This is a genomic window from Pinibacter aurantiacus (assembly GCF_019130065.1).
In the GTDB taxonomy this organism is placed as follows: Bacteria; Bacteroidota; Bacteroidia; order Chitinophagales; family Chitinophagaceae; genus Pinibacter; species Pinibacter aurantiacus.
This window is the reverse complement of the sequence record NZ_JAHSPG010000018.1, coordinates 1-57,671: the sequence shown is the minus strand read 5'-3', so window position 1 is coordinate 57,671 and position 57,671 is coordinate 1. Positions and strand designations below refer to the sequence as shown.

The following is a 57,671-nucleotide window of genomic DNA, read 5'->3' as shown; positions in this document are numbered from 1 at the left end:
TGCTGCACATACACACTGGTGGCGCAGATATGCAGCATAGCCGTTGCAGCCGGGCGTATCTGCGCCAGTACTCTCAACCATTGCAGCACCGCGTATCTGTGCCCGCACTCCCAACCTGCCAGCCATGCCAGCCCCTGCACGCATATCATAACCTATACCTATATTCGCAGTTACTAATCCGCATTAGCAACCTGTGGCCAACTTAAAAATCTACCATTAAGTTCAAAGCCACATGAGTAAAAAGTACAAATTCCTGGACAACGAAAAGCCCTACTTCGTAACATTTACTGTCGTTAATTGGATCGATCTGTTTACCAGGAATGTATACAAAGACATCTTCCTCGATGCCGTTCGATACTGCCAGCAAAACAAGGACCTTAACGTATTTGCGTGGGTCATCATGACGAATCATGTGCACATGATCGTGGGCAGCAGAGGCAATCCTTTAAGCAATATCATGCGGGATTTGAAACGGCACACATCAGAGAAATTGCATATCGCCCTTGAAGCCAACAAGAGAGAAAGCAGAAGAGAGTGGATGCTGTGGCTGATGACGCGGGCAGGCAGTAAACTGGGTTTAAAATTTCAGTTGTGGCAACCAGAAAGTCATCCCATGGAATTGTTCTCTCCATTTATCGCAAATCAAAAGTTGCGCTACCTGCACCAAAACCCTGTGAAAGCGGGCTTTGTTTCGAACGAAATAGACTGGAAGTATAGCAGTGCGGGAGACTATCATGGCCGAAAGGGCTTGTTGGAGATAATGCTAATTTGAAAATTTGAAAATTCTTTGGGTGCGGGTTTGGTTATTGATTCTGAATTGATCGACATGCAAGATGAATGTAGTTGCCCGGAGTGTTACACGGAATGAATTTTCAAATTAGCATATCTTCAAATTTTCAAATTCGGCGCTCATGAGCGCCGTTGCAGCGCTAGTTGTTGTAGTTTTTTCTGTCGGTAGAATCAACCCAAACGTTTATGATATATTGTCTTGCTGCGTGCGCTAGATTATATGACGCGTCTTTTAATTTCAGGGAAAACTCCTCATTGTCACTCTCATTTTCACGAAGTATGCGGTCAATCCCCATCATCTTTTGCTCTACATTTTTATCTTCAACAATGGTCATTCTCCCCCAATACAATCTGTAAAACTTCTTCCTTGCATCTGCAAAAACCGCGCTGTTTCGTTGCTCTGTAGCCATCACGGACGTAGCTTCAATGGCTTCGGAATAAAAATCAAATTGTTTTTGATAAAAGAACTTTTGAAACTCCCTGGCAGTCTGCTCAACCCTCACGCGCTCCTGTTCCTTCTGCCTTTGAATGTCTGCCTGTACTTGCTCGCGCTGTTCTGATTTCCATTTACTGTACTCGAAAATACTTGCAGCAATGCCTACCACAATAGCCAGTCCCTGAAGAATTTTAGTTATTTCAGATGTATAGTCAATCCTCGATTTCGTCCGTTGCTGTTTGCTAAGGTCCTCACTGTTGTCCGCTTCCATAAAAGTTCGCTTTTAATGATTGGTTTTTCTTAAGTTGGGATGAGGTGCCGGCACATCGTGGGGCCCTTCTTCGTTGGTTATTTGAACATCAACGGTTCCAGACGGTCCATGTTCGCCATAAACAAAAATGAGCCGGTTACCAGAAATTCCTTCTTTCTCGATCAAATAGTTGATAACAGCATTCACCCGATCCCAGCTTATTTGCTGACGGATCTTACTATCATCGCCATATCCAATAACCTTGGCTGACCACTCGGGGTTATTTCTAAGTTTTGTAGCAATATCAGTCAGCAGACGTTTACACTCCGGGCTAAGTGAGATTTTGTTCTGGGCAAAAAGCAAGGCGGGAAAATCGTTGCTTGAGGGTTTAATATCCACCTGAGCGAATAATTGACTTGAGAAAGTAACAAACACTAACAACGCAAACACGTAAATTATCCGTTTCATTTGCGAATAGATTAAGGTTCTGGGGGGAATAGTTGCCACTGGTAAGTTATTAAATAATACCCAAACGTGCAAGCGTGCGGCCGCTTATTGAATAATAGTCCCATTCGTTGGCACAAATATGCAGCAACCCTTGGAGAGTCTTGCGCAAGTCTGCACCCCAAACCAACAGCATCGCTTATTCAATATCCCAAAAAAAAATCCTAAATTGCGTCATACAAGTATAACGTATATACATAACCGCAATACCACCACTTTGTAACATTGCCAAATACTCATACCTGATTTAAAAACGAAATTTAAGTTCGGGAAACATATGAGTTTAGATAGCGCCTACGAATTACAAGAAAGGCATTCAGAAGATGGACACAAATTCTTTTTCATAAGCGAAGGAGATCAGAACGTACTGAAGGTTGTTCAATACAATTTAGTTGAAGAAGTAGACGGAAAGAAAATTTACAACCTCGGTTTTGGCGATTATAACTTCGCAAACAACACTATCGCAGATTCCGCAAGTACCAATAATGGAGATGCTTACAAGGTATTTAATACAGTATTGAGCACAATCCCTATTTTCTTCAGCAATTACAATGATCATATTTTAATGGTACAAGGAAGTGACAGCCGCACCGACTTTATACGACATTGTAAACGAGTTTGTAGAAAAAAATGTAAAGAGGATTGCAAAAATCACAACAGAAGAATTAAGATATATCAAAACTATCTTGACAAAAACTATGAAAATCTAAGCAAGGATTACCACTTTATTGGAGCTACTAAAAAAGATGATCAACTAATGGCAGTTGAGTATTATCAGCCATATAAAAAATATGATTCGGTATTTTTATTCCAAAACAAAAATGTACTTTCATATCATGAAAACTAGAGAAACAAAATCAAAAGCATTAACAAAAGAGGAAAAAATAGCGCTTATATCTTTAGTTGCAGAGCGCCTGGAAAACAAGGTTTTATTTCCAAGGCAAGTTGAAGAGGCTCGAAAGTTTTTAAAGCATGCCAAGCTTGAACCAAACTTGTTCTCATAAAATTTAAAGGTGTCAAAAATGACACTTTTTTTATTGCTGCATTTAAATAAACTGTTTGTGCGATTTCGGTTTGATTGCTATTTTTGATCAATCCTAAGTTTAAAAATACTCTTTCTTTTTTACCACAACCCCATGGACAAAAACCTTCGTAGCCTCCACCTGACCATTTTGTCTCTACAGAATTTCATCTTCAGCCAATTCCTTCCCTTTATAAACTGCATATTTTAAAACCATTACCACCATCCATATCACAAAAAATGGGGCCAGTAAAAACATAATTATCAGCAAATTGACGGGCGTATTTTGCGCTTGTGTAAGTATGGTGAATACCAACAAGTATAAGGTTACAAACCAGGCTGCGAATTGATAGTTTTTCATTGCCGTAAGTTTGTATAGAAGATAATAAAATTGTGCCCGGATTCAAAATAATTCCTACTGGATAAGGCTGGCCGGGCCCGCGCAACACGACCATTCTGCACGAAAAATCGGCCACAGAATTTCTTTATCATTTGACAAAATTCCTGCCATTTGCAGCGCATTTCGGTTTACCCTGAATGAAATGCCTATATATTAAACCTTAGCGTGAAAATCCTATGATGCAAAGAAAGCTTCTTGTCGCCGTACTTTTAGTGTCCATCCTGATATTTTCCTGCACGAAAAAAGACAATGGTATTGAGTTCGAACTGAAATCAAATGTCACCGAACTTAACCTTGCGGCCAACGGCGGCAGAGATTCTTTAGTGATCAACTCAACAGGTTCCTGGAAGTTATCCATACCCGATAACAAATGGTTCTCTCTATCCAGCGTTGCTGTCAATAGCAACGACGTTTTGTATGTTGCGGATTATAACGCGAATAGCATTTGTAAAGTAGTTTATCGATAAATTATATCCACTGGCTCAAAAATTTAAAAGGTGTCAATGGTGACATCTTTTAAATTTTTGCCCCTGTTCCTACTATATCTCATTACACTTTGTAAATTCCGGTACAAAGATTCCCTTAATTTTAGAGAGGCGCTTCAACTATGGAACAAACAACACTACAACCGGATAATACAGCAGTCAGAACAGCTTTATGGCGGGCATTGCACGTACAAGCGGACGCAAAGCCACACATCATAAACGATGAACTAGGATTGCAACTGGTAGCTCCTCCCGGGGGCTGGCAGGAACGCCCAGATATGAAGTTTACCAAACGCCTTCGCGCCTCTATTGTGGCCCGTGCAAGATTTATCGAAGACCTGATCATGGAGCAAAGCAAACTGGGTGTTGATCAATATGTGATTTTAGGCGCAGGACTGGACACTTTTGCGCAACGAAGACCCGACGTCGCTGCTCACTTGCAGATATACGAAATCGATCAGCCCGATACTTTGGCATGGAAACAAATGCGATTGGCAGAACTTGATTTTGGCATTCCCTCCTCTTTACATTTTGTGCCGGTGAATTTTGAAAAATCTTCCTGGTGGGTGGAGTTATTAAAGGCCGATTTTGACAAAAATAAACCGGCAGTTATTGCCTGCACGGGTGTTACATTGTATCTCACAAAAGATGCGATAACTTCAACTTTACAACAGATCGCAACCCTTGCACATGGTTCCACTCTTGCGATGACATTTTATCTGCCAATAGAATTACTCGACGAAGAAGACAAACCGATGCAGGAGATGGCAGAGAAAGGCGCACGCGCTGCAGGAACTCCGTTTGTGAGCTTTTTCGCGCCGGATGAAGTATTGGAAATGGCTAAAGAAGCAGGCTTTAAAGAAGCAAGGACCATTTCAACAAAAGATATGAAGCAACTTTATTTTGCAGACAGAACAGACGATCTTTTGCCCGCAAGTGGAGAGGTATTTTTGGTGGCGACAACATGAGCCCAAAAAAATTGAGATTCTTCGAATTTGCAAAAATCCGTATTATGCCTGCACAAACCTAACACTAAACAACATGATCAAATCCATCCTTACCATCTCTGCCTTTGCATTGATGATCTGTATAATTCATTTTCCTTTTAGTTTCCCTACGTCAGTAGTTCCCGGCTGGCATTTAACTATTTATCCCATCCACTTGCTTATAACAATTATCATTGCAACACTTTTACTGCTTGGCGCTATCGGCTATTTGGTGCTTTCAAGAATCAATGACCGGATCAACAAAACGCTGTACATGGTTCATTTTGTACTGACAGCCACAACAGTTGTTTACATATGCTTTCCAACGATATGGCTTGACATGCGGAGATCCGACGAAAGTTTACTACCCGCAATCGCGGGGCGCATCACCTTGATACCCTACGCATGGGGCGTCTTTATTGCAGCACAAACTCTTTTTTTGATTTATTTTTTTAGAACTGCAAAGAAGCCAAACGAAAATCCTATTTCTTAATTCTTAATCACCTTCTCCTTCTTCATGTCTCCTATCACCAACTTCAATTTGCCTTCCGTCACCTGGCCTTCCACAAACTTGCGATAGCCGGTTGCGTTGTTCACAAACAAACTGGCGGGTATGGCGCCGCTCCATTTTTTATCGATAAGCGGGCAAAAAACATCCGCATTGGTTTCGTTTAGCCATGCGATAGGCGCAGTAAACTTTTGTTTGGTAGCGAAATTGTCAAGTTTAGTGGGATAATAATCGGGCAAATCGAGGCTCACGAGTAGTAATTCCACGGTATCCTTTGCCGCCTGGGTTTGAAAGTAAGGTATTTCCTTACAGCAAGGGGTACAGAATGTGGCCCAAAAGGTCACAATCAGTGGCCCTTTCGACTGCTGGATATAGTCGGCCAACTGCGTAATACGTATTTTTTTTATCTTTTGAGCAAAAGCGGCATCAAAAATGCAAAGCATCAAGATAACAATGGCTGTTTTTTTCATAGTAAGTCAATTTACAAAATACTGAAACAAAATAATGTCCGTTTAAGTAATAATGTTTGCGGTATTAGCATTTACTTGCAACGTTAGTGCCTTATTTTTGCGACTACTTAAAATTCAATTAATTAAAAACTAGAAAACCCGGATATCCATGCTAAAGAAAACGCTAAAAATCGTTGGGATCGTTTTGCTGGTATTGATAGTGGTTGCCTTTGCGGCTCCTTTTATTTTTAAGGGCAAGATCCTTAAAATAGCAAAGACGGAGATCAACAAAACACTCAATGCAAAAACAGAATTTTCGGATGTAGATATTTCGTTCTTCCGGCATTTTCCACGCGTGGCCGTGGCGCTTGACAACCTGAGCATTACCGGCGTTGAAAATTTCGAAAAAGATACGCTGATCGCCGCGAAAAGAATTGACCTGGCGCTGAACATCATGAGCGTTATCAAAGGTGACGAAATGAACATTTACTCCGTTACCATTGACGAACCGCGCATCCACGCCATTGTAAATAAAGATGGCAAGGCAAACTGGGACATCACCAAACCAGATACTGCCAAAGTTGACACCAGTTCCTCCCCTTCTTCTTTTAAAATGAAGCTGAACAAGTATTCCATCAACAATGGGTATATCAGTTATAAAGATGAGCAGGGAAACATGAGTGCAGAGATCACCAATCTTAACCACGAAGGCAGCGGGGACTTTACATCTGACTTGTTTACACTTGCTACAAAAACAGATGCAGACGAAGTGAACTTCAGCTATGGCGGCGTTCCTTATTTGAACAGGACAAAAACTTCGATTGACCTTGATATACAGGTAGATGCTAAAAACAGCAAATACACTTTCAAAACAGACAAGATAGCGCTGAACGATCTTAAGATCAGCTCAGAAGGTTTCTTCCAACTTGTGAATGACAGCACTTATGGAATGGACATCAAATTCGATGCGCCTTCTACAGACTTCAAGTCGATTCTCTCGCTGATTCCTTCGATTTACCAAACAGATTTTAATAAAATAAAAACCAGCGGTAGCGCACTTTTCAACGGCTTTGTAAAAGGAACTTACAGTCCGAAACAAATTCCTGCATACAATCTTAACCTTGAAGTAAAGGATGGTTTCTTCCAATATCCAGACCTTCCAAAACCGGTTAAGAACATTAACCTTGCAGTAAAAATTGACAACCCTGACGGTGTAACGGATAACACTGTGGTTGATCTTTCCAAAGGTCACATCGAAATGGACAACATGCCGTTTGATTTTCGTTTGCTGCTAAAGAAACCAATGACGGACCGCTATATCGATGCCGCGGCCAAGGGTAGATTGGATCTTTCACAGGTTACACAATTCGTAAAACTGGATGGTTCTACAAAACTTTCCGGTGTGGTGGATGCAGATGTTGCAGGAAAAGGAAATCTGTCTGTGATCATGCAACAAAAGCCGGGTGAGTTCAGCGCAAAAGGTTTTATTGACGCAAGTAAAATATACTATGCATCAAAAGATTTTCCACAACCGATTCAAAATACCAGTGCGAAGATCATCATTGACAACCCTGATGGTGTACCAGATCATACCACGATAAACATTCCTGCGGCACACGTTGAAGTAGGCAAAGATTATGGCGATCTTACTTTATCACTGAAAAATCCTGCCACCGATCCGGACTTTGACGGTACTGCAAAAATTGCGTTCAACCTCGCGAATGTTGCACAGTTCTACAAATTTGAGCCGGGCACTTCGCTCGCAGGAAATTTGAATTCCAACATAAGTTTTAAAGGAAAGAAATCATACATCGATAAATCGCAGTACGACGCTATTCAAATGGCAGGAACTTTGGCAGCAAATAATATCGTGTACAAATCAAAAGATTATCCTGATGGCGTTGAACTGAAAACATCTCAACTTACTTTCAATCCGAAAAATGTAACGATCAATAACCTCGCGGGAAATTTCCAGAAAACGAATTTCAATGCAAATGGCACGTTTGATAACCTGATTGGTTACGCATTGAAGGATGAGCCATTGGCAGGGACATTGAATGTATCTGCAGACAAAATTGACCTGAACAAATGGATGGGTACAACGCCAACCACAGACACTGCTGCTGCTGCGTCTTCTGAACCTTTTGTTGTTCCTGCAAACATTTCATTTGTATTGAACGCAAAAGCAGACCAGGTAAAATATGACAAGGTTGATTACAACAATATCGCCGGAACGGTGATCATCAAAGATCAGACAGTAACGTTAAAGAATGTGACCACACAGGCATTGGATGGTTCTATAGCAATCGACGGAAGCTACTCTACTAAAGTAAGCAAGAAGAATCCCGCGATAAGCCTTACTTACGATGTAAACAATCTTGACATCCAAAAGACATTCTATGCATTCAACACCGTGCAAAAAATTATGCCTGTTGGCAAATTCATTTCCGGTAAAATGCAATCAAAACTTACTATGAATGGAACCCTTGGGCAAGACATGATGCCAAACCTGGGTACACTTACGGGGAATGGCAATCTGCTATTGCTACAAGGTGTGTTGAGCAAATTTGCACCGGTAGATAAATTGGCCTCCAGCTTAAATATAAACGCGCTGCAAAATGTTTCGCTGAAAGACGTGAAAGCTTATTTTGATTTCGCTGCAGGCAAAGTATTGGTTAAACCATTCAAGTTTAACGTAAGCAATATTGATATGGAAGTGGGTGGTACGCACGGCCTTGATCAAACGATCGACTATGCGATCAATATGAAAGTTCCACGCAGCATGATGGGAAGTGCGGCAAATAACCTTGTTAACAGCCTGTCTGCAGAGGCAGCGAAAAAGGGCATTCCTGTGAATGTGGGCGATGTAATTCCACTGACGGTACACATGGGTGGTACAATAACAAACCCTACGTTAAAAACGGATATGTCAGCCGGATCAAACAGCCTTGCGGATGAGATGAAACAACAAGCGACCAACTTTGCCAAAGCGGCTGCCGACAGCGCGAAGGTTGCCATCAAAGATTCTGCAAATGCCATCAAAAACCAGGTGATCAACGATGCTAAAAAAGAAATCACTGATAAATTGTTTGGTAAAAAAGACACAACAACGGCTACGCCTAACACCGTAGAAGACAACAAAAAGAAAATTGAAGACGCCGGCAAAAGCGTAATCAATAATCTTTTCAAAAAGAAAGGCAGTTAATCTGAATCACTCAACATACTATACGACCCGCCGGCACGCTGCTGGCGGGTCTTTTTATTTCACGCAAAGACGTTCTTTTCACGCGACGAACGCAGCGGAGCAACGAGGCGGCGGGTTATTGAATTTTGAAAATCTCCTTCCCCTTCTGGTACTACACAACTTGAATTTCTTCCTGACATTCGCGATTGCGAAATTAATAAACCGCTGCGTCGCTTTTCCGCTGCGTTCGCTGCGTGAAACCTTTGCGTGAAAGCCTTGAAATACTTATATTTAGTATTGAACACCTTTGACATGACCAAGTTGACCCTGTTATTCTTGCTTACTTTTGCTACCTCCGTCCACGCCCAAAGCAATTTCGTCACGCGGGATAGTGCGCATATTTTCTGGCAACCCGGAACCACCCTCTCCCTTTCTGATTTTAAGGGAGACAGCACCAGCAAATACAAAGTAGCTTATTTCCATTCTGATATGAAAGCTATGGCCTATATTGGCATATGGAGCATTTTAGATGTGCCAAAGAAAAAGAAAGACAGGGGTAAAAAACAGGAGAAGGTCTACATCGCACCTGCTTTTGATATCAAAGCTTCTTATGCACTCACAAGCGACAATACGCAAATTGCCAAACAACAAATATATTTTGACATCGCGGAAGTTTGGGCAAGATGGGCAAGACAACAATTCAAATCATACCAGGACACTATTCCCGGCTACGGTATTGTTTTTAGCATGTACTCCACCGTTATAAGAGACATGAAGGCCCAGCAGGCAAAAATGAATGACGAATACACGAAGGAGATATTTGTTGACAAATCGCCTGACGCATTTGCCAAGTGGAGAAAAATGATTGATGACAAACTCGAAGAAACGAAAGCCTGGGCAACTACTCCACAAGACTGCTTCCGTTTTATCAGCGACAAACCAGTTGATGAAGATTATGAGCAATCCCCGACAGTGATGGGTGCTATCCCACAGTGAGCACGCTGATGACACTGATTAGACTGATTTGCACTGATTTTTTTAACCGAAGAGAACACGAAGTGTGCGCAAAGGCAACGAAGGCATTTTACAAATATTAAACATGCGTTGACATACGCAAACTTCAAAAAGAAAGGGAACGAAGATACATTATAAACTTCGCTCCCTTTGCGCCGTTGAGGCCTGCTATTTATTTCGCTGCCAGCTTCTTTGCGTCCTTTGCGGTTAAAAGAGCACCTTCATAATATTATCACCCGACAGACAAAAAATCAGTGCAAATCAGTCCGATCAGCGTCATCTGTGTGCTATTTCTATCCAAAGTGCTTCTTAAACCATTCTACCGACAACTGTATATCCTGTTGTGTTAAGCCATGACTTGTCTGTAAATTGTAATCTGTCACATCAAAGCCGCCATTTTTCAACACCTCAACATAGCGTACCGTTGCCGCAGGATCAATGGTTGGATCGGTGGTACCATTGCTCATGAATATGGGCGTTTTCGTTGTGTTAACTGCTGTAGCAGGAATTTCTTTAAACGGCTGCATGGGCCTGTACAATATTGCACCAGCTAAGAAATCAGGATACTGTAAAAGTGTGGAACCTGCGATATTTGCTCCATTCGAGTAACCCAACGCTATGATTTTACCTGCATCAAAATTTTCTTTTATGGCCAAATCCTTGATAAAATGTACCATTTCATCCGTTCTGTACGCTAGATCTTTCTCATCAAAAATGCCCATTCCCAAACGCCTGAAAAACCTGGGCATTCCGCCTTCCGACACATTTCCGCGCAGACTAAGAATATTAAAATTATCTCCGAAATATTTTGCTACCGGCAATAGGTCATTTTCATCACCGCCAGTTCCATGCAAAAGCAAAAGCGTGTTTTGAGCCGTGTTTTGCGCCGGCTGGTATATGTATTTGAGTTCGCTATAGTTCATGATTTGTTCTTTTTTTAAAATAACTGATTAACTGAATAATTGAATAACTGAATGTTCATATTCGAAAAGGCATTTCGAGTTTCAACCACTCAGTTATTCTGTTACTCAGTTATTCTGTTATTAATTCAACGGCACTAAATGCGCTTCTATTTTCTTTCTCTGAGGTTCGTACTGAACAGGTAGTTTCAGGTTTTTACCCAATTCTTCTACCGGCTCATCTACTGTAAAACCAGGATTATCAGTAGCTATTTCAAATAGCACACCACCTGGTTCTCTGAAGTACAATGAATGGAAATAGTTACGGTCTATTTGCGGTGTGATGTGCAAACCAAGCGCTTCTATTTTCTCACGTAATGCCATTTGTGTAGCATCATCTTTTACACGAAAAGCGATGTGGTGTATTGTACCGTTTGCACCCAATCCATGATTTTCAGCAGGCAATTCCACTATATCTATGATGTTTGCAGTTGTTATCGCATCCGTTGCATAACGGTAACGATTGCCTTCCTGCGCTATCAGTTTGTAGTCAAACACATTTGTCAATATTGCGGCTGTTGGTTTAGCGTCATTCAATGTTAATGTTACATTGTAAAATCCTTTTGTGGCAACATTGGCTTTTACTTCATCGGTTTCGAAAGGCTTGCGGTTATCCGCATCATCGGTTTCCACCAACTCAAGTTTCAAGCCATCCGGATCGAGAAAAGTAAGATAACGTGTACCGAATTTTTCCGCGATATTGTTATAGATAACGTTCTTTTCTTCGAAACGTTGTTTCCACCATTCAAGACTTCCTTTTGGTACTGAATAACCAATTTCTGTGGCCATTCCCGCACCTCTGCGACCTTGTCTTACTGCACTCCCCCAAGGAAAGAAAGTAAGGATGGTACCGGGATTACCTTCGTAATCACCAAAATAGAAGTGATATGTTTGCGGGTCATCAAAGTTTACCGTTTTCTTGATAAAACGTAAACCCAATACTTTGGTATAAAAGTCAAAATTGCGTTTTGCATCTCCAGCTATCGCTGTTATATGGTGTAGTCCTAAGATTCTGTTTGTCATATAATTTCCTTTTTTGATAACACAAAGTTCTTACAGCGATAAAAGATTTCCATTGAACTAGGACAAGAAAACAGGAATTAGGAAGTAGGAAATAGGAATTAGAAAGTTTGGATCAAGTTTCCCCATTAGTTGAAGTCTATGAAAATGCAGTATGTTTAATCGGTTTAGATCTATTGATATTACACTTGAAATTCATTTCAATTTTGCATGTTGCACTAAGAATTCCTAATTTCTAATTTCTAATTCCTATTTCCCGGCTACTCCTTCTGGCTGAGCGCTTGCAAAATTTCCGTTTGCAGCAAGCCGCTTCCTCCGCCATAGTGCTGAATAACAATAACATCCTCACAGCGGGAGGTAAAATATGAACGCAATCTTTTTTCACTCGCATCCTCTATTCCTGATCCGAGGAGAATGATGTCAAAATTATTTTCGCTGAATATTTCCATCGCCTGGTCGTCTGTCTGCACACCAACGCCCTTCCAGTTTTCGGTTTTATTAATAACCCGCACCATGGTATCAACAATGTCCGCGTTCCGGCAGATATATAAAATGCTTACTTCTTTCATGATTGTTATTTTGGTTACACTATAAAGAACACTTTTCAACACTACAAAGTTCCCACCTGAATAAGGTACAAACATTGAACCAGAACAAGAAATGAGGTGGGGTTAAATTTTAAGGAAAACAAAGAAATGGAATTCGTTTCTGTGCGGCATTACGATTTACCACTAAGGCACTCAGAACACTAAGTTTCACTAAGAATACAGAATAGATAAACTCTTGCCCAATAATTTTGCACCCCTTAGTGGAACTTAGTGCTCTTAGTGACTTAGTGGTAAAAATTCGAGTGTATCACTGGCAGCAAATCATTTCTTCGATAGCTTCGTCCTCACCTTACTTAAAAACTCAGGTGAAAAACCGAGGTAGGATGCAATATAATGCTGTGCTACCCGCTGGGGAATAGTTGGATAGCGTTCAATAAAATCAAGGTATTTCTCCACGGCTGTTTTTGCAATGGTCTGAAAAAGCCGCTCCTGCAAACGTGATAAATTGCGCTGCACCATCAGGCGGAACATTCTTTCAAAACACGGGGCGGCTCTAAGTAGTTTTTCTTTATTATCCGGAGTCAATATCAGCAGCTCACAATCTTCCAATGTTTCTATAAACATGCGACTCGGCTTTTGGTCATGAAAACTTGCAATGTCGCTCACCCACCATTCCTCTGTCGCGAACTGAAGCGTAACCTCGGCACCGTTTTCATTAATGTAGTAGGTTCTCGCACATCCCTTTTCAATGTACGCCTCGAAGCGGCATATCTCGCCTTCCTGTAAAAGCAACGTTTTTTTGGGAACAATTTTAGGTTGCAATAAAGAATTGAAGAGCGCCATTTCCTCCTTTGTAGCAGTTACATATTTTGATGTGTAGGAACTGATGTCGTGGGTCATGGCGCAAATATAGCGACGAAGTGGAGATGTGGCATGTAAGAAGTATGAAAATCAACAAAGTCATGCGCCAGAATCTTTACCACTAAGACACTAAGAGCACTAAGTTTCACTAAGGAGTGCGAAATTATTTGTAAAGAGGTTATCTATTTTATATTCTTAGTGAGGCTCAGTGTCCTTAGTGCCTTAGTGGTAAATTTTGCAATCACTGGTCAACAATGGTCCTAAAAGTCAGATTCACTCTCGGGGCGCTGACCTTTTTTGATTTAGGCAAACTATGCAGCCAATTTGTTTGCGTAGCGCCTTTCATCAAAAGCAAACTACCATTTTCAAGCAATACGGAATGCGATTCTCCGGTGCGTTTATGTTTGAATGAGAACTTTCTTTCAGCACCAAAACTAAAGGAGGCGATACTCGTATTTACGCCAAGCGAACTTTCATCATCACTGTGCCAGGCCATGCCCTCGTCGCCGTTGTGATATAAATTGAGCAGACAGGAGTTATATTTGGTACCGGTCAAATTTTCTGCAATAGTTTTTAATGCAAGCAATTCTTTTGTCCACTGCAAAGCTTGCTTTGTTGTGCCGGAGTAAGTGTAAGAATAACTGGAATCGCCATACCACGCGGCTTTTCGTTTGGTAATGATGTGCCTTCCAAAAATCACCGCCTCATCATTTTTCCAATCAATATTCTGTAAAAGAATGTTCCGATAAAGATCTGCTTCGTCTAAAGGAATTACTCTTCCATAATAAACTACCTCACCATCATAAGGCAAAAGGTTTTCGATTCTTTCGTTATCGAATAAGCTCATTGTGCAATTAATAATTAATAAAGAATAACTAATAGGTGTAACATCTAAAGCGAATGTAGGACTGCCGGAAGAGCACGATTAGTCGCTACTTATTAAGCAAATACTCCTTCCTCATACAATGTCCGCACGGTCTGTAGCCACTTAAAATTGCTTCTTCACCTGAATGAAAGAACACTCGATTTTCTCTTTTCATTCGTTTTCCACTCTTGCAACTAAGCTTGCCATAGATCTTCAACTTTGCATTTCCACCGAAATTAATTTCCTTCGCTCTTATCAATTGGCGAAGCCTAGAATCGTTAATATCGCTGTGTTTTATCAAGCTGTTCCAATTAATAATTAATAATTAATAAAGAATAATTAATAGGTGTAACAAACAAAATGAGTATTCGCTTGCGCAAAATGCATGCTACAATAGCCTCTAATCAGCAGCACAGAAATCATATTAATTCTTAATTATTAATTATTAATTCGCCTTCGCCGCGCCGCTTCCCATCCAATCATCGCGCTCTTCCTCGCGCTTCCCCAATGATATTCACCTGTTTCTCCGTTCATTCTGATTACACGATGACAGGGAATCAGAAATGCCACGGGGTTGCTGCCAATTGCAGAGCCCACGGCCCGTGAGGCTTTGGGAGCATCGATCGCGTCCGCAATACTTGAGTAAGTTTTCAGGTCTCCCACAGGCACTTTAATCAGAGCGTCCCATACTTTCAATTGAAATGGCGTGCCCTTCAGGTGTAGTTTTATTTGCGACAATTTGCTCCAGTCTTGCGTAAAAATAAAAAGCGCCTGTTGCTGATTGGCATCTACCAATTGTGTAAACTGTGCGTTGGGAAAACTATTTTTTAATTCATTGAACGCTGCTTCTTGTCCGTCATCTGCAAAAGCCATGTGGCAAATACCTTTAGGTGTTGACGCAACTATCATTTCACCAAAAGGTGTTTCCGCAAAACTGTAATTGATCGCAAGTTCCCTTCCGCCATTTTTAAATTCGCCCGGCGTCATCCCTTCTATTTTTATAAAAAGATCATGCAACCGCCCTGTTCCTGAAAGTCCGGTATCATAGGCTGCGTCAAGCAAAGACGCTTTTGTTTCTTTTAAAATATCCTTGGCGTACTCAACACTTAAATATTGTAAAAACTGCTTTGGCGTAACACCCGCCCATTCTTTAAACATCTTTTGAAAATGAAAAGGACTCAAATGAACATGTGCCGCTGCATCCTCAAGAGAAGGCTGCTGTTTGAAATTTTCTTTATAAAAACTGATTGCATCTGCAATTCTGTTGAAATTAATCTGCTCCTGCAATTCCATAGTTTTTGTTTTTGATCACTCAAAATTACAAGCGGCACAGTCCGTAAAAAACCCGTTTCTTGCGTTGTTTACACATTACAGATCCAACTTCGTGAATATGCCCCTGTCGAGTGTAATGTTCAAACGGCTGAACATTTCCTGCATGTTAAATCCCTGGCGTTTGTATTCAGCCATCACAGTGTTCCTTGCGCTTTCTATAGCCGCGGTACTTTCCCAAAAAGCTGTCGTAACAACATATAAAGTGTTACCATCAGTGCGTTCATACAAGTCATCTTTTATGAATCCTGAAAGCGAATGTATTAAATCGCGATTGATTCTTACACGCTCAAAAAATTCTTCCTTTGCCTCAACCGGCATGCTAAATCTGTCGATAAATATCTGTTGCATAACAATGTTTTTGTTATGCAAACTTATTTCCACTAAAGAGCGAAAAATTGTAAAAAATCATTGATTTACCAATGAAGCGGCGATTTGAAAAAGTCTTTAGGAGATTGCCCGGTAAATGCTTTGAAATCTTTGATGAAATGAGACTGGTCAAAATATCCGCCTTCGTAAGCGGCGCTGGTTAGCGAGCTGTCTGGTGAATAATTATCAATAATGCAACGCAGCCTTACAATACCTGCAAACTGCTTGGGCCCTACTCCTACCATATGCCGGAACTTTTTTTCAAACGCATCTACGCTCACCGGCAGATCCTTGATCACATCTTTTATTTTAACGGCGCCTTTGGCAAATTGTATGCGCTTTACCGCCTCAAGCAAAATAGTTTCCGCAGGAACATTTCTCAGCCTTTCAATAAGAAAGCGTTCAACAATTCTAATCCTTTCTGCATTATTTCCCGCTTCTCCCAATTGCTCCTGGATATCCCGCAGCGATTGTCTTTCAACGAAATTATCAAGTGGCACACTCTCAGTGTAAAGCATGTGTAGCGGTTCTTTTATAAATGCAGCAGCACCAGCATCTTTAAAGATCACCAGCAAAACGGAAGTATTCCGAGCATAGTTGATCAGCCGCGAAGTTTTTCTGATGCCAGTCAACATCGCAGATTGCAATTCCTTAACCTCATTGTTATTCTCGTGAGATACCTTTCCTGTACAAACAAATGCCATCACAATAGAAGTATCCGGCAACACACGGTTTACCATGCTTCCCTCACTTTCAATGATCATGTAGGTTTTTACGAATGGTTGCAAAATTGCTGAGGGTGAATATCGTTCGGCATTCATTGTATAAATATAGCTTTTTTTTGAGGCATGCACATTTGTGAACTGTGCTGCGAATCAGAACTATTTGTTGTAAATTTTGTTCAACAAACACAACAACCCAAACTCAGCTCCATATGCAAGCAAACACGATTGATGAAGTCTTAACAACCCTTGAAGCAATCATCGAAGAATCTATAACCACCAACAACCGTGCAGGTTATTTCGCAGCGCTGTACCACAAAGTAACTTACCAGGTGAAACTCGGCATTAAAAACGGAGAATTTGAAGATGGCGCAAGAATGGAACAACTCGACGTAATGTTTGCAAATCGCTATCTCGCTGCATATGAACAGTGGAAAAACAAAATCAAACCAACGGGCTCATGGGACATTGCCTTTACTACCGTAGGAAAGCGCCGTGCATTGGTCTTGCAACATTTGTTACTGGGCATTAATGCACATATCAATCTTGATCTTGGCATTGCGGCTGTACAAACTACAAATGGTGCATCTTTGCCAACCATACAAAAAGATTTCGCAGCTATCAATTCTATCATTGCCTCTTTGACTTACGAAGTAATGAATGAAATAACGCGGGTATCACCATTACTATCATTGATGGGACTACACGCAACCAACTACAACGCCATCATCATACAATTCAGCATTGCCAACGCACGCGATGGTGCATGGTGCTTTGCGGAAGACCTTTTTTCCAAACAAGGCGCAGTGTTCAATAATTGTATTGCCGACCGCGACAAAACCATCACGAAACTTGCAGAAGGACTCGTAAGCGCAAAAGGCATTTTGCGTTTCACGCTCTGGCTCATTCATCTGTTTGAATGGAAGCGCCCATCAAGAGTAATTAAAGCATTGTATACTTACAAAAAGAAAGACTTTACGAAGTCGGATATTGAAGCGGGTGCGAAAGCTGTTGCCGGTAAAAAAGTTGTACCAAAACCAGCATAGCACGGACGTGGCGGAAATCGTATTTTAATCGGAGTCCAGACCACTCGAACTAAAATCAATCAGCTTTTCTTTACTGTCCGGTATTCCTTTATCAATTCAATTGTGTGATCAATCGATCCTTTATCTTTCCAGCCTTGGTGTCCAGGAATTACAAAGCTAGGATCAGGAAATTTTCGTTTAAGGTTTTGCATCGTTGCAGGCCACACTTTTACATTGGCGTCCTTAAGATTTCCAAGGTCAATAGCATCGGTGCTTTTGATAAGGCACCCGCCATACAATACTTTTTCTTTAGGCACCCAAATCACAATATTGTCGTTTGTATGACCCGCACCTGCGTAGTAAGTTTGAATGGAACAATCGCCTACATTAAACGATGTATCTTTTATGAAATAAAATTGCGGCTGCCGCTCTCCCCTCGTCTTGCACGAATCAAGCGTTGTTTTGGAACAAAATGTTTTCACGCCTTTTGCCTTCAAAAAGTCAACACCAATGGTACGGTCATCATGAAAATGTGTAGATATGCACAGCACGACTTTTTTGTGATGCTTCGTTTGAATGCTGTCAAGCAACGGTTGAAACTGAGTGGAATCCCAGGGCGTATCAATCATCACAACTCCTTTCGGAGTAACCACATACATTGCATTTGCCGGAAACCATGTATCTCCTAACAGACTGTAAGTGGTGTAAACGTACACGTTTCCCGCAACATGTTCTATTTGCAAAGGCTTGGGTTTCGTTTGCGAAAATCCACAAAAACTTATTAAGGTAACCAGGCACACAACTGCAATTTTCTTCATCATGGTTTTATTATGTTTAGGCTAAAGCAATATAACGACATTTTAAAGCAGGAACAATTCTTATACCAGGATGCGATCCATCCCGCAGTTTTCATTTCACGCCTTTTCGCTAATATTACATTGCAATTTCAACAATGCTTACTATGGCCTTACACAAACTCAATCCTTTTTCCAAAACCAATAATGATACAGGTTTTGGAACAAATGCCAGCAACTATGGCGGTCGCTTTATCAACAAAGACGGCACCTTCAACCTGCAAAGAGAAGGCGTTCCTTTTTTCAAGCGCTTTAACGTCTATCACTTGCTCATTAATATGCCCAGCTGGAAATTTGCAATTGTTCTTGTTGCATTTTTCATCACCATCAACCTGGCTTATACATTGTTATATCTGGCGCTCGGCATCAATGGCTTGCAGGGATATATGAGCACAGATAAATGGTCAAGAATAAAGGAGATTTTTTTCTTCAGTACCGAAACGTTTACCACAGTTGGTTATGGCCGCGTAAATCCCATCAGCGACGGAAGCAATATTGTTGCGGCATTTGAAGCAATGACGGGTTTTCTTTCGTTTGCCATTGCTACCGGTTTGTTCTTTGGCCGTTTCGCCAAACCCAGGGCCTTTCTTTCATTTAGTGACAACGCGGTGATCGCTCCTTACCAGGATATTACAGGCTTGATGTTTCGTTTTGCGTGTTACAAAGACGGCCATACCCTTACAAACGTGGAAGTAAGAGTGAGCCTTGCCTTGCTGTCGAATGAGAATGGTGAAAATGTTTACAAATTCTTCGACCTTCCCCTGGAGCGAAAACAGGCAGATTCTTTACCAATGAATTTTACTGTGGTGCATCCCATCAACGACCAAAGCCCCCTTTACGGTTTTACTTTGGATGACCTCAAGACTTCAGATTTTGAGATCTATGTGCTAGTGAAAGCATTCAACGATGTCTATTCTACAAACGTTCTGCAACGCACTTCTTACACTTATGACGAAGTTGAGTTCGACGTAAAATTTGTTCCGATGTATCGTGAAAGCGATGATGGAAAAACGACCATTCTTGAAATGCATAAACTAAACGCTTACGCAGAGGCAAACAAAAAATAAGGGCATTCAATTACATTAAGGCCTTTAAAAGGACTTAAATTGTGCGGATATAATTGCAAAACCAACATGATGAAAAACATTCTCGCATCAGCAATCCTGACAATCAGTTTATTACAACTCAATGCGCAAAGCATTATTCCCGAACCCGCGGAAATCAAGGCTTCTAAAGCAGATTTTACCATCACTCCTTCTACGACCATCGTTATGCAAGGAACGGGCTTAGAGAATGCTGCTTCCTTTTTCAACGCCTATTTACAGAAATACTATGGCTTTCAACTGAAGGTTACAAGCGGCAGCAACACTGCGAAAAACAGCATTGTACTGAACTATGAGAAAATGGAATATCCTATTCCGGGAGCTTATGTAATGAATGTAAACAACAAGAATGTGTACATCGCCGGAGATAATGCACAAGGAACTTTTTATGGCATACAAACCCTAATACAATTGCTACCGCCGGTTGCATCAAAGTCGCTGAAAATTGCGGCTGTTGATATCAATGATCATCCGCGCTTTGCTTACCGTGGAGCAATGCTGGATGTTTGCCGCCACTTCTTTGATGTTGATTTTGTGAAACAGTACATTGATTATCTCGCTATGTACAAGATCAATACTTTTCACTGGCACTTAACAGATGATCAGGGTTGGCGCGTAGAAATAAAAAAATATCCAAAACTTACGTCAGTGGGCGCATGGCGCGATGGGACCATCATTGGCCGTTATCCCGGCACCGGAAATGACAGCATCCACTACGGAGGATTTTATACACAAGAGCAAATCAAAGAGGTGGTGAAATATGCTGCTGACCGCTACATCACCATCATTCCGGAAATAGAAATGCCTGGGCACGCATCTGCAGCACTCACGGCTTATCCAAATCTTGGGTGCACCGGAGGTCCTTACAAAGTGCAGCAGACATGGGGTGTTTTTGATGATGTTTTTTGCGCGGGAAACGACAGCGTTTTTACATTCCTGCAAGATGTTTTGGATGAGGTCATTCCCTTGTTCCCTGCGGCATACGTGCATGTGGGTGGCGATGAATGCCCCAAAACGAGCTGGAAAAAATGTCCGAAATGCCAACAAAGAATCAAAGATCAACACCTCGCTGACGAGCATGCTTTACAAAGTTATTTTGTGCAGCGCATGGAAAAATACATCAACAGCAAAGGCAAAAAAATTATCGGCTGGGACGAAATTCTGGAAGGCGGTATAGCACCAAACGCAACGGTAATGAGCTGGCGCGGCGAAGATGGCGGTATCAATGCGGCGAAGCAAAATCACGATGTGATCATGACGCCGAACACCTATGTTTACTTTGATTACGCACAAACCAAAACAGAAGACTCTGTAACCATTGGCGGTTTTATTCCGTTAGAAAAAGTGTACAGCTACGAACCTATTCCTGCTGTTCTAGATGCATCGCAGCAAAAACATGTGTTGGGTGCGCAGGCCAATTTGTGGACAGAGTACATCGGCTATCCTTCAAAAGTTGAATACCAGGAATTTCCCCGTTATGCTGCACTAAGTGAAGTGCTTTGGAGCCCGGCATCTAAAAGAGATTGGAAAAAATTCGAGCAAAAACTTCCTGATGTTTTTAAGAAATTGTCTTTTCAAAAAACGAACTACAGCACCGCTTACTACGACATACAAACATCCGTTACTCCAGGCCCGGGAGGAAATGGCGTCTCATGGAAAGTATTCACCAATAACAAAACGGGAAAATTATTAGTCTACAACGCAGACAAGACAACGGTTGACAAAGCCACGGCGTACGAATCTCCTATCGTGGTAACGGATAACGCCACCATGGTCGCAGTAGTAAAAAATGCAGATGGCACGCTTGGCAAAGAAGTGCGTCAAACCTTTTCTTTCAACAAAGCAACAGGCAAAAAAGCTACCATCACCAAAATACCCGATCCAAAATACAGCGGCAATGGCGGAGCATCCGGATTGGTAAACGGAGTGAAAGCACAAAGAGACATCAATTCTCCTGAATGGCTCGGCTGGTTTGGGGGAGATTGTGATGCAACTATAGACTTAGGCAAAACAGAAAGCATTTCGAAAGTAAATGTTCACATATTGTATCAACCCGCAAGCTGGATCTATCCTCCCAAATATGTACAGGTACAGGTAAGCAGCGATGGAAAAAATTTCACCGATGCTGGACAATCAGCAAATGTTGTTTACGAAAGTTATAACATGGGCAACATCACCGTTAGTTTTGCAAATACAAATTGCCGTTATATACGTGTACTGGCAAAAAACTATGGCATGATCGAAGAGGGCAAACAAGGCGCGGGCAATAAGTCGTGGACGTTTGTGTCCGAGATACAGGCTGATTAAGCATAACGCTTAATGCCTAACGCTTAACGCTGTTTGTGTGCGCCGTAGTAATTGATATGGGCTACCAAAAAAGAAACGCTTAAGGAATAACTTCGGAAGTTACACCTTAAGCGTTCTGCGTTCTGCGTTAAGCATTACGCATAGCTTTCACTATAATTCTCAATACTCGCAAACAACTCCTCATAAGAGTTGATAACATAATACACTTCCTGGTATTTGTCTTTGATATAAGGAGTATCTAAAATTGTATGCAAATCATAAGGCACACGTTTAGGCTTATCAGAGAACAGCGAATATTTTGTTTCACCAATAGATGATAATATTCCTGCGCCATAGGCTTTAAGTTCACCATTTTGTTTAATCAACCCAAACTCTACAGTATACCAATACAAGCGGCTCATTCTTTCGATGAAATCTTCGTCATCAATATTTTTCAGGGCAATCACCGCAAGATTGCTTAAAAAGCCCGTAAACTCATGATTGGTCAGCAAAGGCACATGACCAAATACATCATGGAACATATCCGGTTCTTCGAGATAATCGAGTTGTTGCATCGTGCGTAACCAGGTAGCACATGGAAATTTTTTCAGGGCCAGGTTTTCGAAGAAAAGTTTATTGTCGATCAAACCCGGTACCGCATATATCTCCCAACCGGTAATGTGCGATAAATTCTCATTTACTTTTCTAAAGTCAGGAATTTCGTCTGCCCGAAAGCCACATTGTTCCATACCATCAATCACTGCTTGCGAAGCAAATTGAACGACTTGTGGATGCTGACGGATGTAAAGCTGTTTCCAAACTTCGCGATCTTCTGAAGTGTACAATTCATATTGTTGTTCCATGGCAAGTTGTATTTTAAATTATACTATCGTTTGTTAGTCAAATTAAAGATAGTTTTTGAGATGGATGTCCTACCTGATTATATGATATATTATAAAAGAAGAAATAGAAGAATAATTTCTAACAATGCCTCTTTTTCAACAATCAATTATAAAACAAAAAGCATTTTATAATGTAAGAATGAAAAATTTCGAATTGATTTTCCGCCGGTGATTGTTGTTTATCGGAAAGCTCTTTCAGGAATTCACGCATAAAACGGATGCCGCACGAAGACGCGTTCAACGCGTCTCTACGGGGTGCACAAATTCCTAGTTCCTAATTTCTAATTCCTAATTGTCTCTCCCCGTTTATCCACCTATCTCGCCCCCAACACCCCATATTTACCGCTCATCACACATACTTTTCCGCTCCTCACTAGGCAAGTCCCGCTGCTCCCTAAATCACTCACAATGAAGCGATAGCGCGATATATCTTTACACCATCAAACAAACAAGGAGCACATCTCCTACGAATATGAAACATAATATTGCGGTTCTTTTCGCAAAAAACGGTTCCCAAGTACTACCTGCAATCACCTTCAGTTCCTGACAAAAATTTAAGGCAAATCAAGTACACACTAGCTAACAACTAGGTACAAGCGCATATATGTAATGTTACCAAACATTGTGTTATGCATCGGACAAGTTATTGCCGAAAAGACAAGAACGCAGATTCGCATGAATTTGATGATTGCCATGATTTATTAAAACAATTCAAAAGATCTTGACAAATCTTGACAATCATGAAAATCATCCTACCCGACGAAAGTCATTCAGGCGGGCGTTCCATTCCCTATCAAACAATTATCAAACAATAAAAAACAAAACATAATTATGAACATCCCAACCCTTTTTGCCAGCTATTGGTGGTTAGCACTGATACTGATCTTTATCCTGTTCTACAAGTTCATTTTACGAATGTTCTTCGGTATGGTCATCGTACCGGAAAACCGAATAGGATTGGTGACAAAAAAATTCGTATTAATGGGTGCCAACCGCGGCCTGCCAGACGGTCGTATCATCGCCACAAAAGGAGAAGCCGGTTTCCAGGCACAAACCTTAGCTCCCGGTCTTTACTGGGGTATGTGGCCATGGCAGTACGGTGTGGAAATGCAACCCTTTATGATAATCCCGGAAGGCAAGATCGGCCTTGTATTGGCAAACGACGGTGCGCAATTGCCAACAGGTAACATCCTTGGCCGCACGGTGAATAGCGACCACTTCCAGGATGCTGAGAAATTCCTTAGCAATGGCGGTCAGAAAGGTAGACAGACTGCATTGCTTACTGCAGGTACGTATCGTATCAACAGCTATGCGTTTACAGTGACTATTGCCGACATGACGATCATCCATGAGAACAAAGTGGGTATTGTTACCACGCTGGACGGTGTGCCAATCAAGGCCGGACAAATCGCCGGTGAACAAATTGAAGGACACAACAACTTCCAGGACGTTGATGCCTTTCTTGTAAACGGTGGTAATCGTGGTCTGCAACCGCAGGTAATGCTGGCCGGTAGCTACTTTATCAACCAGTGGGCGATCCAGATCGAGGAGATCCCGATGACCAATGTACCGATCGGTCAGGTGGGTGTGGTGATCTCATACATCGGTGAAGATGGTAAGGACATGACGGGCGACACTTTTAAACATGGTAACATCGTAAGCAAAGGTTTCCGTGGTGTATGGATGGAGCCGTTGGGCCCCGGTAAATATCCTGTCAATACCTATACAATGAAGGTAGAGCTTGTACCTACTACCAACCTTGTACTGAACTGGGCAAATGCGAGAAGTGAAGCACATGACCTCGATAAAAATTTAAGTACGATCACTGTTCGTTCAAGAGATGGTTTCCCTTTCAATCTTGACGTGGCACAGATCATTCACGTTCCCGCGAATGAAGCGCCTAAAGTGATCGCACGATTCGGCAGCATGACCAACCTGGTGTCGCAGGTGCTTGAGCCAACGATCGGTAACTATTTCCGTAACAGTGCGCAGGACAGCGATGTAATCAGCTTCCTGAGTACACGTAAGGAAAGACAGAAATCTGCAAGGGAACACATCAAGGAAGTGCTGGATGAGTACAACGTAAACGCCGTGGATACCTTGATCGGTGACATCGTTCCTCCGGAAGCATTGATGAAAACCCTGACGGATAGAAAGATTGCGGAAGAGGAACAAAAAACCTACCAGACGCAAAAGATGGCGCAGGAACAAAGACAAGGTATGGAAAAAGAAACGGCTATTGCAGACATGCAGAAAGAGATCGTAAAAGCGCAACAAAGCGTAGAGATCGCTCAACGCACCGCAGATGCAGCCGTGAAGAAAGCTGAGGGTGATGCGACCAGTTTGAAACTGCAGGTAAATGCAGAATCCGAAGCTACTAAAATGCGTGCAAATGCAGAAGCGGAAGCTACAAAAGCAAGAGCAGGTGCACAAGCCGAAGCGACAAAGATAAACGCAAGCGCCGATGCCGAAAAGATCAGCAAAACAGGTTTGGCTGAAGCTGAAAAAATCATGGCGATTGGTAAGTCTACCGCAGAAGCTTATGAGTTGCAGGTTAAAGCCATGGGTGGCGACAACTTTACCAAATACAAGATCACCGAGGAAATTGGTAAAGGCAACATCAAGATCATCCCTGACCTGATCGTAAGCGGTGGCAATGGCAGCGATGGAAGTTTGAGTGGATTGATGGGGTTGCAGTTGCTGCAGATGATCAAGGAAAATAAACAGACCGAGGGCAACAATTAATAATTAATAATTAAAAATTAATAGGGTTGCAGCGAGACTATAATCCCTACCCTAATCTAGAACCTTACGGCAGCTTTTTCCAAGGCAGCCCCCTATGAATGCAAGTGTTTTATCGGGAGATAAACATAAGCCCCCTAAATCCCCCTTATCCGAGCCGGCAGTGATGCCGGCTTTTTTACTTAGCAAAACAATGTCGTTTACTTAGGCCGACATTGTTTTTCTTCAACGAAGTCCTCCCACTACCTAAGCGACGCTGAATTATTATGCTGCTGCTCATCTATATTCAAATGCTTAAGTGTGCGACGCAACGATGTTCATTTGAATTACCGATGTTCACCCAATAAACAACGATAACCACATCTTTAGTTGTTAAATTAAAAAACGAATACAGCCCTATTAATTCTTAATTATTAATTATTAATTGATTCTCACCCTCCCGGCGGAATGAAGTTTGAAGTAAAAACTATAACAAAACTTATCGTGTATGAAAAACGAAAATAAATTCTCTGCAAAGGATGAAAAGCAACCTACGTTACCGAATGAAGATTTTGAAGGTGAAGATAAAGCTCCGGGAGAGGAACAAGGTAAGGCTGAACTGGTAACCGACAGAGATCTGAAAGGAAAGAAAAACGACGGTGATCCTGAGCTAGAGAGCGATCAACCGGTGAAGCAGCAATAACTGAATAACTCAATAACTGAATAACGTAGTGGCCGAATATTGAAGTATATGATCGAATGCAACTACTCAATTATTCAGTTAATCAGTTATTCAACTAAAAAAGGACAGTCCTAAGAGCTGTCCTTTTTATCACCAATAACCAACAAATTGCGATGAGGTTAATTTTCCATTGCTGAAAAATAGAAGCCCTCTTCGCTTAAAACAAAACCAGTAGAAACATAAAAAAATAATGAACGGTGCATAATATCTTTTGCAGCCTGTAAATATGAAACACCCAATTCCGGTGTTCGTTGAGCATATTTCACGCTTTGAATTTTTAGTAATCCGATCTGGCTATTATACCTTACCTGAATTTCCTTCATTTGAAAATCGGCAGCCAGTTCCGCTTGTGAGTTTGTTAGAATAGCGTCCATAGTAGATATTGGTTTTTAATAGAATATTAATATTAGAACGTATGTTTTTTCAAAAAATTGTTTAAATAAAAAACCACGGTAAAACACGTTTTCAGCGTCGTACCATGGTTAATAGATGTGAGATGCAAGCTCCGAGTTGTATACGTATAGGTTTACACTTACATATAAATTGATTTTAATAAATAGTTTGCTATTCTCCGGTTAGGCATTGTCCCTTTCCAGCTATCGGAAAGAGTCGCCGTGTTGAAATCTTTTCGCGGCATAAATAACATGGCGGATGCCCCGGCTGCGGTCTTTTACCGTTAAATGGCCGTTTTCATCTGTTTTATTTCTCCTTTTTATAAAATAATAGGTGGCAGCTCCTGCGGCAATGGCGCCAAAAGCAATGGCGGGAATTATTTTTCTGTTTTTCATAAATTTTCTTTAGTTATTAGTAATCAATTCATATGCCGCGCCAAATATGGTTTACGCTCTGTTTCCCCCCGGTTATTTTTACATTAAAAATCAATGCTTTTTGACAATAGCCGCCGCAGGCAATTTTTTATTTTCAGGGTTATACATTAAAATTGCACGACACTAAAACCGTTTTTGGTATATAATAATATAGTATGGCAAAGAATTTACTGATTGTGGAGAGCCCGGCAAAAGCGAAAACCATTGAAAAAATCCTGGGGAAAGATTTCGAGGTGAAGAGCTCTTTTGGTCATATTCGTGACCTGGAGAAGGACGACATGGGGATTGACATCAACAATAATTTTCAACCTAGATATATAGTTCCCGAAGATAAGGAGAGAGTGGTTCGCGACTTGAAGAGCCTTGCGAAGAAAGCCGATGAGGTTTGGCTCGCATCGGATGAGGACCGCGAAGGTGAAAGCATTAGCTGGCACTTAGCGGAAGTTCTTGGTCTTGACCCCAAAACCACCAAACGTATTGTCTTCAACGAGATTACTGCACCTGCCATTAGAAAAGCAGTGCAAAATCCACGCACAATAGATATGAACCTCGTAGATGCGCAGCAGGCTCGCCGCGTACTCGACAGGATCGTGGGTTTTGAATTGAGCCCCGTACTATGGAGAAAGATTGGCATGCAGCGCAGTCTGAGTGCGGGTCGTGTACAAAGTGTGGCAGTACGATTGATCGTGGAAAGGGAAAGAGAGATCAACCAGTTTAACGCAGTAAGCAGCTATAAAATCGACGCTTACTTTGTAGCAAACGATATAACAGGCAAGAAAGTAACATTCAAAGCAGAAGGCCCGTCAAAAATTGATAGTGCCCAGGATGCGCAAAAGTTTCTCGAAAGCTGCAAGGGCGCAAATTATACAGTAACTGACATTAGCGTAAGGCCAACCAAACGCTCCCCTGCCGCGCCTTTCACCACTTCAACACTACAACAGGAAGCAAGCCGCAAACTGGGTTATGGTGTAAGCCGTACCATGTTGCTCGCACAGCGTTTATACGAAAGCGGTAAGATAACGTATATGCGTACTGACAGTGTGAACCTTAGCGATACAGCAATGGGCGAAATCAGAAACGAGGTGACCAGCAGCTACGGCGCTAAATACCACCAGCCACGTAAATACAAGAATAAAAACGAGAGTGCTCAGGAAGCGCACGAAGCGATTCGTCCCACTTACATGGAAAACCATACAGTGGATGATCCCGATGCAAAGCGCTTGTATGAACTGATCTGGAAACGTACCATCGCTTCACAGATGAGTGACGCTGAGTTTGAAAAGACAACCGCTAAAATTGATATTTCTACCAATAAAGAAACACTTACCGCAACCGGCGAAGTGATGAAGTTTGACGGCTTTCTGAAAGTCTACCTTGAAGGAAAAGATGAGGAAGACGGCGATGATGACAACGACAGCATCTTGCCTCCATTGCAGGTAAAACAAGCACTTGAATTTAAAGAGATGCTGGCTGCAGAAAGATATACCCGCCCTGCTCCACGTTATACGGAAGCTTCGCTTATCAAAAAACTGGAGGAATTGGGTATTGGTCGTCCGAGTACATATGCACCGACCATTTCTACCGTCCAAAAAAGAAATTACGTCGAGAAACGTGATAAAGACGGCGTTTTAAGACAACTGAATATTCTTCATCTCGATAAGAAGAACGAAATCTCTAAAGAAATTAAAACCGAAACCACCGGGGCTGAAAAAGGTAAACTGTTCCCTACCGATTTGGGTATGCTGGTAACAGACTTTTTAAAGCAGCATTTTAAAACGGTAATGGACTACGGTTTTACCGCCGAGATAGAAAACGACTTCGATAAAATTGCCGAAGGCAAAATGAAGTGGAATAAAATGATAGATGAATTTTATTCGCCATTTCATAACAGCATTGAAGTAACGCTTGAAACAGCAGAAAGAGCAAAAGGAGAACGTGAATTGGGTGTTGAATCTGCAAGCGGCAAACAAGTAATTGCCCGCATGGGACGATACGGCCCGATGGTGCAAATTGGCAGCGCTGACGATGAAGAGAAACCACGTTTTGCACGCCTGAAATCCAATCAAAGCATAGAGACTATTTCCTTTGACGAGGCGATGGACCTCTTTAAACTGCCGCTTACCTTGGGTGAGTTTGAAGGCAAAGAAGTATCGGTAAATGTTGGTCGTTTTGGTCCTTATGTAAAATGGGGTGAAGACTTTATTTCCATTCCAAAAGGCGAAGATCCGCTGACTGTTGACATGGAAAGAGCATTGGCAATTATCAACGTTAAGCAGGTTGCTGATGCGCCTATCGCCTCTTACGAAGGCAAACCTGTTACAAAAGGCAAAGGCCGTTTTGGTCCGTTCATTAAGTGGAACGATATTTTCATAAACGTACCAAGAGCCTACAATTTCGATACGCTTACACAGGCACAATGCGAGGAACTGATCCAAAAGAAAATGGAAAAAGAGGCCAACCGTTATATACAACAATGGCCGGAAGAAAAGATATCCATTGAAAATGGCCGATGGGGAGCATTCATACGCTTTCAAAAGAAAATGTTGAAGCTTGGCAGGAAAGCCGATGGTACAAAATATAGTGAGGAAGAAGCTGCGGGCATTTCGCTGGAAGATGTTAAGAAAATGATTGTAGAGCAGGTGCCAAATGCTTTTGCAAAGAAAGCAGCAGCGAAGAAAACTGCCGCGAAAAAGACAGCCACAAAGACTGCAACTAAAAAAGCAGCACCAAAGAAGGCCGCACCGAAGAAGAAATAGATCAATTTGACAATTTGAGAATTTGAAGATTTGAAAATGGTTGGGCGCTAGTTTCTAAACCCGCTGGAATAACTTCAATCGGGCCAGAACTAACAACCAACAACTATCAACTAATTAAACATGGAACGCATTACCCAGGTAAAAGAGATCATTCAATCATCAATTGATACAAAACAACAAATACTGCAGGACCAGGCGATGCTTGAAAGAATGCTGGAAGTTGTTGATACAATCGTAAACGCATTTCAAAACGGCAAACGCATTTATTTCTGCGGAAATGGTGGTAGCGCGGCAGACGCGCAACACCTCGCTGCCGAGTTCAGCGGACGTTTTTACAAAAACAGGCAAGCGCTGCCTGCGGAAGCACTCCATTGCAACACCTCATACTTAACAGCTGTTGCCAATGACTACAGCTATAACGATATTTATTCCCGCCTGGTTGATGGCATCATGGTAAAAGGTGATGTATTGATCGGTCTTTCTACATCAGGCAATTCAGCCAATATTGTAAGTGCATTTGAGGTCGCAAGAGAGAAAGGCGTTATCACAGTTGGCTTCACCGGCATTACCGGCGGCATCATGCATGCACTAAGCGATTATCTGTTCAATGTACCGTCTTCCATAACACCACGCATACAGGAAAGCCATATTACAATAGGGCATATCATTTGCGAGTTGGTGGAGGAGAAATATTTCTCAATTTGAAAATTTGACGATTTGAAAATTTGAAAATTCGTTCCGTGCATTTTTCGCTCTTGATTGTTGGCCTTTACAAAAGGCCTGATGTTATTAAAGAGAAATGATGCACCTGAGGCATTTTCAAATTTTCAAATCCTCAAATTCTCAAATTGGCTTTCTCATTTTCAAATTTTCAAATTCCGATGCTCAATCTCTCCGACATAAATAACGACTGGACGCTATTTCTCGACCGCGACGGTGTTATCAACCATGAAAAAGTGGAGGATTACATTTATCATTACGGTGAGTTTACTTTTTATAAAGGAGCTTTAGAAGCTATCAAAATACTTTCCCAAAAATTTCCACGGATCATTTTAGTGACCAATCAAAAAGGTGTTGGCAAGGGCTTGATGACAGAAGAAAGCTTACAGGATATTCATAAAAATATGCTGGAAGAAATAACTAAAGCTGGCGGCCGCATCGACACCATTTATTATTGTATTGCTTTAGACAGTAATCACTCCCACCGCAAACCTAATCCTGGCATGGCTTTCCAGGCGCAGCAGGATTTCCCTGAAATTGATTTCTCCAAATCATTAATGGTGGGTAACAACATCAGCGATATGGAATTTGGAAGAAACGCGGGAATGCATACAGTGTTTGTAAAAACGACAAGCCCTGATCAACTACTTCCCCACCCTGCTGTTGATTTAGCGTTTGAGGATCTGTTGGATTTTGCGAAGGCGCTATAAATAATTTCCCCATTACCTAATGGCCATCTTAAAAAGCTTGCCTTTTTAGATGAACCTTGATAAGTATGAGACAACGGCATCGAAGTCGTTAATGGTATTTGAGTTCTATAGCATTGGTCCCAAAGGAAAAATAAAGAAGAAAATAGAATTCAACCGCTTTTCAGAGACGTCAAATGTTTACAATATTTGTTTCGGAGATGTTGACGCGAATGGCGAAATCGATGACCTAGCTATTACAGATAACAACGATCGTCAAAAAGTGCTGGCAACGGTGGCTGCAGTGGCAGTCAAATTTCTTGAAAAATATCCCGATAAATATGTGTATGCTTCGGGAAGCACAAAAGCAAGATCAAGACTGTATAAAATTGGAATTTCCAAAAATCTGGACGAAATTCTAAATACTTTCGATTTGTATGGATATGATAATAAATGGGAACCTTTTGTGAAAGGCAAACATTATCTGGAATTTTTAATACAGTTAAAAATAAAGACCTTACCTTTAAAAAACGATGAAGAAAAAAGAAAAACACGTACCAATTAGTGTACTGTCAAAACGATTAGGAACAGTAAAAATTGATGACAGCATTAAACCGATGCCTGAGTCTGATTCTATCAAAAAGAAAATGGAACGCGGTGCAAAAACACTAGCATCCTGCCCTTTACCTAGGTAATCTTTACGTTCAACTTGACCAATACTACGGCCTTTGCAAAAAAACATTTTGCAAAGGCTTTTTCATTTTGGGTCATTCGACTCCGTTCAAGCAATGCTCTTTTGCGAACCTAAAGAGGAGCATCTTTGTTGAATACGAGGACATTTTCATTGAATGATTTAACGCCAGCTCTAAACGTTATGCAAAAACTATTTCTATTTCTCACGCTTATAAGCGCCTGTTTATTCGCAAAGGCACAAAAAGAACCTGTTGAAAGAGTGTGGTACAACCAGGAAAAGACGTCAAAAATTCAGGTTTACAAGGCGACTGACGGTTTGTTTTATGGAAAAATCGTTTGGCTGGCCGAACCCAAGGATGCATTGGGCAATCCAAAAACTGATGTAAAAAATCCTGTCGAAAGCAAGAAAAAAGCCCCTTTGCAAAATCTGCTGATACTTAAATCATTTAAAAAAAGTTCTGATAACGCCAATCAGTATGAAGGCGGAACTGTATATGACCCCATGTCGGGAAAAACATACTGCGGAAAAATCAACCTTGCGGGTAAGGAATTGAAACTAAAGGGCTATATCTGCAGTTTTTCCATGCTTGGCCGCACGAGTACGTGGACGTTGGCCGAATAGGCCTTAAAATAAATGCAATCCGAATTTGGGGCAAGTCTCCGGGGCGAATGCGATTCGCCCCTACTATTTTAACTTTCTCTTTAACAGTAAATAAAATTTACTACGGTTAATTTCGTTTAACATTTATTCGCTTAATATTTGCAGTTTTGCAATCCCAAACAACCGGGCTTAGATAACTATGTATAAATTAATCATTTCGATAACATTCATTTTGATCGCTGGCATTTCTTTTGGTCAGCATATTTCCAAAGCTGACGTTAAAGCACTTCAGCTTAAACAGGACACGCTAAAGAAATATGCAGAAGATATGATCAATGCGCAGGAGCCTTCTGATCGTTTTGTCGCCGACAGCCTTTTTGTAAGGGGCCTCGTTCGTGCGCTGAAAACACACAATTCGTTCTATTACCCTTTCGATTCGCTACAGACCGTTTCCAAACTCTGTCCTCCGGATAGCACGTTCAGAATATTTACCTGGCAAATGAAAAAGGATGAATATTTCTATTTGCAAAAAGGCGCCATTCAATACCGTACGGCTAATGGAGAACTAAAACTTGTACCGCTTTTTGACCAGTCAATGTTCACCTCTAAGCCAGAAGATTCTGTTCGTTCAAACAGGAACTGGATCGGCGCAGTATATTATCGCATTATTGAGAAGACTTACAACAATAAAAAATATTACACTTTAATCGGGTTTGACAGCTACACGGTGAGCAGTAACCGAAAATGGATTGATGTACTTACTTTCGATGAGAAAACAGGCGACCCTATTTTTGGTGGCGGCTATTTTTCTTTCAAAAATGATACTACTAAGAAAGCTCCACAGAACCGTTTTTATATCGAGTATAAAAAAGAAGCCGGAACGACTTTCAATTACAACCCAGAACTGGACATGATCGTTTACGACCACCTCACTTCCGAAACAGAGGAACCCGAAAGAAAAGAAACATATGTTCCTGATGGCGATTTTGAAGGCTTCAAATGGGAAAAAGGCCAGTGGGTGCACGTTGACAAAGTGTTCAACTTTAAACTGAAAGAGGGTGAAGAGCCCGTGGAGCAAACAATTCGCGATGCCAACGGCAACATCAACGAGCAAAGGCTCCTGGAACAATCACAGAAAAACGAAAAGAAAAAAAAGCAATAGTTTTTTGCCACTGAGAAACAGAGGACACTGAATTTATTTTACGAACTTGTTACGGCAGCTCATATCCTCTGTGCCTCAGTGGCCACTTTATCTAGTGCACAAGCGCACTATCTTCAAAATTTCTCCCAGCCCCTTTAACAAAATACAGGTTTCATTGTTATTCATGCTTATGTAAACCATAACAATGAAAAAATGCGTCTTTTTTTCAATCCTGTTCCTTTTTACTGCAATCAATGTACATGCACAACAAGTACGCGTAACGCACGGCAACGTCGGATGGCGGGAACTTGGCACAACGGTCGTAAAATTTACTGTTGACAAAGACGTGATAGTGCTTGCCGGAAACGACTGGTTCCGGCAATTGAAATTCCACGTAATTGATGCTGCCGTAGAAATGCTGAACATGACCGTTGTTTATGAAAACGGCGTACCGCAAAATATTCCGTTGCGTTTTGTAATTCCCAAGGGCGGTGAAAGCCGGTTAATTGATTTAAATGGCGGCGAAAGAAGACTCAGGCGGGTAGAATTCACTTACAAAAGCGGAGTACCGGGATTCCATGGTCATGCAAAAGTTATCTTATTCGGATTAAAATAAAACCTCACAAAACATCTAATCATTTGAACTAAATCGCACTATTATGAAAAAAACAATCATTGTACTGGCGGCTTGTTTTATAACAGCAACAACTTTTGCACAAGATGCTGTGTCAAAAGAAGACATCGATGTAATACAATCAGTTTTTGGAAAAGAAAAGAAGGAACTGGTTCAGCAATACATGACCTTACCTGCGGATCAAAGTGCCAAATTCTGGACCATTTATGACGAGTACGAAGTAAAACGTAAGGAACTAAACAGGCAAAGGATAAACATTATACAGGACTATGCCAACGCTTACGACAAACTTGATAATGCAAAGGCCGATGATCTGGCAAAACGCGCATTGGAAAATGAGATTTCTCTGGACAAACTACATCTACAATACTACAAGAAAGTATCAACAGCTGTGGGCGGCGTAAACGCTGCTAAATTCTTCCAACTGGAAGGGTATCTGCAAACTATCATCAAGGCACACGTCATGGATCAAATTCCGTTCATAGGTGAACTGGATAAAACCAAGAAACCAACAAGCCAAATGTAGAATTTCACGCAGAAACCATGTTTGTTTCACGCAGCGAACGCAGCGGAGCAGCGATGCAACGGGTTCGCGAAGGTTGGTGTATCATTTTAGTTTTTAAACAGATCAATGTTCTCCTGGCAAGACACTACAAGACCAACAATCTCTCGCCGCGCCGTTGCTCCGTTGCGTTCGCGGCGTGAAATCAAGGCGTGTGTGCGTGAAATATTCGCTAACTTTATTTCTGAAACAACTCTGACCACAAACACCACGACATGAAAAGTCTACCAATTTTATATACTTCTACGCTGATGGCTCTTGCTTTTAGTTATATTTCATGCAACAGCACTGTCGGCAATACTTCCGGAAGATCTGTTTCAGAACTTACAAAAGCAAAAGTTGATGGCGCCGTTTCATGTACCGTAAATGGTTTGACAGTGGCTGACAGTTCTATTTATGCCAACAACGGCGGTAATGAATTCAAACCAACCGTCTTAAATACAGTAAACTTTGATGCGGCACCGGATGGGATGGTTAAAATTCCCGGCGGCGAATTCAGCATGGGAGGTGTGAACCCGAAAGGCATGCAGGATGGCGGGCATGAATCGATGAATGACGCGAGACCCATTCACAGAGTATACGTGAATCCTTTTTATATGGATGAAACAGAGGTTACAAACGGTGAATATGCAAAATTTGTTGCAGCGACGGGTTATGTAACGGTGGCAGAAAAAAAACCAACAAAAGAAGAATTTCCCGATGCACCGGAAGAGAATTTGGTAGCAGGCTCAGTAGTATTTACGCCCCCGGCCCACGAGGTTAAGCTGAATGACCATTATCAGTGGTGGAACTATGTACAAGGCGCGGACTGGAGACATCCCACCGGGCCCGATAGCGATATTAAAGGCAAGGACAATTATCCTGTGGTGCAAATCGCTTATGAGGATGCGGTTGCTTATGCAAACTGGGCCGGAAAGCGTTTGCCGACTGAAGCCGAGTGGGAATTTGCCGCACGCGGTGGAAAAGCGGGAGAAATGTATGCCTGGGGCAATCAATTAAAACCGAAAGACAAATGGATGGCGAATACGTTCCAGGGCCATTTTCCTGACAAGGATGCCGGAAGCGACGGTTTTGTAGGCATTGCCCCTATTAAGCAATTCGCGGCCAATGAATATGGTCTTTATGACGTTGCAGGCAATGTATGGGAATGGTGCAATGACTGGTACAGATCAGATTATTACCAGGATCTTTCCAAACAAGCCGTTACAAGAAATCCACAGGGGCCAACTACTTCGTTTGATCCTGCCGAACCTGGTACTAAAAAGAAAGTGCAAAGAGGCGGTTCATACCTCTGCACAGATCAATATTGCACCCGCTATATGGTGGGAACGCGCGGCAAAGGTGAATTCCGATCTGCCAGCAACCACGTTGGTTTCCGCTGTGTGAAAGATGTTTCGAAGAAGACCATGCTGGCGAAACAGTAGGGGCGAATCGCATTCGCCCTCCCTGCTGCATGATCATGCAGCAGCACAAAAACAACAACTTGCGTCTGTTTCTTTCGAACCTCACGAACGTGCAACAGGGCGAATGCGATTCGCCCCTATTGCGAACGGGCCGACAATTCGTTGTGACGCCACCCATTAATTATTATTTATTAATTATTAATTCGCCCCCGGCACAATTTTTTCAATACAATCTCAAAATATACTTGTATGAAGAAAGTACTTTCTGCGAGCCTGGCATGCTTTGCGGCAATCACCATGATGTCATGTGGTACAGGCAAAAAACTGAAAGCTGCAAATGCTGAAGTTGCTCGACTGGATAGCTTAAACAACTCACTCAATCAGCAAATATCGGGTCTCAAGGACAATGTAAACGACCTTAATGCCCAAAAAGATGCATTGAATGCTAACCTTAATACTGCCAGACAGGGCATGGCAAATCAGCAAAAGCAAATGCAAGCATTGCAAGGCACCCTGCAATCACAAAGAAAAGCTATGGAGGACCTACGCACAAAAATCGCTGATGCTTTGAACAAATTTAAATCAGATGAAGTGCAGGTAACTTACAAGGACGGGTTGGTGTATGTGTCTTTGCAAGACAAGCTATTATTTAAATCCGGCAGTGCTGTACTTGATGACCGTGGCAAAGAAGCACTTGGCACCGTAGCTTCTGTGCTCAACCAGGATACCAGCATTAAAATAATGGTATTAGGTCATACAGACTCAGTTGCTTTTAAGAAATCTTATAAAGACAACTGGCAACTAAGCACAGAAAGAGCAAACACCATTGTGCGTATTCTTCGGGACAGCTACAGTGTGGACCCTGCCCGCTTAACTGCCGCAGGTAGGAGCAAATACGCCCCTGTTGCCGACAACGCCACTCCCGAGGGCCGTGCAAGCAATCGCCGTACAGAGATCATATTAACGCCAGATCTTTCCGAGGTTTGGAATCTGGTGAATGCGTCGACACAGCAGTAAATGCTTAACGCTTAATGCCCAACGCCAAATGCTTAACGCTTAAGGTGTAACTTTCTGAAGTTATTCCTTAAGCGTTCTTTTTTGGAAAGACTCTACCCTCCTTGCACGGGGTTTTACACCTGAACTGCGTTAAGCATTAGGCCTTGAACGTTTTGCTCCTCCGGCACAACATTTTCTGTAATAATCTTTCGAATAACAAACAAATAACATTGATTAATGACTTTTGCGGGAGGCCTTGACCGGACAGGCAGTAGTAAAACGTTTTTCCGGGATTCGCCGAAAATATTAGAAAATGATCTTGGGTATAATTTCCGTTCATCCTAATGTTCAACCGTTAAAGGAGTAAAACTTTTTATATTTGGCCTCATCCGGAAAAACCGGAAAGTTTTTTTACCGGATGACGTCAAAGGGTTAAAGAAAAAATTAAAAGAAAAAAGGAAAAATTAGAAAAGGCGTTGCGGGCTTTTGCCTGTTTTGGAAAATGTAAATATGCAGAAAATCGCAGCATAGAATGATCTTGAAATTTTTTCTTTTAAGTACCTCCTTTTCACTTTTTACTTTTTATTTTTTCCTTTTTACCCGGCACCGATATTTTTCAACGAAATATTTTATAAATCCCAGTCAATGTATTTGCTACCAAAAAAATTACATTTCTTCTGTTTCATCACTTTTTCCACTTTCATGGTTGTTGCCTGCAAGGATAAAAAGCAGGAAGCTGCCACCAAAGACAGGCAAAAATCAGCCGGCCCTGCCGTGGTTGATATTATTGTTGCTGCGCCACAAAGCATTAGCAATATTGTAGAGGCAAACGGAACCGTTGTTGCTAATGAATATGTTGAACTGAGACCGGAAGTTACAGGCCGGCTAATCTACCTCAATGTACCCGAAGGAAAATTTGTGAACAAAGGAACGGTGATCGCCCGCATCAACGATGCAGACCTGCAGGCACAGATCGCAAAAAGCAAGGTACAACTGGACCTCGCCGAAAAAACTGTTGATCGCTACAAACAATTACTGGCGGTTAATGGCCTCAACCAAAGCGATTATGACGTGGCCCTGAATCAAATGAATGGTTACAAAGCCGACATCGCATACTATCAGGCACTGATCGACAAAACAGTTATTAAAGCGCCATTCAGCGGTATTGTTGGCTTGCGCCAGGTGAGCCCGGGTGCTTACGTTTCTTCTACAAATATCATCGCAACTATTCAGCAACTGGATAAAATTAAAATTGATTTCACCCTTCCCGAAAATTATAATACCATCATTAAGATGGGAGGCACAGTTCGTGTAAAGGTTGATGAAAACGAACAAAGCGATTTAAAAGCAACCATCATTGCAATCGAACCGCAGGTAACAGCCGCAACAAGAAATCTTAAAGTGAGAACTGTATTGCAAAACGGCAAGCCAAATCCAGGTGCATTCGTGAAGGTATACATCAATGCAGGCACCGATAAAAAAGCAATCATGGTACCTACGAACTGCATTATACCAGACGACAAAAACAAACAACTGGTGTTGGTGAAAAACGGGCATGCGAGCTTCGTAAACATTGAAACCGGCGACAGAGAGGCCAGCAATGTAGAAATAACAAAAGGAGTAAATCCGGGCGATTCTGTGGTGGTAACGGGTGTGCTGTTTGCCAGACCAAAATCTCCTGTGCATGTGCGCAGTGTGAAAACGCTTGATCAATTGGTAGCCACTCAGTAACCAGGAATCAGGAATTAGAACTTAGGAATTAGATAGTGTACAATTCACGTCAATGTCCAACTTTCAATTTTCAACTTTCAATTTTCAATTTCAACCAGCTTCATGAACATATCTGAGTTATCGTTAAAGCGGCCGGTATTTGCTACGGTGATGAACCTTGCAATTATCTTGTTTGGTATAGTGGGGTTCAATTTCCTGGCTGTAAGGGACTACCCTGCAATTGATCCACCGATTATTACTGTTACGACTTCCTATACAGGTGCCAACCCTGATATCATTGAGAGCCAGATCACAGAACCGTTGGAAAAACAGATCAATGGTATCCCCGGCATTCGTACCATCACTTCATCAAGCTCATTGGGTTCCAGCCAGATCACCGTTGAGTTTAACCTTGGTGTGGAACTTGAAGCAGCAGCGAGTGACGTGCGTGATAAAGTGAGCCAGGCGCAACGTAGTTTACCACTGGATATTGATGCACCTCCTGTTGTGGCGAAAGCTGATGCGAACAGCGACCCAATCCTGATCCTTGCAGTGCAAAGCCGCACCAAAGGATTGATGGAGTTGAGCGATTATGCAGAAAACGTTTTGCAGCAACAATTGCAAACCGTGAATGATGTAAGCTCCGTGGGCATCTTTGGGCAGAAGCGCTATGCCATGCGCATTTGGCTGAATCCAGATAAAATGAGCGCATTCAATGTTTCATTTAGTGATATTAAAACAGCTCTGAACAGTGAAAACGTAGAACTTCCTCCCGGAAAAATTTATGGTAACAATACAGAGCTTACTATCCGCACATTGGGTCGCCTTACATCTGAGCAACAGTTCCGCGATCTGTTGATCCGTGAAGACTCAAGCGGCATCATAAGATTGAGCGATGTATCAAGAGTGGAACTTGGTCCTGAATCATTGGAACAAAGCTGGAAATACAATGGTGTAAACGCTGTTGGCCTGGCCGTCATTCCACAACCGGGCGCCAACAACATTGCCATTGCAGATGAGGTATACAAACGCCTGGATGAAATTAAAAAAGAAAACAAATCAGGCATTGAAGTAAGTGTGCTGATCGATAATACACAGAACATCCGTAACTCGTTAAGCGAAGTTGAAGAAACTTTGATCATCGCGTTTGCATTGGTGGTGTTGGTAATCTTCTTCTTCTTCCGCAACTGGTTAATTGCCATCAGGCCGTTGATCGACATTCCTATTTCACTTGTTGCTACTTTCTTCATCATGTATATCGCGGGCTTCTCCATCAACATCCTCACCATGCTGGGTATTGTACTGGCAACGGGTCTTGTGGTGGATGACGGTATCGTTGTAACGGAAAACATTTTCCGTAAACTGGAAGAAGGCATGCCTATACGCAAAGCAGCATTGGAAGGCAGTAAAGAAATTTTCTTTGCGGTTATCTCCACTTCAATCACATTGGCGGTGGTGTTCCTGCCGGTGATATTCCTGCAAGGCTTTGTTGGTAGATTGTTCCGTGAATTTGGTGTGGTATTGGCCGCAGCGGTATTGATCTCGGCTTTTGTATCGCTTACGATCACGCCTGTACTGAACGTTTACCTGACTCGTAAAAATAGTTCGCACGGCAAATTCTATTTAGCTACGGAGCCATTCTTTACCGGCATGGAAAATGGCTACAGACGCATACTCGAAGGCTTTCTTAAAATAAGATGGATGGCATGGGTGATCATTGTGGTTTGCGTTGGGATCATCGTTTTCGTTTACATGAATCTTCAAAGTGAAATTGCGCCGCTGGAAGATAGAAGCAGCATTCGTTTCACAGCCACCGGTGCTGAGGGAATGAGCTTCGGCGCCATGAATGACGTAACTGATAAGATCGCAAATTATTTATACGACTCAGTTCCGGAAAGAGATTTCGTTTTCGCAAGAACTCCGGCGGGAACGAGTGTGAACACGTCACAGCCTCGTATTGGCCTTGTTGATCCACGCGATCGTAAACGAAGCCAGAACGAAATTGCCCTTGACCTGCAAAAGAAATTGTCACGCTTTAATGATGCGAGAATATTCGCCATACAGGAGCAAACGATTTCCGTAGGTTCGGGTTCAAGAACAAGTTTGCCTGTGCAGTTTGTATTGCAGAACCAGGATTTGGGCAAACTGAAAGATGCCATTCCGAAGTTCCTCGATGAAGCGAGAAAAGACAAAACTTTCTCCAACGTGGATGTGAACCTGAAGTTCAATAAACCAGAATTGCAGATCACAGTGGATCGAATGAAAGTAAAAGATCTTGGTCTTTCTACACAAGATGTTATTTCCGCTATGCAATCTGCTTTTAGTGGCGGCCGTTTGGCATATTTTATCATGAATGGTTACCAGTACCAGGTAATCGCACAAGTGGACAGAAAGGACCGGAACAAACCGATTGACATTTCTAACCTGTATGTAAAAAATGCCAGTGGTCAAAACATTCCGTTGGATGCGGTGGTGCACATGGAAGAAAGTACCAACCCTTCTACCCTGTATCACTTCAACAGGTACAAGGCGGCTACTATTTCCGCTTCATTGTCCGAAGGCAGAACCATTGGTGATGGTATTAAAGCAATGGATTCCATCGCGGCCAAAGTACTGGACCCTACCTTCCAAACGGCATTGAGCGGATCATCACGTGACTATGCAGAAAGCTCTTCCAATATTTTGTTTGCGCTTGGCCTTGCTCTGATATTGATCTATCTTGTATTATCGGCACAGTTCGAAAGCTTTATAGATCCGCTGGGCATCATGCTTACAGTACCCATGGCGTTTGCAGGAGCATTTCTAAGCTTATGGATATTCCACCAAACGCTCAACATATTCTCTGAGATCGGTATGATCATGCTCGTCGGTCTTGTTACCAAAAACGGTATCCTGATCGTTGAGTTTGCCAACCAGAAAAGAGCACTCGGCCTTCCAAAATTCGAAGCAGTAGTTGAGGCGGCACAGCAAAGGTTGAGACCTATCCTGATGACGAGCCTTGCCACATCGCTTGGTGCGTTGCCAATTGCGATGAGCCTTGGAGCAGCTTCTACCAGCCGTATTCCTTTGGGTATTGTGGTAGTAGGCGGTATTTTGTTCTCCCTGATATTGACGTTGCTGGTAATCCCGGCGGTGTACACGTATTTGTCAGGCAAGCACAAAGCGCACGTGACGCAGATTAATGAGTAATTGAAAATTGAGAATTGAAAGTTGAAAATTGAAAATGGTTCGTAGGGGAGAATCGCATTCGCCCTCTTCGCATATCGCGAAGTCGATTAATATTATCGCAAACGAACCATCGTTAAATATTTGTTTTAAATTATGATGTCAGCAGCAGTAATTCTATTGATCATTGGTTGCGTCGCACACTTCTACGGTAGTAAGTTGATGCAGCGCATTTGCTTAAGCTTCTCAACTAATTCTTTTATAAAAAAAGGAGCCGTAGTTGCATGCACCCTTTTCATTTCCAGCTATTCGTTTGCCCAAACCCTTACATTGGATGATGCGGTAAACATTGCGCTAAAAAACAGTCTGGACATACAGCTCGCTAAAAATAATGTGACCGTTAACGACATCAATAACTTTATAGGTATTGCCGGTGGATTGCCGGTTGTATCGGGCACTGCAACAGATGCGGAACAACTTTCCAACATCAACCAAAAGTATGCAGATGCAGACCGTAACGTTCAAAAGCGCGGTGTTGCTACCAATAACCTTAGTGGTAACGTACAGGCAAGCTATTTGTTATTCAACGGAATGCGTGTGGTGACAACTAAGAAAAGACTTAACGAATTGCTCAATCAAAGCAAGGAGCAATTGAATTCGCAGGTTCAAAACATTATCGCGTCCGTGATGACAGCATACTATGATGTGATCCGTCAACAGAATTATATAAAAACGATCGACCAATCGCTTATCGTGTCCCAGCAAAAGCTAGACATCGTTAAAACCCAACAGGCAGTTGGAATGGCGAACAATGCAGATCTCTTCCAGGCACAGGTAGATTATAACACGCTTATACAATCGCATCAGTCGCAACAGCTGGCAATCGATCAGTCTAAAACAGAGTTGTTGCGTTTACTTACTTTGAGAGCGGATTCCGTTATTACCATTTCAGATACAATCTTAGTGGACCACTCACTTGTATTGGGAACAATATTGGACAACCTCCCGAACAACCCTGACTTGCGTGCAGCGGAAGACCAGGTTCGCATCAATCAGTTTATTGTAAAAGAAACTGCAGCACAACGCTATCCTTCCCTTCGTTTGAATGGTGGTTATAGCTTTGTCTACAACAGCAGCGCAGCCGGTGATACACGTTTGAACAACAGCTATGGCCCAACGATAGGTGTAGGGGTTGGCGTTCCAATTTACAATGGATCCATCTTTAAGCGACAACAAAAAATAGCCGAAGTAAATGTGAACTCTGCAGAACTCAGCAAAGACATTATCGTAAGAGATTATTCTGCCAACATCATTAAAACGTACCAGGCATATACCACTACATTAAAGCAACTGGAAACGCAAAGAAAAAACTACGAGTTATCAAAACAACTGGTTGACCTGATACTTCAGAAATTTCAATTGCACCAGGCCACCATCATTGATGTGAGAACAGCCCAACAAAGTTTTGAACTTGCCGGCTATAGCCTCATCAATCTAAGTTTTTCTGCAAAATCATCGGAGATTGAATTGAAGAGAGTCAGCAGTCAGCTGAAACCTTAATTAATGGAGAGTTGAGAGTTGAGAATGGAGAGTTATCAACTAATTTGGAATTCAATTATAAAAGATTATTTTTCAACTTTCAACTAATTCTCAACTCTCCATTCTCAACTCTCAACTAGTTGCATGAATGAACTCATCCTCCTTTGCTGTGCAGCATTTGCAGCCGGTTTTATCGATGCCATTGTAGGCGGAGGTGGGCTCGTACAAACGCCCGCAACGTTGATCATTTTACCACACTACCCCGTTGCCACTTTATTAGGGACTATAAAAATCCCATCCTTTTCGGGTACCAGCATTGCGGCATGGCAATATGCTAAAAGAGTAAAGCTTGATAAGCGATTATTAACCGGCGTTTCCATATGTGCTTTTTTTGCTGCACTATTGGGTTCTTCATTGGCTAGCAAACTCAGCAACGCCATTTTCAAGCCCGTAATTTTAATACTATTGATTGGAGTTGCAATCTATACTTACAGCAATAAAAAATTCGGACAGAGGGAGCACGAACTTATAGAAACGAAAAATGCATTGGCTTACGGAATCTCGTTTGGTCTTTTGCTGGGTTTCTATGATGGCTTTATAGGACCGGGAACAGGCAGCTTTCTTATTTTGGTATTCGTAGGTGTGTTGGGACAAGACTTTCTTCATGCGAGCGCCTATGCAAAAATCACTAACCTCGCTACCAATGTTGCTTCGATCATTTACTTCGGTAGCACCGGGCATATCTTGTATCATTATGCAATTCCCATGGCGGTATTCAATGTATGCGGCTCCTTCCTTGGGGCAAGGCTCGCCCTACTGAAAGGCAACCGTTTTATAAGAATCGTTTTTTTAATAGTTGTAACAGGGATGATTATACGCTTTGCATGGGACGTGGCGAAGATTTTAATGACTGAATGGACTGAATAACTGAATAACTGAACCTGTGAAACAATCTGGCCTATAGAATTCAGTTATTCAGTTTATTCAGTTATTCAGTCACTACTCTAAGGGTTTACACTTATAACATAACAATTTTCTTTAATAAAATTTGTTTATCCCGTTTAAATAGTTAATTTAACCTATACAAAACAGTTAGACTGTCTTCAAACCTTCTCCTTAGTTAACAAAGACGTAATACAATAATTGAACATTGCGTTGAAAGTTTAAACATATTTGCATCGTCAAATTACAATATCCAAATAGAAAAAACCTTTAGTCCATTAGTCCAAAGAACCGAGTCCATGTCCAAAGAACAAACCAACCGTTACAACCTTTTTTATGAAATGAACATCCACCCATCCTTGTTGAAAACCAGGTAATATATCCGATCCTAACAGTACGAAGATTAATTCAACTTTACTATATTACCTAAATTCTTAAAAGAAGCTATTCTAACGAATGGCTTTTTTTATTTCAAATGCTTGAGTTGCTGAATCATTGAATGACTGATTAATTCATCTGCAACAATCTTGTAAAACAGACAGCATCGTCATTGCGAGCCCCTGCGGAGAAAGCACACCGAATACAATAGTCAAAGTACAACATTTACGAACGGGCGAAGCAATCTCGAAGGCGCTGGAGATTGCTTCGCCGATCCCGGATTATCGAAGTTTCATTCTATATTTTTGTAATCATTCTCGGCCGCCTCGCAATGACGATGGCGTGTTGTTGTTGTTTATCAGGCAGCTCAAAGACAAGAACTGCTTCAACTACTCAATGATTCAATTATTCAGTTATTCAATTATTCAGTTATTCAGTTATCCAATCACTCCTAACGCCACTCTATAAAACTCATACCCTTTTTCATTTCTCTCGGGCATGTACTTTGCGCGGTATTCGGCTGCGCCGGCGTCTTCGAGAAGTTGTATGTTAAATTGAGAAAGGTAGTCTTGTAATTCTTGCGGATAAAAACCAAACGTCCACTTTTCTTCCAGGGCATCAAGATCGCTTAACAATTTTTCTGCTCCATAAAAATTTGAAGGCTTATCCAACACCCCTTTGTGAACGTATGTAAAGATGACATAAGAACCTGCCGTAAACTTTCTTACAAAAGCGAAAGTTGTGTCAACAGCTTCAGCAGATAAATAATTGGTAACACCTTCCCAAATGATTGTCGTCGGTATAGAGAAGTTTATATTTTGCTGAGCAGCCAAATCATGAATACTTTGCTGGTTAAAGTCAATTTGGAAATAGCGAACATGTGCAGGTAATTTTCCCAACCGCTCTTGCACCTTATTCATCTTCATACGGCTGGTGTTCGGATGATCAATTTCTATGACAGGAATATTTTGCAAAAATGGCAACCGCAATGCCCTCGTGTCAAAACCGGCACCTAAAATAATAACCTGCCTCACTCCTGCCTTTACAGACGTCTCCAACAGGTCATCAATATATTTTGTGCGAGCAATGCCAGAAGAAAAAGCACCTGGAATTTTGTTGTAGATAATTCTTTGAACCAGCTTCTCACCAAAAGGCAATGCTGTCAACTTTGTCGCAAGCTGCAAATTCTTATCAAGAAAAGAAACAGCAAATGAATCTGTAAAAAGTCGCTTATGTTTTGGTCGCCTTGTTTCCAGTGCTCTAAACAAAGCCATGTATTGCGCGGTTTTACTGGCAGCAGTCGCCTTCATGTGAAAAGGTTTCGGGAAAATTAATAATTAATAATTAAAAATTAATAACGCATCATTCATTTATTGCCAGGGTCGTCTGTTGCCGAACATTCTTGAAAATTGATTATGATTTTGATGCGACACCATTAATTACTAATTATTAATTATTAATTGAAATTGGTGCCAGGCGTTATCAGACATTCATTTAATAAAGCAAGTCTGACACTTACCTGGACTTAAATATTTATAAGAGATGATTTCGTTTTTGCTCCTGCAAATTTATCAATCCTTATACCACTCCGTATTAATGAGTAGTTAACTTAACGTTGTCTGCCTGATTTTAACAAATTCAATTTATCATGCCAAACCCTTGTCATCAAAGAGTGCCAGCATTTGCTGCGACTTGATTTCAGTATCTGCGCTCTGCAACATACAATGTAGATGTATCAATTCTTTTTCAGTCAAAACGACGTGGACAATATTACTTGGCGTGGGAAGAACAATATATTTCAACTTATCATCTATAGGAATAAGGGTTTCGCAACGAGCCATTACCAACGTAATAAAAGCTTCAAAATTATTCCTGTCAAGAGTAAGCATCGTTGTTCCAAACGTTACCTGGTAAGTGTTGCAAGCTTTGCATTGCAATATGCATCCGTGATCATCAAAATGCCATGTTTTGAAATTGCACATATTGAAAATTTATAGTGCAAATGAAGGAAAGGTTGAGGGATGTGTGGTTATACATTAGGGAATTCGGTTTGCGAGAAGAGAAAAATTAATAATTAATAATTAAGAATTGATAGAACAGTTACTCAAAGAAAATCGATACTCATGAACGGTAAAAAAATAGAGCATCATCGAATAAACGAATGATGCCCTATTAATTATTATTTATTAATTATTAATTACCTAGTGTCTCACTGCCACCACTTCACTCACCTCATGTTTATGTTTGAAAAATACGGCGAATAAAATCGCAACGATTAATGCGTAGATTGCGAATGCCATCCAGATGCCATGCCAGTCCTTGGTTTTTCCGTCTGCTGCGGTGTAGTATTCTTGTATAATGAATCCGCTAATAGTACTTCCAGCAACGGCTCCTACTCCATTCGTCATCATCATGAATATGCCTTGTGCGCTTGACCTTATATCGGGCGTGGTAGAAGTTTCCACAAACAGTGAACCGGAAACATTGAAGAAGTCGAACGCCATTCCATACACGATGCATGACAAAATTATAAGACTCACTCCTACAGGAGATGGATCGCCATATGCAAACAGTCCGAACCTGAAAACCCATGCCAGCATGCTTATGAGCATCACATTCTTAATACCAAAGCGCCTTAGGAAAAATGGAATAGCAAGAATGAAAGCTGTTTCGGAAAATTGCGAAATAGACATGATGATGGTCGACCGCTTTACCACAAACGAATTGGCATATTCAGGCACTTTACTAAACTCTCCCAGGAAAACATCTCCATAAGCGTTCGTCAGTTGCAATGCAGCACCTAAGAACATGGAGAAAATAAAGAACAGGGCCATCTTCTTATCCTTAAATAAGTGAAGGGCATCGAAGCCCAATACCTGGCTCCAGCTCTTTTTGCTTGTTTGCTTGCCCAATGGAGGACAAGCCGGCAGCGTAAATGAATACAGGCCCAATATAAATGAAGCGATCGCTGCTATGTAAAATTGATTGGCCGAAGCTTTATTTCCGCTAAGGTTGGTGGTCCACATCGCAGCAATAAAGCCGATGGTGCCGAAAACCCTGATTGGCGGAAAATCAATAACAACATCAAAACGATTATTCTTTAAACCGGTGTAAGCGATAGAATTGGCAAGTGCGATGGTGGGCATATAAAATATCATCGCCAGCAAAATTCCCCAGAAAAACTGGGAAGGGTCATTGATCTGAGGGATCAGGCACAAGGAAACACCACTTAAAATATGCAGGAAACCATACAGTTTTTCAGCATTTACCCAACGATCCGCCACCATTCCCATCAGTGCGGGCATAAACAACGAAGCTATTCCCATTGTCGAAAAAATAACTCCAAATTTTCCCCCATCCCATCCCTTTGTGCTGAACCAATAATTGCCGATGGTAATTAGCCATGAACCCCAAACAAAAAATTGCAGGAAACTCATTATTGTGAGGCGGAACTTAATACTCATGTATGCAGTTTGATAGAATAAAGGGGTCAAGATAGTAAATAATGGGAAATGGCAAAAAAAAGACACAGCGTCCTTTGGGTTGGTTTGAACGTGTATCGCACATTATGAAAATTGAACATACAATAGTGTCGGTGGGCAAGATTTACCACTAAGGCACTAAGGACACTTAGCCGCACTAAGGAGTACCTGAAATTAGATCAACTCTTAGTGAAACTTGTGCCCTTAGTGCCTTAGTGGTAATAAAAATCTCACACCCACGACCTGCTGCTCCCTGTAACCTACCTAACACCATTCACTTAAATGCCTTAATTTCGCCCCAGAAAAAGCTTTACAAGATGATTATTACAGACTCAACAATTTCTATAGAAAAGATTATAGAAGCAGAAAAAGAAAAGGCACTTCGAAGCATTGGTGAGAAAATTATCCATAAAGAAAGAATAACCGAGGAAGAAGGTGTTTTACTTTTTGAAAAAGGAAGCCTGCCTTTCGTGGGCGCTTTGGCGAATCATGTTCGCGAAAGACTTCATGGCAACAAAACATATTTCAACCGCAACTTTCATATTGAACCCACGAACGTTTGCGTGTTTTCATGCAAGTTCTGCTCCTACTCACGCTTGTATGCACATCGTGAAGAAGGCTGGGAACTGACGACTGATGACATGCTGAACATCGTTAAAAAATACGATGGCAAACCGGTTACGGAAGTGCACATCGTTGGTGGTGTTCATCCAAAACTGAATCTAAACTTCTTCGCAGATCTTCTGCAAAAAATCAAGGCACATCGCCCGGACCTTCACGTAAAAGGTTTTACAGCGGTAGAGCTTGATTACATGTTCCGCAAGGCAAAAATGACAATAGAGGAAGGCATGAAGTTCCTGCACGAAGCGGGCCTGCAATCATTGCCGGGCGGGGGCGCAGAAATATTTGCACCAGAGATCCGCACACAGATCTGTGAAGACAAAGTGGATGCGGCTGGCTGGCTGGCCATTCATGAAGCGGCACACAAACTAGGCATGCATTCCAATGCGACAATGCTGTATGGCCATATTGAAAAATTCCATCACCGCATTGATCATATGGAAAGATTGCGCAGTCTGCAGGACAAAACAGGCGGATTCAATACATTCATTCCGCTGAAGTTCCGCAACAAACAAAATGATATGAGCAATGTACCGGAAAGCTCCGTAACGGAAGATATGAGGCTTTACGCGATTGCCAGGTTATACATGGACAACTTCCCTCACCTGAAAGCTTATTGGCCAATGCTGGGCCGCAAAAACGCCCAATTGTCGCTTGCGTTCGGTGTAAACGATATCGACGGCACCATTGATGATTCTACAAAGATCTACTCAATGGCAGGAAGCGAAGAACAAACGCCTGTAATGAGTACTGCTGAAATGGTAGCATTGATCAAACAGGTAAAACGTCAACCTGTTGAAAGAGACACTTTGTACAACGAGATCAGGGATTATTCTGATATTGATTTGAAAGAGATCGAGGTGAATCCGCTGCTGAACTAATAAATTCAAAAGTAAAAAATCAAAAAGGGAGTTCGAAATACATCGAACTCCCTTTTGATTTATTAGCACTCTAATCTTACTTAGAGTGCCTGGATTTTTAACTTTTTACTTTTCACTTCCCTACTGCTTTACAAACCTTATCACACCTGTCTTCTCGCCGTTCATATAACCGAATACCTGGTACACGCCGGCACTTAGGTCAGACAGATCAAGCTGCTGTTCATTATTGCCGGTTGAAAGCTGAACGCCTAATTTGCGCCATATTTTTCCGGACATATCGGTGATGTACAGATCCATTGTACCACCAGAACCGGCACTAACATTCAGTTTCACGTTTCTTGTAACCAGGGTTGGAGCAAAACCGGTGATCGCAAATCCATTTGCCTGGTTAATAATCGCAGCCACTTTACTGTACACTACAGAACCATCTTTATCGATCATGCGCAAACGATAATAGTTGTTGCCATCGCTTAAAGGATCTGTATAGCTATAAGTGGTAACGTTGTCAACACCGGCAACAGTGCCCACTTTTGCAAAGTCGCGACCATTGGTGGATTTCAGGATTTCAACTGATTGAGGTATATCAACCGGATCAACTTTCCATTTCAGGTTAGCAGAAGAACCGGATTTTGTAGCGGTGAAATCAAGCAGTATGATTGGCAACGGATCGCCTCCGACAACGCCGAATGTAAATAAGTTGAAATTGCTTTGTATGTCAGATTTTGCTGTTCCATTTACGGCATTACCCGGAGAAATGGACGTACCGTTTGAACCCAGCAAACTGCTCCATTGTGTTCCATTGTAACCGGCAACCACCAACACGCTATTAGCTGCCGAACCCGGAACAGCCTCTCCGCTCAGGGCAAGCTGCACAACTGCATCGCTTCCGGAAATTCTTCCTACGCCCCAATATCCGGTAACGGCAATTTTTGTAAGTGGGCTGGCAACAGGAGAACCATTTGCTGCTCTGAAATAAGTTGCTGTATATGTAGAGGGCGTTGCTGAGTTTGGAATAATTTCAATGGGCCTGTAGAAACCGTTCTGTCCGGTTGGAAACAGGTATGCAGCAGTAGAATTTGTCCTTCTCGTAACTGGACCGGCAATGTAGCTGGCAGAAGAAGCATTGGTAACACCCTGTGTATTGTTTGTACTGTTAATGATGAGGGAGTTTGCAACATTTGTCGAAAGAACACCGGATTGCAAATCAAGTCGTCCTACATTTAATGCACTCGACAAACTTACTCCGCCTGATGTATTATTAATGCGTAGCGCCACCATGTTAGCGGCATTGTCAATGGTGTTGGCAGAGCTGGAAATAGTTTGCGCAGCATTTCCGTTAAACTCAACAATGAATAAATTATCTGTAGCACTGGTCGCAGTACTGCTGCTCGTAAACTGCCCACCCGTTTGAACAAAATTACCCTTGATTGCTAGTTTGCTGGTACCCGTCACACTATTATTTCCCTGCAAAGAAAAAGCGCCGGCAGACTGTATATAATCGCCATTTACCTGCAGCGTATAGTCATTATTTTCATAAGAGAAGCCTGAATATGCCAACTGTACTGCAGAATTCGAGCTAAGTACAAAATTTTTATTTACCGTAACTAAACCGGGAACACCGGTAACGTCTGTAAGTAAAACCAATGTCAGATTGTTGAAATTAACGACGCTTAAATTTCCCTTTATCACTGTCGTGTTGGGCAAATTCAGAGAAAATATGAACTGATTAAGAGACGAAACATTGGGTGTGTTTATAATAACATTTCCCAGAGACAACGCGGCGCTTCCAAAATCAGGCACCCTGTATATTAAGCCTGTCAGCTGCAAAGTAGAAGCGGCATCCCAAGTGGCAGAAGGAATTATTCCCGCGTCCATGTTGTGAATATAATTGGAGCCCGTGTTAAAAATCAAATTGGCAGTTGTCGACTCAATAACACCCGCATGCGGATTCATTGTCAGGGTACCGTTTACTGCTAGTGTTGCACCGGTATTTATTGTCAAACTTGATCCCCATCCCAGGTAAGGATCATCATTGGCTTCCATTGTAAAAGTTCCATTAATAACTCCCGAAGATCCGGTCAGAAGACTCAAATGAATACCAAAATCGTCATCTACAGTGCCGCTGGTAAATGTTTTGAGCGAAGAACCATTGTCTATCGCCAAAGCATTTGTAGCTGCAGAAACAGTAAACTCAGTGATGCCTGCGGAAGTGAAAATTACATTGCTGTTGCCAGTCACCTTCAGTGATGCGATACCGATAGTCAGATCATCCATTGTCACAGTTACGCTACTGTTAAACGTCACATTGTCTCCCGCTCCCGGAACAGTTGCAGTTGACCAATTGGACGGATCGTTCCAGTCTCCACCTGTGCTTCCTGTCCACGTGATGTTAGCGGCCAGCAGCGTTGAGGAATGTAATGTGATAAGTAAGCATAGAAGTAAGATGTATAGTTTCCTCATACCAAAAATTTTATAGCATTAATAGGGACACACAGGACCTGGATAAGGCGAAAAACCTGGTTTTTGTACTAGGAAACTTGAAGCTGTTACAAAATACAATTTTTTGAATTACATCAAAACACTTGTATTCTAATTTTATCCTCCGGTAGACAATAAAAATCAATAGAAAAGACTCAAATCATGTAATGATCGCGCAAAAAAACGACATTTCGTGTAAATGTTATTGTTTAGTTACTATAATATTTTCACTATGGGTATTTTAAAACCCCGAAACAACATATTACCCAACCTCAAATCAATGGATCACACAGGCACATAAAAAAGCATATCCAGGTTAAAGGATATGCTCTATAAATTGGAAAGGTTTAATGCCTAATTAGTATTAAAATATTACAAATGACTACCAAAAAAGTTCTGGACGTTCATCCTTCGCCCTATTTATCTGCTTTCCATGTTCATTTTGCTCATGAAGTGTCCACATACTTGTTAACGTGGTCTCTCTCCAAAGTCTGCCTGCCTTGCGAAACACCTGTACAGGAAGACTAAATTGTTTTACAAATGAAGACTCAAATTGTTCGACTGTCATGGTCGAAGTAATTTCCAGCACACCTTCTTCATGCGATTTGCGTACATCGCAGACACATTGGCTACCTGTTTCTACCAGGTGCGTTTTTGAAAGTTGTCTGTCACTGTGTTTTTTCTTGAAAAACTCAATTTTCAAAAATGGAAAGGTCTTGCTGAACTCGAGTTGCAGATCGTGCAACCTGCGATTGTCATTGATTTGTATAGTCATAGTGTATTATTTTTCACATTCAGAGAATATGTTTCCAATGCAGTACGGGTAAATAAAACAGGAGACTATAGCCGGCTAATCGTTGTTGTAAATGTTGTATGTAAATCTAGAAACTAAAATGTGATAATTTGGTTAAACAGGCCGGTTTAACAATAGGTTGTACTAAGTTAATAAATGTTATTCAGGATGCACATGACTTTCGTAACTTTTAATATTCACAAGTGAAATTAATACGCCGATCATCAAAAGGATCAGCGCCACATAGCCTATCATAAACGGGTAATTATAAATGGATAAGGGCATTCTGTGCAGTACTTTTTTACCTGGCCGGGCAAAAGGAGCCGCATCGGCCACCGGATTTTTTGCCTCAGTTTTTATGTATGCCACAATGCTTTCGATTTGGTTATCACTTAGATCCGGGTGGTCGGGCATAACGATCTGGTTGTGTTTGTTAAACACATCGAGAGCCTCCTTGTCGCCACTTTTTACCATGGCCTGTGAGCCTTTTACAAAGCTGATGATCCAGGGCATAGAATGGCGTTCATCCACTTTTGCCAGTGCCGGGCCGGTTAAAGTTTTGTTTACATTATGGCAGGATGCACAACGACCCTGGAAGAGTTTTTTGCCTTCATCTGCACTTACATTTTGCGCAAAAGAATGTTGCCTCGCAAGAAACAAAAAACATGTAACCATCACCATTAGTATTGCAAAATATTTGCCGGGGAAATACTTTAAAGCGTTAATCATTTTGCAGCTTTTTAATATCGTTAATCAGTAATTGAATGTCTTTGTCAGACGTTCCGTCATAATAACCACGAATGAATTGATCTCTGTCAATCAACACCAATCTATCACTGTGAATAAAATCTTCCGGCCCGCCATCCCCTTCTGTCGCTGTGATGTAGAAACCCTTTCGTGCAAGGCGATACAGATCTTTTTTATCCCCCGTCAATAACTTCCACTGTGCAGGATCTATGTCGTTCAATTTGCCGTAGGCATCCAGTCTTTCCGGCGTGTCGTGCTCAGGGTCTACGGTAAAAGAAACGAACTTTACATCACTTGCATTCACATATGCTTTACTCACTTTTTTGATGTGCCTGAACATATCAGGACATATCGTTGGGCAAGATGAAAAAAAGAAATTCGCAACCGTGATCTTACCTTTTATCGCATCAGAGTTGTACACTTTGTGTTGTTGATCTATAAATGAAAACGGCATTAGCACGACTGCATTTTTCTTACTCACCCAATTATCATCGATGCCTTTGTATGGCAGCGGACTGTACTTATTTTCCAACCAGTTCACAACGGTATAAGCAAGTAACGGCAGCACCAAAATCAGCACCACAAAGGCTTTCCATGAACTCAATATATACCGGTACAGTTTATTCATTTCTTTTCAATCGTTGATATTACCGGTGCAGGGTCCGTTGGCAAATAAGGCGGCGCCTTTTTACCATTGTTGTTCAGCGTATCCATAATGGCCGGTACATATGCCATAAACAATATGACCGCCATAGCTACCAGCCACGGACGAAAAGTGTCGAATATGGGAATACGTTTCTCCGTATGATACACTTCGCTGATGGGAAAATCAATAACCGGCTCAGCGGTACGTTTGCTTAGGAAAGTGCCAAAGAAAACAATGAAATACAAAACTCCTGCAGCGAACATAATGCCACCTCCGGCAAGACCAAGCATGGTTGTAATTACCCAATATGGATTGTACAATTCACTCTCAGGATTGAGATAAGTAAGACCGAGATTTGTTCTGCGAGGTTCGCCCAAAAGGCCGCCCCACATGAGTCCTGTAGAAAAGATCAGAACGCCCACTGTCCACAAATAAGGAACAATGGTATTGATCTTTGGCAGAAAAATTTTCTTGCCGGTAAGTTGAGAAGTCATAAAAATGGACATGCCCAATATTGCAAGGAACACAGGCCCGGCAACGGTCAGGTGAAAATGCCCCGGTATCCATGCAGTGTTGTGAATAACGTTGTTAAGTGAATAAGAGGCATTCACAATGCCCGTTAATCCTCCGAATATAAACAGTATCAAGCCGTTGATGAGATAACCAAACAAGTAAACATTCTTATCAAAGAAAGGCAGTTTCCAAACCCAATTCCACAAACCCTTTGCGCCTCTTTTCCTGCCTGCATATTCAAGCGAAGCAGCAATGGTAAACGCGGTAATAAAACTGGGAACGGCCACGCCAAATGTGAGAATGGATTGTGTAAGTTTAATTCCTCTGCCAATGGCAGGATCTCCAAACTGGTGGTGCACACCAATAGGAATTGACAACAACAGGAAGAGGAAGAATGCAATGCGACCTGCAAGCTCAGAGTATAATTTGCCTCCGGCTAACTTTGGTAAAATCGTATAGAACATGATGTAAGCCGGCAGTAACCAGAAATACACCAGCGCGTGCCCAAAGAACCAGAACAATGTTCTTGTGAGCGAAACGTTGACGGTTGGCGTCCATCCCATCGACCAGGGGATCAGCAGCACGAGCACTTCATATGCAACGGCCAGTGTACAAACGAACCATATGGTGAAATTAATGAGCGTGCCCAAAACAGCGAGTGGCGTATTTACTTCGGTATTGTCTTTTTTCCATTTTGTATAAATGCTTACCCAGTCAAAGAAGGCTACCCATGAACCGACTATGAGCAATGCTGTTCCAAGGTAAAAGAGCGGATGTGCTTTTAGCGGCGCGTAAAACGTATACAACACGGAAGCCTTGCCCATCAACATGGCCCAGGCGGCCATCAAAGTTCCACCAACCATCAGGCACAGCGAAAGCATGGATGCTCTATAATTGGGTTCTTTTTTTAAATGAAAAGCAATGGTGGCGTGACCAAATGCTACTGCAAAAAAAGTGGTCAGCACAATTGCATTGATAACTCCATGCAGCGTAAGCCCCTGGTAATAATCAAGTTTTGCAAATGACGATTGGTGAATAACGCCTGCCCTGTAAATAACCTGCATCAGGCCGTGGTAAATGCCGATGGTCAGTAATAGTACGGGTACAAAAAGCTCGATGAGAATAATATTTCTTATGGGTTTACTTAAGTGCATGTTGTGGTTATTTTGAAGGATAGTTAACGATTACTTCGGCCTGCATGTTCTGGTGGCCCGTGCCGCAGAATTCGTGACAGGTTACTTTGTAGACGCCGGGCTTGTCAAACTTTACCGTTGTTTTTGCCACGGCACCCTGTACGCCCATCAGGTTTACATTTTTCTCGGAGATTTCAAAGCCGTGCACCACATCTTTTGACGTGACAAAAAAGTCAACCTCACTGCCTACAGGGATGTACACAACTGAAGGTTCAAAGTTCCACATGCGGGCAACATAAAAAACCTGGTAAGTATTTTTATCCAGCTGGCTCACGCGGGCATCTTCGTACGATTTATCGTAGGGAAGACATTCGGTAACGTTCCCCTTTTTTGCCCCCATGGCATAGAAAAGGCAAAATATAAATAGCGCAGACACCAGCAGCGCCACTCCTATTACTGTTCTTTCGAATTTATCCAGCATAGTAAATTGTTTTAGCTGCGGTAAAGCATGATAAAGTATATAGTAAACCAAATGATGAGACCCAGGGCGACAAGCAATGAAAAGAAGGCAACAGCGCCGCGTGGGACGAATTTCTCAGGAAAGTCTTGATTGGAATCCATAAGTGTGTTTATTACATAATTGAGTGTAACAAAAAACTTCCTGAACAGTTCACCATTTGTTGTGTTTTTTCCAAAAAAGATTAACGGATATCGTAACCCTAAAAGCACACAATTGAGTATATTGTTTAGTAAAAATTAACCCATGCTATCAAAAACAATGCAAGAGGCCCTGAACAGGCAGGTACAGCTGGAAGCCGAAAGCTCACAGGCATACCTGGCAATGGCCAGCTGGGCTGAGATCCAGCCCGGACTTGACGGCGTTACAAACTTTTTTTACACGCAATCTGATGAAGAGAGAATGCACATGTTAAAACTGATCCGTTACATTAACGAGCGTGGCGGTTTTGCCATCGTTCCCGCGTTGGAGCAGCCGATCATTACCTTCCTCTCTCTTCAACGGGTGTTCGAAGAATTTTTAAAACATGAGATCATTGTTTCGGAAAATATTAACGAGCTGGTGGGCATGGCGCTTAATGAAAGAGATTATGCCACGCACAACTTTCTGCAGTGGTACGTGAACGAACAAATTGAAGAAGAACATCTTGCCAGAACCCTAAACGACAAACTGGTTCTTGTAGGAGAAGACAAAGGCGGCATTTACCTTTTCGACAGAGACATTATGTTGCATAGAGGGAATGAGGGGAAGAAACGGTAGAGAAAAATTAATAATT

General features: G+C 41.8%; 56 protein-coding genes (1 of these 56 running past the window's edge). 29 read left to right on the top strand and 27 right to left on the bottom strand.

The window, feature by feature from the left end; all coding sequences use genetic code 11:
- Positions 1–149, bottom strand: the 5' portion of a protein-coding gene (locus KTO63_RS24025; RefSeq protein WP_217794525.1) for a hypothetical protein. The gene continues 202 nt to the left of window position 1, outside the view; only the first 149 of its 351 coding nucleotides appear in the window; its start codon is at positions 147–149; its stop codon lies beyond the left edge, outside the window.
- Positions 150–232: 83 nt separating this feature from the next.
- Between KTO63_RS24025 and KTO63_RS24020 the strand changes: the two genes are divergently transcribed.
- Positions 233–772 (top strand): REP-associated tyrosine transposase, encoded by a 540-nt coding sequence (locus KTO63_RS24020; RefSeq protein ID WP_217794524.1) that lies wholly within the window; start codon positions 233–235, stop codon positions 770–772.
- 157 nt (positions 773–929) lie between these two features.
- Here KTO63_RS24020 and KTO63_RS24015 read toward each other — a convergent pair whose 3' ends face one another.
- Both KTO63_RS24015 and KTO63_RS24010 read right to left on the bottom strand, forming a co-directional pair.
- The gene (locus KTO63_RS24015) at positions 930–1,496 is read right to left on the bottom strand and encodes a hypothetical protein (protein WP_217794523.1); all 567 of its coding nucleotides are present in this window, start codon (positions 1,494–1,496) and stop codon (positions 930–932) included.
- Positions 1,497–1,508: 12 nt separating this feature from the next.
- Positions 1,509–1,943, bottom strand: coding sequence for an OmpA family protein (locus KTO63_RS24010; protein WP_217794522.1), 435 nt, complete (start codon positions 1,941–1,943; stop codon positions 1,509–1,511).
- Positions 1,944–2,256: 313 nt separating this feature from the next.
- On the opposite strand from KTO63_RS24010, the gene KTO63_RS24005 reads away from it, so the two are divergent.
- Positions 2,257–2,826 carry a DUF6934 family protein gene (locus tag KTO63_RS24005; protein ID WP_217794521.1) on the top strand — a complete coding sequence of 190 codons (570 nt, stop codon included), beginning with the start codon at positions 2,257–2,259 and terminating at the stop codon, positions 2,824–2,826.
- On the top strand, positions 2,816–2,983 hold the full coding sequence (locus KTO63_RS24000) for a hypothetical protein (RefSeq protein WP_217794520.1): 168 nt from the start codon (positions 2,816–2,818) through the stop codon (positions 2,981–2,983). Before KTO63_RS24005 ends, KTO63_RS24000 begins: the two co-directional genes overlap by 11 nt.
- A gap of 174 nt (positions 2,984–3,157) precedes the next feature.
- On the opposite strand, the gene KTO63_RS23995 is transcribed toward KTO63_RS24000, so the two are convergent.
- Positions 3,158–3,361, bottom strand: a complete 204-nt coding sequence (locus KTO63_RS23995) for a hypothetical protein (protein WP_217794519.1) — start codon at positions 3,359–3,361, stop codon at positions 3,158–3,160.
- Between the two features lie 215 nt (positions 3,362–3,576).
- Here KTO63_RS23995 and KTO63_RS23990 point away from each other — a divergent pair, with 215 nt between their 5' ends.
- The 3 genes from KTO63_RS23990 to KTO63_RS23980 all read left to right on the top strand — a co-directional run bounded on the left by KTO63_RS23990 (position 3,577) and on the right by KTO63_RS23980 (position 5,364).
- On the top strand, positions 3,577–3,867 hold the full coding sequence (locus KTO63_RS23990; protein WP_217794518.1) for a hypothetical protein: 291 nt from the start codon (positions 3,577–3,579) through the stop codon (positions 3,865–3,867).
- 140 nt (positions 3,868–4,007) lie between these two features.
- Positions 4,008–4,853: a class I SAM-dependent methyltransferase gene (locus tag KTO63_RS23985; RefSeq protein ID WP_217794517.1), complete on the top strand. Its 846-nt coding sequence runs from the start codon at positions 4,008–4,010 to the stop codon at positions 4,851–4,853.
- 73 nt (positions 4,854–4,926) lie between these two features.
- Positions 4,927–5,364 carry a hypothetical protein gene (locus KTO63_RS23980; RefSeq protein ID WP_217794516.1) on the top strand — a complete coding sequence of 146 codons (438 nt, stop codon included), beginning with the start codon at positions 4,927–4,929 and terminating at the stop codon, positions 5,362–5,364.
- On the opposite strand, the gene KTO63_RS23975 is transcribed toward KTO63_RS23980, so the two are convergent.
- Positions 5,361–5,849: a redoxin domain-containing protein gene (locus KTO63_RS23975; RefSeq protein WP_217794515.1), complete on the bottom strand. Its 489-nt coding sequence runs from the start codon at positions 5,847–5,849 to the stop codon at positions 5,361–5,363. The genes KTO63_RS23980 and KTO63_RS23975 overlap by 4 nt on opposite strands.
- A 148-nt stretch (positions 5,850–5,997) precedes the next feature.
- Here KTO63_RS23975 and KTO63_RS23970 point away from each other — a divergent pair, with 148 nt between their 5' ends.
- Together KTO63_RS23970 and KTO63_RS23965 are read left to right on the top strand one after the other, a co-directional pair.
- On the top strand, positions 5,998–9,033 hold the full coding sequence (locus tag KTO63_RS23970; RefSeq protein ID WP_217794514.1) for an AsmA-like C-terminal region-containing protein: 3,036 nt from the start codon (positions 5,998–6,000) through the stop codon (positions 9,031–9,033).
- 291 nt (positions 9,034–9,324) lie between these two features.
- On the top strand, positions 9,325–10,008 hold the full coding sequence (locus tag KTO63_RS23965) for a hypothetical protein (RefSeq protein ID WP_217794513.1): 684 nt from the start codon (positions 9,325–9,327) through the stop codon (positions 10,006–10,008).
- A 311-nt stretch (positions 10,009–10,319) separates the two neighbouring features.
- On the opposite strand, the gene KTO63_RS23960 is transcribed toward KTO63_RS23965, so the two are convergent.
- From KTO63_RS23960 to KTO63_RS23920, 9 genes are all read right to left on the bottom strand, one after another.
- Positions 10,320–10,949: an alpha/beta hydrolase gene (locus tag KTO63_RS23960; RefSeq protein WP_217794512.1), complete on the bottom strand. Its 630-nt coding sequence runs from the start codon at positions 10,947–10,949 to the stop codon at positions 10,320–10,322.
- A 120-nt stretch (positions 10,950–11,069) separates the two neighbouring features.
- Positions 11,070–12,008, bottom strand: coding sequence for a ring-cleaving dioxygenase (locus KTO63_RS23955; protein WP_217794511.1), 939 nt, complete (start codon positions 12,006–12,008; stop codon positions 11,070–11,072).
- Positions 12,009–12,265: 257 nt separating this feature from the next.
- Entirely contained in the window at positions 12,266–12,574 is a 309-nt protein-coding gene (locus tag KTO63_RS23950) for a hypothetical protein (protein WP_217794510.1), read from the bottom strand.
- A gap of 300 nt (positions 12,575–12,874) precedes the next feature.
- Complete coding sequence (locus KTO63_RS23945; RefSeq protein ID WP_217794509.1) at positions 12,875–13,453, bottom strand: Crp/Fnr family transcriptional regulator; 579 nt, start codon at positions 13,451–13,453, stop codon at positions 12,875–12,877.
- Positions 13,454–13,655: 202 nt separating this feature from the next.
- Entirely contained in the window at positions 13,656–14,261 is a 606-nt protein-coding gene (locus KTO63_RS23940) for an alpha-ketoglutarate-dependent dioxygenase AlkB family protein (protein ID WP_217794508.1), read from the bottom strand.
- A gap of 85 nt (positions 14,262–14,346) precedes the next feature.
- Positions 14,347–14,538, bottom strand: a complete 192-nt coding sequence (locus KTO63_RS26340; RefSeq protein WP_262902036.1) for an Ada metal-binding domain-containing protein — start codon at positions 14,536–14,538, stop codon at positions 14,347–14,349.
- A 179-nt stretch (positions 14,539–14,717) separates the two neighbouring features.
- Complete coding sequence (locus KTO63_RS23930) at positions 14,718–15,572, bottom strand: bifunctional helix-turn-helix domain-containing protein/methylated-DNA--[protein]-cysteine S-methyltransferase (protein WP_217794506.1); 855 nt, start codon at positions 15,570–15,572, stop codon at positions 14,718–14,720.
- Between the two features lie 75 nt (positions 15,573–15,647).
- Entirely contained in the window at positions 15,648–15,959 is a 312-nt protein-coding gene (locus KTO63_RS23925) for an antibiotic biosynthesis monooxygenase (RefSeq protein ID WP_217794505.1), read from the bottom strand.
- Between the two features lie 65 nt (positions 15,960–16,024).
- A complete protein-coding gene (locus KTO63_RS23920) occupies positions 16,025–16,798 on the bottom strand; it encodes a helix-turn-helix domain-containing protein (protein ID WP_217794504.1) in 774 nt (257 codons plus the stop codon).
- 113 nt (positions 16,799–16,911) lie between these two features.
- On the opposite strand from KTO63_RS23920, the gene KTO63_RS23915 reads away from it, so the two are divergent.
- A complete protein-coding gene (locus tag KTO63_RS23915) occupies positions 16,912–17,745 on the top strand; it encodes a DUF5995 family protein (protein ID WP_217794503.1) in 834 nt (277 codons plus the stop codon).
- Between the two features lie 59 nt (positions 17,746–17,804).
- Here the strand turns inward: KTO63_RS23915 and bla are convergent, their stop codons facing one another.
- Positions 17,805–18,545 (bottom strand): BlaB/IND/MUS family subclass B1 metallo-beta-lactamase, encoded by a 741-nt coding sequence (gene bla, locus KTO63_RS23910; RefSeq protein WP_217794502.1) that lies wholly within the window; start codon positions 18,543–18,545, stop codon positions 17,805–17,807.
- A gap of 140 nt (positions 18,546–18,685) precedes the next feature.
- On the opposite strand from bla, the gene KTO63_RS23905 reads away from it, so the two are divergent.
- Positions 18,686–19,645 carry an ion channel gene (locus tag KTO63_RS23905; RefSeq protein WP_217794501.1) on the top strand — a complete coding sequence of 320 codons (960 nt, stop codon included), beginning with the start codon at positions 18,686–18,688 and terminating at the stop codon, positions 19,643–19,645.
- A gap of 66 nt (positions 19,646–19,711) precedes the next feature.
- Positions 19,712–21,988 (top strand): glycoside hydrolase family 20 protein, encoded by a 2,277-nt coding sequence (locus KTO63_RS23900; RefSeq protein WP_217794500.1) that lies wholly within the window; start codon positions 19,712–19,714, stop codon positions 21,986–21,988.
- Between the two features lie 134 nt (positions 21,989–22,122).
- Here the strand turns inward: KTO63_RS23900 and KTO63_RS23895 are convergent, their stop codons facing one another.
- On the bottom strand, positions 22,123–22,830 hold the full coding sequence (locus tag KTO63_RS23895) for a phenylalanine 4-monooxygenase (RefSeq protein ID WP_217794499.1): 708 nt from the start codon (positions 22,828–22,830) through the stop codon (positions 22,123–22,125).
- 870 nt (positions 22,831–23,700) lie between these two features.
- Between KTO63_RS23895 and KTO63_RS23890 the strand changes: the two genes are divergently transcribed.
- Together KTO63_RS23890 and KTO63_RS23885 are read left to right on the top strand one after the other, a co-directional pair.
- A complete protein-coding gene (locus tag KTO63_RS23890; RefSeq protein ID WP_217794498.1) occupies positions 23,701–25,614 on the top strand; it encodes an SPFH domain-containing protein in 1,914 nt (637 codons plus the stop codon).
- Positions 25,615–26,098: 484 nt separating this feature from the next.
- The gene (locus KTO63_RS23885; RefSeq protein ID WP_217794497.1) at positions 26,099–26,293 is read left to right on the top strand and encodes a hypothetical protein; all 195 of its coding nucleotides are present in this window, start codon (positions 26,099–26,101) and stop codon (positions 26,291–26,293) included.
- 158 nt (positions 26,294–26,451) lie between these two features.
- On the opposite strand, the gene KTO63_RS23880 is transcribed toward KTO63_RS23885, so the two are convergent.
- The gene (locus KTO63_RS23880) at positions 26,452–26,706 is read right to left on the bottom strand and encodes a hypothetical protein (protein ID WP_217794496.1); all 255 of its coding nucleotides are present in this window, start codon (positions 26,704–26,706) and stop codon (positions 26,452–26,454) included.
- Positions 26,707–26,928: 222 nt separating this feature from the next.
- Entirely contained in the window at positions 26,929–27,120 is a 192-nt protein-coding gene (locus KTO63_RS23875) for a hypothetical protein (RefSeq protein ID WP_217794495.1), read from the bottom strand.
- 194 nt (positions 27,121–27,314) lie between these two features.
- On the opposite strand from KTO63_RS23875, the gene topA reads away from it, so the two are divergent.
- From topA to KTO63_RS23805, 14 genes are all read left to right on the top strand, one after another.
- Complete coding sequence (gene topA / locus KTO63_RS23870; protein WP_217794494.1) at positions 27,315–29,915, top strand: type I DNA topoisomerase; 2,601 nt, start codon at positions 27,315–27,317, stop codon at positions 29,913–29,915.
- Positions 29,916–30,035: 120 nt separating this feature from the next.
- Positions 30,036–30,620 carry a D-sedoheptulose-7-phosphate isomerase gene (locus KTO63_RS23865; protein ID WP_217794493.1) on the top strand — a complete coding sequence of 195 codons (585 nt, stop codon included), beginning with the start codon at positions 30,036–30,038 and terminating at the stop codon, positions 30,618–30,620.
- Positions 30,621–30,796: 176 nt separating this feature from the next.
- Positions 30,797–31,345: a D-glycero-alpha-D-manno-heptose-1,7-bisphosphate 7-phosphatase gene (locus tag KTO63_RS23860; protein ID WP_217794492.1), complete on the top strand. Its 549-nt coding sequence runs from the start codon at positions 30,797–30,799 to the stop codon at positions 31,343–31,345.
- Positions 31,346–31,394: 49 nt separating this feature from the next.
- The gene (locus KTO63_RS23855; RefSeq protein ID WP_217794491.1) at positions 31,395–31,886 is read left to right on the top strand and encodes a DUF6934 family protein; all 492 of its coding nucleotides are present in this window, start codon (positions 31,395–31,397) and stop codon (positions 31,884–31,886) included.
- Positions 31,887–32,195: 309 nt separating this feature from the next.
- Positions 32,196–32,636: a DUF2147 domain-containing protein gene (locus tag KTO63_RS23850; RefSeq protein ID WP_217794490.1), complete on the top strand. Its 441-nt coding sequence runs from the start codon at positions 32,196–32,198 to the stop codon at positions 32,634–32,636.
- Positions 32,637–32,814: 178 nt separating this feature from the next.
- Positions 32,815–33,777 (top strand): hypothetical protein, encoded by a 963-nt coding sequence (locus tag KTO63_RS23845; protein ID WP_217794489.1) that lies wholly within the window; start codon positions 32,815–32,817, stop codon positions 33,775–33,777.
- Between the two features lie 184 nt (positions 33,778–33,961).
- Entirely contained in the window at positions 33,962–34,372 is a 411-nt protein-coding gene (locus KTO63_RS23840) for a hypothetical protein (RefSeq protein WP_217794488.1), read from the top strand.
- Between the two features lie 43 nt (positions 34,373–34,415).
- Complete coding sequence (locus KTO63_RS23835) at positions 34,416–34,916, top strand: hypothetical protein (RefSeq protein WP_217794487.1); 501 nt, start codon at positions 34,416–34,418, stop codon at positions 34,914–34,916.
- A 251-nt stretch (positions 34,917–35,167) separates the two neighbouring features.
- Complete coding sequence (locus KTO63_RS23830; RefSeq protein ID WP_232373317.1) at positions 35,168–36,376, top strand: formylglycine-generating enzyme family protein; 1,209 nt, start codon at positions 35,168–35,170, stop codon at positions 36,374–36,376.
- Between the two features lie 228 nt (positions 36,377–36,604).
- Positions 36,605–37,372, top strand: coding sequence for an OmpA/MotB family protein (locus tag KTO63_RS23825; protein ID WP_217794486.1), 768 nt, complete (start codon positions 36,605–36,607; stop codon positions 37,370–37,372).
- 624 nt (positions 37,373–37,996) lie between these two features.
- The gene (locus KTO63_RS23820) at positions 37,997–39,082 is read left to right on the top strand and encodes an efflux RND transporter periplasmic adaptor subunit (protein WP_232373316.1); all 1,086 of its coding nucleotides are present in this window, start codon (positions 37,997–37,999) and stop codon (positions 39,080–39,082) included.
- A 102-nt stretch (positions 39,083–39,184) separates the two neighbouring features.
- On the top strand, positions 39,185–42,250 hold the full coding sequence (locus tag KTO63_RS23815) for an efflux RND transporter permease subunit (RefSeq protein WP_217794485.1): 3,066 nt from the start codon (positions 39,185–39,187) through the stop codon (positions 42,248–42,250).
- Positions 42,251–42,382: 132 nt separating this feature from the next.
- The gene (locus KTO63_RS23810; RefSeq protein WP_232373315.1) at positions 42,383–43,786 is read left to right on the top strand and encodes a TolC family protein; all 1,404 of its coding nucleotides are present in this window, start codon (positions 42,383–42,385) and stop codon (positions 43,784–43,786) included.
- A 123-nt stretch (positions 43,787–43,909) separates the two neighbouring features.
- Complete coding sequence (locus tag KTO63_RS23805) at positions 43,910–44,692, top strand: sulfite exporter TauE/SafE family protein (RefSeq protein WP_217794484.1); 783 nt, start codon at positions 43,910–43,912, stop codon at positions 44,690–44,692.
- An 830-nt stretch (positions 44,693–45,522) separates the two neighbouring features.
- Here the strand turns inward: KTO63_RS23805 and KTO63_RS23800 are convergent.
- From KTO63_RS23800 to KTO63_RS23790, 3 genes are all read right to left on the bottom strand, one after another.
- Positions 45,523–46,395 (bottom strand): class I SAM-dependent methyltransferase, encoded by an 873-nt coding sequence (locus tag KTO63_RS23800; RefSeq protein ID WP_217794483.1) that lies wholly within the window; start codon positions 46,393–46,395, stop codon positions 45,523–45,525.
- Positions 46,396–46,731: 336 nt separating this feature from the next.
- On the bottom strand, positions 46,732–47,067 hold the full coding sequence (locus KTO63_RS23795) for a DUF6686 family protein (protein WP_217794482.1): 336 nt from the start codon (positions 47,065–47,067) through the stop codon (positions 46,732–46,734).
- Between the two features lie 219 nt (positions 47,068–47,286).
- Positions 47,287–48,549: a nucleoside permease gene (locus tag KTO63_RS23790; RefSeq protein WP_217794481.1), complete on the bottom strand. Its 1,263-nt coding sequence runs from the start codon at positions 48,547–48,549 to the stop codon at positions 47,287–47,289.
- 335 nt (positions 48,550–48,884) lie between these two features.
- On the opposite strand from KTO63_RS23790, the gene mqnE reads away from it, so the two are divergent.
- The gene (gene mqnE / locus KTO63_RS23785; protein ID WP_217794480.1) at positions 48,885–50,069 is read left to right on the top strand and encodes an aminofutalosine synthase MqnE; all 1,185 of its coding nucleotides are present in this window, start codon (positions 48,885–48,887) and stop codon (positions 50,067–50,069) included.
- A gap of 120 nt (positions 50,070–50,189) precedes the next feature.
- Here the strand turns inward: mqnE and KTO63_RS23780 are convergent, their stop codons facing one another.
- The 6 genes from KTO63_RS23780 to KTO63_RS23755 all read right to left on the bottom strand — a co-directional run bounded on the left by KTO63_RS23780 (position 50,190) and on the right by KTO63_RS23755 (position 56,860).
- Positions 50,190–52,529, bottom strand: a complete 2,340-nt coding sequence (locus tag KTO63_RS23780; RefSeq protein WP_217794479.1) for a T9SS type A sorting domain-containing protein — start codon at positions 52,527–52,529, stop codon at positions 50,190–50,192.
- Positions 52,530–52,929: 400 nt separating this feature from the next.
- Positions 52,930–53,322 (bottom strand): hypothetical protein, encoded by a 393-nt coding sequence (locus KTO63_RS23775; protein ID WP_217794478.1) that lies wholly within the window; start codon positions 53,320–53,322, stop codon positions 52,930–52,932.
- Between the two features lie 177 nt (positions 53,323–53,499).
- Positions 53,500–54,069: a c-type cytochrome gene (locus KTO63_RS23770; protein WP_217794477.1), complete on the bottom strand. Its 570-nt coding sequence runs from the start codon at positions 54,067–54,069 to the stop codon at positions 53,500–53,502.
- Complete coding sequence (locus KTO63_RS23765) at positions 54,062–54,715, bottom strand: SCO family protein (protein WP_217794476.1); 654 nt, start codon at positions 54,713–54,715, stop codon at positions 54,062–54,064. Before KTO63_RS23765 ends, KTO63_RS23770 begins: the two co-directional genes overlap by 8 nt.
- The gene (locus KTO63_RS23760) at positions 54,712–56,400 is read right to left on the bottom strand and encodes a cbb3-type cytochrome c oxidase subunit I (protein ID WP_217794475.1); all 1,689 of its coding nucleotides are present in this window, start codon (positions 56,398–56,400) and stop codon (positions 54,712–54,714) included. The genes KTO63_RS23765 and KTO63_RS23760 overlap by 4 nt, the downstream gene beginning before the upstream one ends.
- A 7-nt stretch (positions 56,401–56,407) precedes the next feature.
- On the bottom strand, positions 56,408–56,860 hold the full coding sequence (locus KTO63_RS23755) for a cupredoxin domain-containing protein (RefSeq protein ID WP_217794474.1): 453 nt from the start codon (positions 56,858–56,860) through the stop codon (positions 56,408–56,410).
- Positions 56,861–57,142: 282 nt separating this feature from the next.
- Here KTO63_RS23755 and KTO63_RS23750 point away from each other — a divergent pair, with 282 nt between their 5' ends.
- Complete coding sequence (locus KTO63_RS23750) at positions 57,143–57,655, top strand: ferritin (protein WP_217794473.1); 513 nt, start codon at positions 57,143–57,145, stop codon at positions 57,653–57,655.
- Positions 57,656–57,671 lie beyond the last annotated feature (16 nt).

What these genes read in the sequence shown, in the direction of transcription:
- KTO63_RS24020 (WP_217794524.1), top strand. Translation starts at nt 233, where the DNA reads ATGAGTAAAAAGTACAAATTCCTGGACAACGAAAAGCCCTACTTCGTA.
- KTO63_RS24015 (WP_217794523.1), bottom strand. Translation starts at nt 1,496, where the DNA reads ATGGAAGCGGACAACAGTGAGGACCTTAGCAAACAGCAACGGACGAAA.
- KTO63_RS24010 (WP_217794522.1), bottom strand. Translation starts at nt 1,943, where the DNA reads ATGAAACGGATAATTTACGTGTTTGCGTTGTTAGTGTTTGTTACTTTC.
- KTO63_RS24005 (WP_217794521.1), top strand. Translation starts at nt 2,257, where the DNA reads ATGAGTTTAGATAGCGCCTACGAATTACAAGAAAGGCATTCAGAAGAT.
- KTO63_RS24000 (WP_217794520.1), top strand. Translation starts at nt 2,816, where the DNA reads ATGAAAACTAGAGAAACAAAATCAAAAGCATTAACAAAAGAGGAAAAA.
- KTO63_RS23995 (WP_217794519.1), bottom strand. Translation starts at nt 3,361, where the DNA reads ATGAAAAACTATCAATTCGCAGCCTGGTTTGTAACCTTATACTTGTTG.
- KTO63_RS23990 (WP_217794518.1), top strand. Translation starts at nt 3,577, where the DNA reads ATGATGCAAAGAAAGCTTCTTGTCGCCGTACTTTTAGTGTCCATCCTG.
- KTO63_RS23985 (WP_217794517.1), top strand. Translation starts at nt 4,008, where the DNA reads ATGGAACAAACAACACTACAACCGGATAATACAGCAGTCAGAACAGCT.
- KTO63_RS23980 (WP_217794516.1), top strand. Translation starts at nt 4,927, where the DNA reads ATGATCAAATCCATCCTTACCATCTCTGCCTTTGCATTGATGATCTGT.
- KTO63_RS23975 (WP_217794515.1), bottom strand. Translation starts at nt 5,849, where the DNA reads ATGAAAAAAACAGCCATTGTTATCTTGATGCTTTGCATTTTTGATGCC.
- KTO63_RS23970 (WP_217794514.1), top strand. Translation starts at nt 5,998, where the DNA reads ATGCTAAAGAAAACGCTAAAAATCGTTGGGATCGTTTTGCTGGTATTG.
- KTO63_RS23965 (WP_217794513.1), top strand. Translation starts at nt 9,325, where the DNA reads ATGACCAAGTTGACCCTGTTATTCTTGCTTACTTTTGCTACCTCCGTC.
- KTO63_RS23960 (WP_217794512.1), bottom strand. Translation starts at nt 10,949, where the DNA reads ATGAACTATAGCGAACTCAAATACATATACCAGCCGGCGCAAAACACG.
- KTO63_RS23955 (WP_217794511.1), bottom strand. Translation starts at nt 12,008, where the DNA reads ATGACAAACAGAATCTTAGGACTACACCATATAACAGCGATAGCTGGA.
- KTO63_RS23950 (WP_217794510.1), bottom strand. Translation starts at nt 12,574, where the DNA reads ATGAAAGAAGTAAGCATTTTATATATCTGCCGGAACGCGGACATTGTT.
- KTO63_RS23945 (WP_217794509.1), bottom strand. Translation starts at nt 13,453, where the DNA reads ATGACCCACGACATCAGTTCCTACACATCAAAATATGTAACTGCTACA.
- KTO63_RS23940 (WP_217794508.1), bottom strand. Translation starts at nt 14,261, where the DNA reads ATGAGCTTATTCGATAACGAAAGAATCGAAAACCTTTTGCCTTATGAT.
- KTO63_RS23930 (WP_217794506.1), bottom strand. Translation starts at nt 15,572, where the DNA reads ATGGAATTGCAGGAGCAGATTAATTTCAACAGAATTGCAGATGCAATC.
- KTO63_RS23925 (WP_217794505.1), bottom strand. Translation starts at nt 15,959, where the DNA reads ATGCAACAGATATTTATCGACAGATTTAGCATGCCGGTTGAGGCAAAG.
- KTO63_RS23920 (WP_217794504.1), bottom strand. Translation starts at nt 16,798, where the DNA reads ATGAATGCCGAACGATATTCACCCTCAGCAATTTTGCAACCATTCGTA.
- KTO63_RS23915 (WP_217794503.1), top strand. Translation starts at nt 16,912, where the DNA reads ATGCAAGCAAACACGATTGATGAAGTCTTAACAACCCTTGAAGCAATC.
- bla (WP_217794502.1), bottom strand. Translation starts at nt 18,545, where the DNA reads ATGATGAAGAAAATTGCAGTTGTGTGCCTGGTTACCTTAATAAGTTTT.
- KTO63_RS23905 (WP_217794501.1), top strand. Translation starts at nt 18,686, where the DNA reads ATGGCCTTACACAAACTCAATCCTTTTTCCAAAACCAATAATGATACA.
- KTO63_RS23900 (WP_217794500.1), top strand. Translation starts at nt 19,712, where the DNA reads ATGATGAAAAACATTCTCGCATCAGCAATCCTGACAATCAGTTTATTA.
- KTO63_RS23895 (WP_217794499.1), bottom strand. Translation starts at nt 22,830, where the DNA reads ATGGAACAACAATATGAATTGTACACTTCAGAAGATCGCGAAGTTTGG.
- KTO63_RS23890 (WP_217794498.1), top strand. Translation starts at nt 23,701, where the DNA reads ATGAACATCCCAACCCTTTTTGCCAGCTATTGGTGGTTAGCACTGATA.
- KTO63_RS23885 (WP_217794497.1), top strand. Translation starts at nt 26,099, where the DNA reads ATGAAAAACGAAAATAAATTCTCTGCAAAGGATGAAAAGCAACCTACG.
- KTO63_RS23880 (WP_217794496.1), bottom strand. Translation starts at nt 26,706, where the DNA reads ATGGACGCTATTCTAACAAACTCACAAGCGGAACTGGCTGCCGATTTT.
- KTO63_RS23875 (WP_217794495.1), bottom strand. Translation starts at nt 27,120, where the DNA reads ATGAAAAACAGAAAAATAATTCCCGCCATTGCTTTTGGCGCCATTGCC.
- topA (WP_217794494.1), top strand. Translation starts at nt 27,315, where the DNA reads ATGGCAAAGAATTTACTGATTGTGGAGAGCCCGGCAAAAGCGAAAACC.
- KTO63_RS23865 (WP_217794493.1), top strand. Translation starts at nt 30,036, where the DNA reads ATGGAACGCATTACCCAGGTAAAAGAGATCATTCAATCATCAATTGAT.
- KTO63_RS23860 (WP_217794492.1), top strand. Translation starts at nt 30,797, where the DNA reads ATGCTCAATCTCTCCGACATAAATAACGACTGGACGCTATTTCTCGAC.
- KTO63_RS23855 (WP_217794491.1), top strand. Translation starts at nt 31,395, where the DNA reads ATGAACCTTGATAAGTATGAGACAACGGCATCGAAGTCGTTAATGGTA.
- KTO63_RS23850 (WP_217794490.1), top strand. Translation starts at nt 32,196, where the DNA reads ATGCAAAAACTATTTCTATTTCTCACGCTTATAAGCGCCTGTTTATTC.
- KTO63_RS23845 (WP_217794489.1), top strand. Translation starts at nt 32,815, where the DNA reads ATGTATAAATTAATCATTTCGATAACATTCATTTTGATCGCTGGCATT.
- KTO63_RS23840 (WP_217794488.1), top strand. Translation starts at nt 33,962, where the DNA reads ATGAAAAAATGCGTCTTTTTTTCAATCCTGTTCCTTTTTACTGCAATC.
- KTO63_RS23835 (WP_217794487.1), top strand. Translation starts at nt 34,416, where the DNA reads ATGAAAAAAACAATCATTGTACTGGCGGCTTGTTTTATAACAGCAACA.
- KTO63_RS23830 (WP_232373317.1), top strand. Translation starts at nt 35,168, where the DNA reads ATGAAAAGTCTACCAATTTTATATACTTCTACGCTGATGGCTCTTGCT.
- KTO63_RS23825 (WP_217794486.1), top strand. Translation starts at nt 36,605, where the DNA reads ATGAAGAAAGTACTTTCTGCGAGCCTGGCATGCTTTGCGGCAATCACC.
- KTO63_RS23820 (WP_232373316.1), top strand. Translation starts at nt 37,997, where the DNA reads ATGTATTTGCTACCAAAAAAATTACATTTCTTCTGTTTCATCACTTTT.
- KTO63_RS23815 (WP_217794485.1), top strand. Translation starts at nt 39,185, where the DNA reads ATGAACATATCTGAGTTATCGTTAAAGCGGCCGGTATTTGCTACGGTG.
- KTO63_RS23810 (WP_232373315.1), top strand. Translation starts at nt 42,383, where the DNA reads ATGATGTCAGCAGCAGTAATTCTATTGATCATTGGTTGCGTCGCACAC.
- KTO63_RS23805 (WP_217794484.1), top strand. Translation starts at nt 43,910, where the DNA reads ATGAATGAACTCATCCTCCTTTGCTGTGCAGCATTTGCAGCCGGTTTT.
- KTO63_RS23800 (WP_217794483.1), bottom strand. Translation starts at nt 46,395, where the DNA reads ATGAAGGCGACTGCTGCCAGTAAAACCGCGCAATACATGGCTTTGTTT.
- KTO63_RS23795 (WP_217794482.1), bottom strand. Translation starts at nt 47,067, where the DNA reads ATGTGCAATTTCAAAACATGGCATTTTGATGATCACGGATGCATATTG.
- KTO63_RS23790 (WP_217794481.1), bottom strand. Translation starts at nt 48,549, where the DNA reads ATGAGTATTAAGTTCCGCCTCACAATAATGAGTTTCCTGCAATTTTTT.
- mqnE (WP_217794480.1), top strand. Translation starts at nt 48,885, where the DNA reads ATGATTATTACAGACTCAACAATTTCTATAGAAAAGATTATAGAAGCA.
- KTO63_RS23780 (WP_217794479.1), bottom strand. Translation starts at nt 52,529, where the DNA reads ATGAGGAAACTATACATCTTACTTCTATGCTTACTTATCACATTACAT.
- KTO63_RS23775 (WP_217794478.1), bottom strand. Translation starts at nt 53,322, where the DNA reads ATGACTATACAAATCAATGACAATCGCAGGTTGCACGATCTGCAACTC.
- KTO63_RS23770 (WP_217794477.1), bottom strand. Translation starts at nt 54,069, where the DNA reads ATGATTAACGCTTTAAAGTATTTCCCCGGCAAATATTTTGCAATACTA.
- KTO63_RS23765 (WP_217794476.1), bottom strand. Translation starts at nt 54,715, where the DNA reads ATGAATAAACTGTACCGGTATATATTGAGTTCATGGAAAGCCTTTGTG.
- KTO63_RS23760 (WP_217794475.1), bottom strand. Translation starts at nt 56,400, where the DNA reads ATGCACTTAAGTAAACCCATAAGAAATATTATTCTCATCGAGCTTTTT.
- KTO63_RS23755 (WP_217794474.1), bottom strand. Translation starts at nt 56,860, where the DNA reads ATGCTGGATAAATTCGAAAGAACAGTAATAGGAGTGGCGCTGCTGGTG.
- KTO63_RS23750 (WP_217794473.1), top strand. Translation starts at nt 57,143, where the DNA reads ATGCTATCAAAAACAATGCAAGAGGCCCTGAACAGGCAGGTACAGCTG.